We start from the raw sequence: 56,027 nt of genomic DNA on the forward strand, positions 1-56,027 counted from the left end.
CTTGTGAAGTATTAAGTTTCCGTTCGCCTTGAGCCTGTCGAAAGGCGGTGTGTGCTTCGACAAGCTCAGCACGAACGGTTCGGACATTAAAAGGCCGAATCAATAATGGAAAATTAAGTGGCTGATGTTAATCATATTACCTACCGCCTAGATAATCAGGATTAGGATTTTACTATCCCAAGCACTTTTTCAACCGCACGATCAATAAATTAAAGCTATAACACAAATCACTTATGCCTATACAGACTACTGATATCCCTGACGTAATTATTATAGAACCCAAGGTTTTTGGCGATGAACGGGGGTTTTTTTACGAAAGCTTTAATGCCCGAAGTTTTGCTGAACAAACTGGCATAAAGACAAATTTTGTGCAAGACAACCACTCCAAATCCGCCAAAGGCGTGTTACGGGGATTGCATTACCAAATCCAGCAGCCGCAAGGTAAATTAGTACGGGTAGTGGCGGGTGAAGTTTTCGATGTCGCCGTCGATATTCGTAAACTATCGCCAACCTTTGGGCATTGGGTCGGTGTGATACTTTCAGCCGAGAACAAACGCCAGTTGTGGATACCGGAAGGCTTTGCCCACGGTTTTTTGGTGCTCAGCGATAGTGCGGAATTTCTCTATAAGACAACGGATTACTATGCGCCTGAGTTTGAGCGCAGCCTACTCTGGAATGATCCCGCTATCGATATTCAATGGCCGATTACGGGCGAACCCACCTTGTCCAATAAAGATAAGGTGGCCAAGTTGCTGAGCGAAGCCGAGGTGTTTGCATGAGAATCTTGCTGACAGGCGGTACTGGGCAAGTGGGGTGGGAGTTGGCGAGGACATTGATGCCGCTGGGTGAAGTCATAGCGGTTGATCGCAGTCAAGCCGACCTTTCTGATTTAAACACGTTAAAGGGCATCGTCGAACAACACCAACCCCATGTCATCGTTAATCCCGCGGCTTACACGGCAGTCGATAAGGCCGAATCAGAATCGGAATTGGCGTTTCTGGTCAATGCCGAAGCACCCAGGGTTTTGGCTGAGGAAGCCAACAAGATCGGCGCATTGCTGGTTCATTATTCGACCGACTACGTATTCGACGGTAGCAAAAACACGCCGTATACAGAAAACGATGCCACCCATCCGATAAATGTCTACGGGCAGAGTAAATTAGCCGGTGAACAGGCCATCCAATCGGCGGGCGGTGATTACCTTATCTTGCGGACATCCTGGGTTTATGCCAGCCGAGGCAGCAATTTTTTGCGGACAATCATGCGGTTGGCAGCAGAACGGGAAGAGCTCAAGATTGTTGCCGACCAAATCGGCACACCGACCTGGGCGCGATTAATCGCCGAAGTCACGGTACATGTTGTCCGGCAGTCGGTATTTGAGCAGCAAAGCGGTATCTTTAATTCCAATGCCTACCATTTGACCGCATCCGGGGAAACCTCCTGGCATGGTTTCGCGCAGAAGATTGTCGATATAGTCAGGGAGCAGGGTAAGGCGGAGCTGAAAAACCAAGTAATCCATCCGATACCGACGACAGACTACCCGCTCCCCGCGAAACGCCCTGCGAATTCCCGCTTATCGAATGAAAGACTGGAACAACAGTTTGGTTTAGTGATGCCGTCATGGGATAATGCGCTCAGGCTTTGTATGCAAGAATTAAGCTAATGGCTTAATTTTTATCGACCTTCTCTATTCTAGTTAGTTAGTCGCCATCAGTTCAACCAGTCAGCGAGACCATTCAAGACATGAAAATATTGATTACCGGCGGGGCCGGATTTATCGGATCTGCGCTAATTCGTCATGTGATAGGAAATACCGAACACAGTGTCGTCAATCTCGATAAACTCACTTATGCGGGCAATCTTGAGTCGCTGAAATCGATAGAAGCCAACCCGCGTTATCAGTTTGTCCAAGCCGATATTTGCGATGCGGTGTCAGTCAATGCCATCCTGCAACAGCACCAACCCGATGCCATCATGCACTTGGCGGCGGAATCGCATGTTGACCGTTCAATAGACGGCCCGGCGGCCTTTATCGAAACCAATGTCGTCGGCACTTATATTCTGGTTGAAGCGGCGCGTAATTATTGGCACGCCTTGGCTGACGATAAAAAAGCCCAATTCCGTTTTCATCATATTTCTACGGATGAAGTCTATGGCGATTTACCGAACGATGGTTCCTTATTTACAGAGCAAACCCCCTATTCGCCGAGTTCACCTTATTCCGCATCCAAGGCCAGTTCCGACCATATTGTCCGCGCATGGCATCGTACCTATAAGTTTCCGGTTGTGGTAACTAATTGCTCCAACAATTACGGGCCTTACCATTTTCCTGAAAAGCTCATTCCGCTGGTCATCCTTAACGCGCTTGATGGCAAGCCGTTGCCGGTTTATGGCGACGGCAAGCAGATAAGGGACTGGCTATTCGTGGACGACCATGCCAGGGCGTTGCTTACTGTGGTGGAAACAGGCAAGATCGGTGAAACTTACAATATCGGCGGACATAACGAACAAGAAAACATTTATGTCGTGCGGTCAATTTGCAACATTCTTGAGGAACTGCATCCGCAGAAGCCCAACGGTATCAACCATTACCAAGATTTGATTACCTTTGTGAAAGACCGCCCAGGGCACGATTTGCGTTATGCGATTGATGCCGGGAAAATCGCTAATGAACTTGGCTGGACACCCAAGGAAACCTTTGAAACGGGATTGAAGAAAACCGTTCAGTGGTATCTCGATAACCTGGAGTGGTGTCGACATGTCCAAGACGGCAGCTACCGCCGCGAACGGCTTGGACTAGGAGAATAAAAATGAATTGGAAAGGCATCATTCTCGCTGGCGGGGCTGGCACAAGGCTGCACCCCATCACCAAAGCGGTATCGAAGCAATTGCTTCCCGTTTACGATAAGCCCATGATTTATTACCCCTTATCCGTTCTGATGTTGGCAGGGATACAGGAAACCCTGATAATCACCACGCCTGAGGACCAGGTCAGTTTCAAAAACCTGCTGGGCGACGGCTCGGATTACGGCATTAAAATTGAATACGCCGTTCAGCCTAAGCCCGAGGGCCTTGCCCAAGCCTTCCTGATTGGTGAACAATTTATCGGTGACAGTAATTGTTGCCTCGTATTGGGAGACAATATCTTCTTTGGACAGCATTTTTCCGACAACTTAAAACGTGCATTAAGCCGGAATGAAGGGGCAACTGTCTTTGGCTATAAGGTCAAGGATGCCGAACGCTTCGGTGTGGTTGAGTTTGACGAAAACAACCGGGCAATTTCCATTGAAGAAAAACCGACCGAACCTAAATCAAACTATGCCGTGACTGGACTTTATTTTTACGACAATCAAGTGATTGATATTGCAAAAAAAATAAAGCCTTCCCATCGTGGTGAGCTGGAAATTACCGCCGTCAATGAAGTCTATCTTCACCAACAACAATTAAATGTCGAAATCTTAGGCCGTGGCTTTGCCTGGCTGGATACCGGCACGCACGACAGCTTGATAGAAGCGGGACAATTTGTGCAAACCGTTGAACATCGACAAGGTTTCAAAATCGCTTGTTTGGAAGAAATTGCGTTTAAACGGGGTTGGTTAAGCCATGTGGAATTGATTAAACGCGCCGAAGCCCTGGCTAAAACCTCTTACGGCGAGTATTTGCTTGAAATTACAGCCGACTAATAGAATGTTCTTTAAGCTGAAAATGCGAATATCCTGGGACGACAGATGAGGAACTCCTGCCGAGGATTCAGGCCACAGGGATTAAAGTGGGGTTAGCCTTATATAGGCTACGCGAGGACGTTATCAGCAATCTTCCCACCCTATAATCAAGGCATAAAGCCATACCCGCTGCTGGCATTCAATAAATGTTAGCGCAAATTAAGGATAATATTGTCGCCAAAAATCATTTTGATTCGGTGGAATTAGTGACAGAAAGCCGTCTTATGTGCAAAAATTGAACTTGATAACCGTTAAAAATTGAAATGAAAATAGATTTCGCCAACCTTCAACACCAATATCAGCTTTACAAAAATGAGATTGATACCGCAATTAATGCGGTATTAAGCAAATCGAACTACATTATGGGCGAAGAATGCGATTTGCTGGAAAGGGAACTAGAGGCATTCACGGAAGCCAAGCACGCAATTGTTTGTTCAAGCGGCACAGATGCCTTACTGCTCGCCATGATGGCGTTGGACATCCAGCCTGGCGATGAGATTATCACCACACCATTTACTTTTATAGCCACCGCAGAAACCGTCGCGTTAATGAAAGCCACGCCTGTGTTCGTGGATAGTCAGGAAGACACTTACAACATTGACCCCAATAAAATCGAAGCCGCCATGACGCCAAAAACCAAGGCCATCATGCCGGTTTCGCTTTACGGGCAACCGCCGGACCTGGATGAAATCAAGGCTATTGCCGATAAGCACAATCTTAAAGTCATTATCGACGGCGCACAAAGCTTTGGCGCCACTTACCAAGGCAAAACCGACAGTGCCTTGGGCGACATTAGCTGCACCAGCTTTTTCCCGGCCAAACCGTTGGGTTGTTACGGGGATGGCGGCGCAGTTTTTACCCATGATGACGCGTTGGCGGCAAAAATGCGTATGCTACGCATACATGGGCAAGAACAGCGTTATCTCCATAAATACATCGGCATGGGCGGACGTTTGGATACCTTGCAAGCCGCCGTGTTGCGGGCAAAACTGCCGCATTACCGAAAAGAAATTGAGATGCGGCAGCAAGTAGCCCAATCATACAGCAGCAAACTGGCAAATACGCCAGAAATTGTGTTGCCTAAAATCAAACCGGATCGCACCAGCGTGTGGGCGCAATACACCCTACGTTCCCCACAAAGGACCTTATTGCAAGAAAAGCTTCAAAAAGCCGGAATCCCAACCGCAATCCATTATCCAAAACCACTGCATTTACAGGAATGTTTTGAGTATTTGGGCAATAAAGCGGGCGATTTCCCCATTGCCGAAAAAGCGGCTAACGAAGTCATAAGCTTAGCGATGAATGCCTTTTTAACGGAAAACGAGCTGGATTTTATCGTCGAATGCGTCAGGGCTTAATCGTAAAGGCCATCGAGTTGAGCCAGGAAATCCGTATTGCCCGATTGTTGGATTTATCATCCCAATCTACGGCCCTTGAGTTAATTCAAGCACCCATTGAACGAAATACAAATCCAGAGTTGTCATAGAAAAAGCTGTAAATGAATAATCACTCCATAACCATCAATCCTCACGCTGCCCAGCCTACATCTCTTTTGTCGTTAGGGAAAAGTTTTTGGCGCAATCGTCAACTCATCGTACAGATGACCAAAAGGGAAGTCATCGGACGATACAAAGGTTCGGCCATGGGTTTGGCTTGGTCGTTCTTCAACCCCGTCTTTATGCTGATTGTGTACACCTTTGTGTTCTCAGAGATTTTTAAAGCCCGTTGGGGCGGTGTGGGCGGTGAGGAAAGCAAAGCACAATTCGCCGTCGTGCTGTTTGTCGGCATGATCGTGCTAAGCCTGTTTAGCGAAGTCATCAACCGTGCGCCTGGGTTGATCCTTTCCAACGTCAATTACGTTAAAAAAGTGATCTTCCCGATTGAAATTTTGCCCGTCATTGCCATGGGGGCGGCACTCTTCCATAGCTTTATCAGCCTTAGTGTGCTGTTAGCCGCGTTCGCGCTCTTTAATAGTTACTTGCATTGGACGGTGGTTTTCTTTCCGCTAGTCTTGTTGCCGCTGGTTATCCTTACGCTTGGACTGGCGTGGATACTGGCATCCCTAGGCGTATTTATCCGCGACGTGGGGCAAACTATCGGCTTGGTTACTACCGTGCTTATGTTCCTTTCCCCCGTTTTTTACCCGATTACCGCCGTACCCGAAAGGTTTCGCCCCTTCATAATGGCCAATCCGCTCACCTTCATTATAGAACAAGCGCGAGATGTCCTGGTTTGGGGACATACGCCAAACTGGCTAGGATTGGGGATTTACACCCTTGCCGCCAGTATTGTCGCTTGGATAGGCTATTTCTGGTTCCAAAAAACCAGAAAGGGATTTGCCGATGTCCTCTGAAGAAATCGCCATCAAGGTCGAAAATCTCAGCAAGTGCTACCAAATTTACGACAGGCCGAATGACAGGCTCAGGCAATTCGTATTACCTCGGTTACAACGCTTGTTGGGAAGAAAACCCAAACAATACTTTCGTGGATTTTGGGCGCTCAACAATGTTTCGTTCGAAATAAAAAAAGGCGAAACAGTCGGCATCATTGGCCGCAACGGCAGCGGGAAATCGACCTTGTTGCAACTGATCTGCGGTACGCTTAACCCTACAAGTGGCAGTGTACAGACCAATGGCCGCATCGCCGCCTTGCTGGAGTTGGGTTCTGGGTTTAACCCCGAATTCACGGGGCGCGAGAATATCTATCTAAATGCTTCGGTGTTAGGTTTGAGCAAAAAGGAAATCGACGACCGTTTTGATGACATCGTTGCTTTTGCAGACGTAGGCGATTTTATCGAGCAACCCGTAAAAACCTATTCCAGTGGGATGGTGGTACGGGTCGCCTTTGCCGTGATTGCCCATGTGGATGCGGATATTTTGGTGATTGATGAAGCGTTGTCTGTCGGTGACGCTGTATTTCAGCAGAAATGTATGCGCTTCCTGCGCAAATTCATGGAGCAAGGGACAGTGTTATTCGTCAGTCATGATAGTGGAAGTATTGTAAATCTCTGTCAACATGCAATCTGGCTTAATAAGGGTACGGTTTCTAAGGCAGGCATTACAAAACAAGTGGTAGAGGCTTATACACAATTTACTTTACAAGAAATTTATGGCGATGATGTTCGCTTAACATCTGTTAATAACATTAAGAGTACAAGTCAAGAAAAGGAAAAGAGCCAAGTCGCCGATGTTACTTTTGACAAAGAAACCTCAATCGCTTATTTCACTCAGCTTAACAAGTCTGGCGGATGGGAGACTGGTAAAGCAAAAATTTTGTCCGTGCGCCTAATGAATAATGATGGGCAAGTTATACCAATGTTGCATGGTGGTGAGTTGGTTAATCTGGAAATTATAGCTATAGCCAATGAAAGTGTTTACAGCCCCATACTGGGGTGGTTTGTTAATGATCGGTTGGGGCAACCATTATTTGGCGAACACACTTACACCTACGTAAATCCGCCAATGCTAGTTAATGCTGGAGAACAAATTAAAGCGGTATTTCAATTTCAAATGCCTTTGTTGCCCAACGGTGAATACGCAATGACAGTTTCTATCGCTGAAGGCGATCCCTTTGAACACACTCAGCATCATTGGCTACATGATGTTGTAGTCTTTAAGGTTGTATCAAATAAACTGCGTTATGGGCTCGTAGGCATTGCATTTCAATCAGTTTCGTTCAACAAAATTTAACAAACGAGGAATAATAATTGAATACGTCCAATAAAACCGATTACATGGAAGACGCACTTTTGAAGCCTCTCGGCGAGGTTCTCCAAATCATTCAATCAAGGCTTGTAACAGACTCAACATATTTTGGGATTCAGTGTCTACGTAGTCCTATGGATTTTTGGATATATCAAGAGATAATCTTTATGTTGAAGCCAGATGTAATTGTGGAAGTTGGTAACTATTGCGGAGGTAGCGCTCTTTCTTTAGCGCATTTATGCGACCAAATTGGCAAGGGGTTTGTTATCGGCGTTGATATTGATCACTCACGCCTTGATCAAAAAGCAAAGAATCATCCACGAATATCTTTTATTACTGGGGATGCATGCGAAGTTTTTGATGAGGTAGTTGCAAAATGTGGTAAAGCTGAGACTGTTATGGTAATCGAAGATAGTTCTCATGAATATCAAAATACCTTAAATGTCTTAATGAAATATTCGCAACTTGTGACTGTTGGGAGCTACCTAATTGTTGAAGATAGCATCTGTCACCATGGCCTTGATGTAGGTCCAAACCCAGGTCCTTATGAAGCTATCATTGACTTCATAGACAGCAACCAGAATTTCTATATTGACAGAGAAAAAGAGGCTTTTCTTATAACATGGAACCCTAAAGGGTATCTAAAAAGAGGAAATTGATATGCATCAAAGTTCAATCGAAAAAATGAACGCATTTCGTGATAAGTATCTGTCTGCAAAAATCAATGACCCTCTTCGAATACTAGATTTGGGAAGCCAAGATGTAAATGGCTGTTATCGTTCATTGTTTTCAGAACTGGTTTGGGATTATGTCGGGATAGATATGGCTGCTGGAAATAATGTTGATATAGTTTTGAATACACCTTATGTTTGGCGAGAGGTTGCCAGTGAATCTGCGGATGTTGTGATTTCAGGTCAAGCATTTGAGCATATCCAGTATTTCTGGATAACAATGCTGGAAGTGGCGCGCGTGCTTAAACCAGGTGGCATATGTTGTATTATTGCCCCATCCAGTGGGCCTGAGCATCGTTACCCGATGGATTGTTGGCGTTTTTATCCTGACGGTATGGTTTCGCTTGCGCATTTTGCGCAAATGGAAGTCATTGAGGCGGTGACCCAATGGCAAGACCTCGGTTATGACGATAGTGATTGCTGGCACGATTCGATGCTTGTCTGCCGTAAGCCAGATAAGGGAATTTGGTGGAATAAGAAGAGTAGTCTGAAACGTTGGCTTCAGCATTGGACGACTACGATAGGTATGAGGTAAATTTGATTTGTACCCTGAGCATTTCTTTAATTCCATTCCACAAGCATTAGAAACTATGACATGATTCAAAACAGATTAATTAAAATAGCTTCATTTGTTCCGAACTTACTTCAATCCCCCAGCGCTTGGTTTGGGCATTTGCCATTTGCAGCGTGGGTGATCCAAGAGGTTTCTCCAAAAATATTTGTCGAGCTAGGCACTCATTACGGGCATTCATATTTTTCATTTTGCCAATCGGTCGCCGAGACGGGGCTTTCAACTAAATGTTATGCCGTTGATACATGGCAGGGTGACGAACAAGCAGGGCAATACACCGATGAGATTTTCGGTGGCGTGCATATGCACAACGAAAAACATTATGCTAAGTCCTCTCGTTTGTTGCGGATGACTTTTGATGATGCGGCATCGTATTTTTCGGATAAATCGATAGACTTATTGCACATTGATGGTTTGCACACTTACGAAGCAGTTTCCCACGATTTTGAAACCTGGTTACCTAAATTGGCACCTGGTGCTGTTGTAATGTTTCACGACACCAATGTCCGCGAGCGCAGCTTTGGTGTGTGGAAACTCTGGGAAGAACTTCAAGCCCGTTATCCGAATAACCTGGAGTTTGTCCATTCACATGGGCTTGGTGTTTTACAGTTAAATGATATACCAGAAAATAATCAACTCTCATGGTTAAAACCCGATACCCCAGAAAAAAGGCAAGTAATAGATTACTTTACCTCTTTAGGCTTGAGGCAACTCGAGCGGTATGAGTTGTCAGTACTAAAGCAAGATGTTTCTAATTTAAATCAACACATTGCTAATCTTAATCAACACATTGTTAATCTTAATCAACACATTGTTAATCTCAATCAAACTGTTTCCGTTCAAATCGCTAATTTTAACCAAACTGTTGCCGAATACGATAGCAACATTGCCAACCTCCAGCAAAGACTAACAAAGCGTAATCAGTTAGTTGCAAAATTATATGCCTCAACCAGTTGGCGAATTACGAGTCCAATCCGTTTTGTCGGACACCAGATAATGCGCGTCAAACGCGTCATAAAACTACTTGGACCTGCCGTAAAACTAAGCGGCGGCATGACAAATGCAACCATGAAAGCGATTAAGCTATTCCAGACAGAAGGATTAGCAGGCATCAAACGTGGTTTCAGGTTAGCCGCTCAATCGCAACGACCTATTCAAAAGGCAGCTTCCGATGAATCGGGTAGAAACAATTACGCTGAGTGGATACGGCTTTATGATACGTTGACTGATGAAATTCGCGCTATATTGCGCAAACGCGTTGATGAGATGCCGAATAAGCCGCTTATATCGGTAGTCATGCCTGTCTACAACCCAAAGCCCGGATGGCTAATAGAGGTAATAGAGTCGGTACGCAGCCAAATTTATCCACATTGGGAATTTTGTATCGCCGATGATGCGTCTACTGACAGCGCTATCCGCCCTATTTTGGAACGCTATGCCAAAGAAGATCAGCGTATCAAGGTTGTGTACCGCGAACAAAATGGACACATTTCAGCCGCTACCAACAGCGCCCTTGAATTGGTTACCGGAGAATGGGTCGCCTTGTTAGACCATGATGACTTATTAAGTGAACATGCCTTATTTTGGGTGGCAGATGCCATTTGCCAAAATCCAGATGTCCGCCTGATTTATTCTGATGAAGACAAAGTTGATGAATTAGGCAGAAGGTTCGCCCCACATTTTAAAAGCGACTGGAATGTGGATTTATTTTATTCATACAATATGATCTCGCACCTTGGGATTTATCATACAGACCATCTCAAGGTATTGGGTGGTTTTAGGGTAGGTTTTGAAGGTGCACAAGATTATGATTTAGCCTTACGTTATATTGAAAGAATCAAACCTGAACAAATTTATCATATACCTAGAGTCCTTTATCATTGGCGCGTGCATGCCGAGAGCACCGCGCAATCAACTGCTTCAAAACCTTATGCGATGCTAGCGGGGGTAAGAGCGTTGAATGAGAACTTTCAGAGGCAACAGATAAATGCTAAAGCTGAGTTGATTGCCCATTGGTATCGAATTCACTACTCATTACCCGATAATCCACCGTTAGTCAGTTTAGTTATTCCTACCAGGAACGGTTTGCAACTGCTTCAACAATGTGTTGTAAGTATTCTTGATAAAACGACTTACCCTAAATATGAAATACTGATTGTCGATAACGGTTCAGATGATCCTGCGACTCTTCAGTATCTAAACGAACTAAAACTTGAATCACGCATAAGGGTAGTTCGCGATGCCCGTCCTTTCAATTATTCTGCGCTGAATAATGCTGCCGTAAAATTAGCACGGGGCGAGATAATCGGATTACTCAACAATGATCTGGAAGTTATCTCCCCCGAGTGGCTGACAGAGATGGTCAGTATCGCCTTGCAGCCTAGTGTAGGCGCAGTGGGCGCCAGATTGTGGTATCCCAACAATACATTGCAACATGGTGGTGTAGTTTTAGGCGTCGGTGGCGTAGCGGGACATTCGCACAAACACCTGCCAAAGAGAAAGATTGGTTATATGGGTCGTGCAAGTATCATCCAGAGTTTTTCAGCAGTAACAGGCGCTTGCATGGTAATTCGTAAGGCGATTTACGAAGAAGTTAATGGTTTAAATGAAACTGAACTTGAGGTTGCCTTCAATGATGTCGATTTTTGCCTACGCGTAAGGGAAGCGGGTTATCGCAACATTTGGACTCCTTATGCTGAGTTGTATCACCATGAGTCTGCAACGCGTGGTGACGAGGACACGCTAGAAAAACAGAAGAGATTTTCCAAAGAAGTGCAGTACATGAATGACAACTGGGATGGTTTTTTAGTGAATGATCCGGCGTATAGCCCTAACTTGACTTTGAAATATGAAGATTTTAGTTATGCTTGGCCGCCCAGGGTAGAAATATTGACTTCACAGGCAGAAGAAACCGTGTCGGTTTTGAATAGACAAGAAAAGGCTTTATTCATGATTGACAAAAATGGTTTGGGTTTAGAAATTGGCCCCAGCCATAACCCGATGGCTCCCAAAAAACGAGGATTTAATGTTCAAGTTCTGGACCATATCTCAGCAGATGAGTTGCGTACAAAGTACAAAGACCACGAAGTAGTACTGGAAAATATTGAAGAAGTCGATTTTGTTTGGCACGGAGAGCCGCTCCATGAATCAGTGGGGCAGGAGGAGTGTTATGACTGGATCATTGCCAGTCATGTTATTGAGCACACTCCGGATATGATTACATTTCTTAAAGAATGTGAGCGATTGCTGAAACCCAATGGGGTTCTATCCTTGGTAATTCCAGATAAACGCTATTGTTTCGATTATTTCAACCCTGTTACATGGACAGGTGAACTGCTTGATGCCTATGAGCAAAGAAGGAAGCGGCCGAGCCCTGGAAAGGTTTTTGAGCATTATGCCGGCGCTTCGAAGCGTAATGGTCATATTGCTTGGGGGCAAGGTGATACAGATACAGGAACATTTTCACTGTTGCACAACATCGATCAAGCGCGCGACGAGTGGGAAATGGCAAGAACTACTACTGAATATATGGATGTTCATAATTGGCGGTTTACGCCCAGCAGTTTTCGTTTGATTTTGGCTGATCTCCAAACTCTTGGTCTGACAGGGCTGTCTGTAGCCAAAGAATTTGATACAGTAGGTTGTGAATTTCATGTTACTTTGCGGAAAACTACCCCAGCCATTTCCTCAAATCGTTTGGAATTGCTAAATGCAGCTAGCACAGACGGTTTTGGAGTTTAAGGCGTAGTGGTTCTGAGCGTAGGGTCACTCCGTGGGTTGTGAAATTAATTTGCCGTTTGGCGAGAAGTTTGTGAATGCCTAAAATCTTTCGATTTCAATCACTATTAGCGTTTCTGTTTTTTTTAATTTATCTAATGCTGGGTTCGACTCAGTCCATTGCTGAACCTAAGCAAGTGCCCCAATCAGAAATTCAAGGTTATGTCGATTCGTTTGTCGCAGATGGAGATAAAATTGTTGCGCAAGGTTGGGTAGCGGCACAAAATTCTGGGAACAAAATCGTATCGCTTTCTGTTTGGCTTGGCAATACCATGATTTACGAAGGAGATTTTAAACAATTTGAACGTCCAGATGTTGTTAAATCAATGGGTCGTAGTGATTGGCTTAAATCTGGTTGGCGTATTAATACGAAATTGCCTAGTAATTTAAAAGTGGGTGAATATTCCGTCAAGGTGTTGGCGAAACTTGATAATGGCATTGAGAAGGGATTAGTTTTAAATCACCAGGTTAATCAGGTTGTCGTTAATGGAGGTTTGCATCATTCTCGCCTAGTTGTCGAGGGTACAAGGTATATTTTAATCGTCATGCTAACCTTGCTTGGCATAGGATATTTACAGGCAGATCGTTTAGCAGGGCTGCTTTCTTCTAAAACCAATAAGCTGATTAAGCCACCTGTATTGTTTGGCTTCACTTTACTCCTTTGCTTTGGGGTTTTGATTTGTTTGGGGATTACTGGATCATCATTCAAAGTTGGGCTTGAGCATACTCCTTTCGTACATTCAGATGTGAAGAATGTTTGGGGCGAAGATCGGCCTATTCGCTCTGATGAGTGGGTGGTGGCTACGCCTTGGGCAATTGCCCAATATAATCATCGCCCACAATTCCCGGTGGTTAATGCAAATATTGGCGAAGATGGTCAAAACATGCTTGTTTTTCAACTGCCAGGAGTACCGGTAGCGCATATTTCATCAATAGCTAAACCAGCCACTTGGGGTTTTTTTATCTTCGACCTGAAAAGGGCGTTATCTTGGTATTGGTGTTTTCCAATATTCGCTTGCTTGTTTGCACTCTGGGGTGTTGTTGGTTTACTTTTGCCCGGTAACTGGAAATCGAGCTTTTTAATCGCTTTGTGGTTTAGTGTATCGCCTTATGTGGCCGTTTGGTCTAATTGGCCTGCATACGCCGTATTTTTTCCAAGCCTTGCATTCATATCCGCCATCGGAATTTTGCGATCAAAAAGTAAATATCATCAATTGGCTTTAGGTTGTGTTTTAGGGTTAGCTATGGCTGGCTTCGTTTTAATTCTCTACCCGCCTTGGCAAATACCTTTGGCGTATTTATTTATTGCGTTATCCATAGCTATTGTAGTTCGTGATAAGCTATACAATAATTTTAACAAATTCAGCCTATTATCTTACGGCTTTGCAATTTTACTTGCGAGCTTTCTCCTGTGGGAATGGTGGTTAGATGCATGTCTGGCTGTTAAAACACTTCTTTCCACAATATATCCCGGACAAAGAAGCATGGTTTTGGGAGGAAGCGTTTCGTTATCAGATTTACTACGCGGGTTCACTAACATAGTTACATTGTATAAAATAGAGGGCGATTATAGCAATCAGTGTGAAATAGCGTCTTTTGCCTACATGCTATTACCGCTAATCTTATTACTTGTTATTCGGGGATTCCAAAATGCAATTGGTGCCATTGAGATAGCTCTTGCAATATCAATAGCCATAATTTTATATTTTTCGTTCATTGGCCTGCCTGCTGAAGCGGCTCAGTTTTCGCTATGGGGACGTGTCCCACCCCAAAGGGCAGATATAGCTTTGGGGCTATCTTACATAATTCTAAGTGGAATGCTGCTTTCATCTAGCCTCAAGACCATTCAAGATACAGTACCAATCAAGATATTGGTTTTTGGGGTTGCTATGTTATGGTCGATCATAGTCCTGCGTAGTGTTGCACACCTTCCTGAAGGCGTACTCTCAGGCTTCTCACCTGGAGTGCTTGCTGGGCTGTTTATTGTTATTGCAGTTGCTGGTTATTGGTTGGCTATGGGTAAATTTAAGGAGTTCATCTACCTTAATTTGGCATTGTCAGTGGCAACGATAGGACCTTTTAACCCAATTAGAATAGCACCTCATAGTGTTGCTGCTGTAATACCTATTCATAGTTTCAAAGAAAAGAAAGCAAGTCATGATTCAAGCCAGCGGATACTAGTGCTTGAAACACAAATCCCAGCAATGTATCTATTGGCTAGTGGACTTTCTGTAGTGAATGGTGTATTCAATTATCCCCAGAATTCTTTGTGGGGGCGGCTAGATGTTAATCGCACAGAGTCGGACAAATACAATCGATATCAACACCTTGTTTTTTCAGGCGGTGTTGTTGGGAACATAGATAAATATCGTATTGAGTCTCCCTCAGCAGTTGTGGTTCAGGTCATGATTGATCTAGAACTCTTTGATTTCCGTAAGACCGGCGCTGGGTTTCTGGTAGCTCCTGAACGCGACGAAAGGGCGTTGCGAAATAATCCTGCTTTGACCTACATAAAGAATCAGAAGGGATGGTCATGGTTTCAGGTTTTAGGAGCCTAAATGCCAATTAAAACGGAACTACATTCAAGCAAAGTGGGTGACACTTTAAGTAAAACTATCGCAATTACTGGTGCTGCGGGTGCATTGGGGCAATCTTTGGTAGTCTATCTAAAATCAATAGGATGTGCTGTTAGAATCCTTGTCACACCGAACGATAATGTTACCCAGTTGAAAGACTTAGTCGATCATCTGGTAGTCGGTTCCGTTGAAGACGAGAGGTGCTGTGATGAGCTTTTACAAAATGCAGATGCGGTCATTAATTGTGCGGCTCTACTTCCGTCGTCATTGCATCTGGGCGAACAAAAGTTTTTATCGGTGAATGTAGACGGAGCTATGAATATACTACGTGCGGCAGAAAGGCAGGGAGTCATCCGAGCAGTTTTTCTTTCTACAATAGGTGTTATTGATCATACGCTAAAGCGAACCATGCACGATCTTTTTGATTACAGAACTCAGTTTTTAGATTCCTACAGCCTTTCGAAGATCGAGTTGGAGAAGCGCCTTTTACTACAAGTACCAAAAACCCCTGTTAAGATTCTCATCGTGAGACCGGCATTTATCTACGGACCAAAATCGGTGGGTTTATGGAAGCCAATCCTGGATCAGATAAAGTCAGGGATCTTTAAGATACTCGGAAACGGGGAAGCATTGTTCCCAGTGGTGTTTGAGGATGATCTAGCTCAGTACATCTCGCAACTGCTTTTTGACGAAGAGGCCTTCGGAAAGAGTTCGGTTGTTATTACGGCCGGCCCTCATCAATTGTCAACAAAACTCTTGTTCGATACAATCGCGGAGGTATTACGTTGTCGCCAACCAAGCAAGGTTTCAGTCCGATTAGCTTATTTTTGCGCGAGCATTGCAGATCGAATGCCTAAATGGATGCGCTTCGGCCCCCTTGCGCTCCTAACCAGGAGACGGGTAAAAGAGTATTCTGTTGGTTATGACCTTAGTCATATTTTGAACGAATCCAGCTTTGGGTTTGACGGAAGAACACCCCTTCGGCAAGGAATAGAGCGGATGGTAAAAGCCTACAATGAAGAAGGATTTAGTACATGAGCTTTTTTGATGGCCAGATCCTTGTTACGGGTGCAAATGGCCATATCGGCACGAATCTAGTGCACGAACTTTTGGCTGAAAATGAATCTGTTCGCATATTGGTCAGGAGCGGCTCAAATACAGATGCTTTCAAGGATCTTCCAGTCGAAGTGGTGCGAGGGGAAGTCTGCTCGCAGGATGATTTCATGCGTGCGACTAAAGGAATTCGCTATGTTTTTCATCTAGCGTCACCAACGACAATTACTCCGGATTTGCCAAAAGTTATTAAAACTGGTATTCGTAATTTGCTTGGGGCATGCAAAAAGAACAACGTCGAAAAAGTTGTTTATACAAGTTCTGCGGTCACCATTGGCTTTTCTGCATCAAAAAAGCGGTTGATGAGCGAAGAAGATACTGACACTTTTATTCCAGCCAGCCCCTACCATGTGGCAAAATATAATGCCGAAAAGGAACTTTTGAGCTTGTCGGATCATTTGCCGTTTTCCCTAGTTACTGTTAATCCGACGACTGTGATTGGTCGCTTCGACTCAAAGATTACTCCGAGCACTATGCCTGCTCACCTTGCACGAAAAGCGGGGCTTAAAGTTTGGTTTGATTCCGGCATTACCGTTGCGCCAGTTCGTAACGTTGCAATTGGTCATATCCAAGCGATGAAGTTTGGAAAACGGAACAACCGCTATATTTTAGGTGGAGAAAATCTTCTTATTAGGGAGTATTTTTCTCTAATTAATTCATTAAATCATCGGAAAGGCCCATTTGTTAAACTCCCTAACATTTTGATGTACGGAGCTGGTGCTGCGTTTAGTATGGCTCAAGCACTCGGTTACAATGATGTGCCTTTTGACTATAGTCGAATCCGGGCACTGATTGGAAAATATGGATTTTACTCCTCTATAAAAGCAACTAACGAACTAGGTTACGAACTTGGATCTGCTGAGTCTGCAATATCGGACTATTACACATGGTTAAATCAAACTGAAAGGTAATCAATGGAATCAATACAATCTGAAGTGAATAAGAAAAAAAATGAAGATTTCTTCTTAAATCATCTCGATTCTTACAGAGATATGGTCAGCGATCTTGATACTTATAAGAATATTTTTCTCACTGTCAATGAAGAAGTAAATGGGGTCGATAGCCTGATCGATATTGGCAACGGTGGGGTTTTTGCTTATACGCCCTCGCTAGTAAACAAAATCACTGCGGTCGATTTGTTTCTTGATTCTTTAGATGCTTCGAAGTACCCATCAAATGTCCTGCTCAAGCAAGGAAACGCATTGGAACTTTCGGAACCTGATGATCACTATGATGCAGTATTAGTCGTTATGTTGATTCACCACCTTGTGGGTCGTAATGTTTTGGAAACGGAACAAAATCTCGGTAAGTGCCTTGGAGAATGTTACAGAGTTTTAAAGCCAGGTGGTAAACTTATTATTGTTGAGTCCTGCATACCGAGTTGGTTTTATTTCTTTGAAAAGCGGTTATTCCCAATTGCAAACTTTTTGATCTCAAAGTACATAACGCATCCCATGGCGTTTCAGTATCCACAAATAATGATTACAAAGGAAATCCAAAAACTTTTTGGTGCATGTGAGACAAAAGAAATTCCTAAAGGTCGGTATGTCATTCAACTTGGTTGGAAGGTACGATCGTTCCTGACGCCAGTGCAACCTTATTTGTTTACTACAAGAAAGATTCATTAGAGGTTTACCGCTATTTGAATCCACAGGTTATAGCCACGCTCAACGCAAAAACTACTTTTAATGACCACTACTATTTCGAATATCCCAAATGTCTAAAATTTCTAATAGAGAACATGTACAGTTATCTTTGGTAGTCCCCGTGTATAAAGAGCAAGATAACATAAAGCCATTTCTTGCACGAGCTGAAGCTGTTTTTGATTCGATGAAGATAAGTTATGAAATAATTTTTACTCTAGATCCATCTCCAGATAGAACCGAAGAAATTATCCTTGAAGAGATAAATCGTAACCCAAATCTGAAACTAATGGTATTTTCGCGTAGATTTGGCCAACCTGCAGCGACTATGGCTGGTATATTGAGCTGCTCAGGAAATACATGCGTTGTGATAGATGTTGATCTCCAGGATCAACCAGAACTCATTGAACAGTTATACGCCAAATTGAGAGAAGGTTACGAAGTAGTTTATGCCAAACGTCGTTCCCGCAAAGGAGAAACGCTAGTTAAGCGTGTCATTTCCCATTTTGGATATTCACTAATTAACAAATTCAGCGACGTTCAGATTCCGCGTAACACAGGGGACTTCCGTATTATGACGCGGCGGGTTATTGAGGAATTACGTAGGCTGAACGAAAGCCACGGTTTTCTTCGTGGACTAGTGGCATACGTTGGGTTCAAGCAAGCATTTATTGAATATGATCGTGATGAAAGATTTGCTGGAAAAGGTAACTACAATAGGTTGACTGGATCGCTCAAGATAGGTCTTAATGGCCTGATTAGTTTTAGTTCCAAACCTTTATTCGTGATGTCGATTAGCGGATTCATTTTGGCTGGATTAAGTTTTTTGCTAGGAGCGTGGTATGTGTTACAGAAGCTTATCGGTATCGAATTAACTCCGGGACTTTCCACGACTGTCTTGGTCGTGAGTTTCTTCGCTGGTGTGCAGTTGCTGGGTCTTGGACTGATTGGGGAATATGTCGGTCGAATTTACGATGAAGTGAAGCAGAGGCCAATGTATATTGTAGATCGGCAGATAAACTTTGGAGAGCGGGAGTGATGCTGCCTTTTACTTTGCCTCCGCCTCTAGGGTGTTCTGTTCCTCCTAAGTGGGATGGTAAGAATTTTGTGATTGGTGATAAGTGTGCGCCAGTACTTGAATACAGTGAAAACTTTGCGGGCTGGTCGGATGATTTGACTGCATTGCATGAAGAAGCTGCGAGAGATAACCACCCTATTGATCTTGCTTCCCGAAATGACGCGGTACGTCAAGTTGAAAAATTCGGGCGCACCGTAGGCTCTGTCATTATGGAGATAGGGTGTTCCTCCGGTTTTCTGATTCGTGATTTAGTAAAAATTTTTCCAGAAGCAGTTGTTTTGGGTGCTGACGTGGTAAAAGAGCCTCTCTACCAACTGGCTAAATCGTTACCGAGTGTCCCATTAATTCGCTTTGATCTACTGAAATGCCCCTTGCCAGATCAGAGTATCGACGTATTGATTATGCTCAATGTTCTGGAGCATATCGAAAATGATGGTATGGCATTAAACAAAGTATTTAAGCTTTTAAAGCCTGGGGGTGTATTAATTATCGAGGTGCCATCAGGCCCAAGCCTTTACGACGCATATGATGAAGAGTTACACCATTTTAGGAGATATTCAGCAGTGGAATTGCGTCAAAAATTAATAAAATCAGGATTTCATATTTGTAGGGAATCACACCTAGGGTTTTTGCTATATCCAGCGTTTGCGGTTGTAAAGCTACTGAATAAGACATTATTACAAAATAAAAACAAAGCTGTTGTCCGTAATCAGGTCAGGAAAACGTCTAATAGTAATATCATGTTGTGGGCTTTGGAATTTGAAACTAAATATCTAAATAGACTGCGTTTGCCGTTTGGAATTCGTGTTCTCATGTCTGCGCAAAGACCTGTCTAATTTTCAAATAAATAGAATTAGTGTCTATAGTAATAACTTTTTTTAAGTTTGGTGCTGTTGGCGCACTAACGGCAGGAATTTATTTTTCAGTCATGTGGGTTGTCCAAGCATATTTAAAATTCAGTTATTTAATAGCCGTTAGTGCAGCTTATTTCATTTCTACAATCTTTCATTTCTATGCACACAGGCATTTTACCTTTAACGCGGTGAATAATAAGCAAAGTCATCAAGCAATAAGATATCTTCTGGTATCGGCTATTAACTACCTTTTAACCATTTTTGTAGTCACTGTTTGTGTTGAATTGTTTGGATTATCACCTTATATCGGTGTGTGTTATTCTGTGTTCGTAACAGTTATTACTGGTTTCATATTGTCTAGATACTGGACTTTCAAATCTTAGGTGAAGCGTTGTGGCGAATTTAATTGTGACCGGTTGTGCCGGTTTTATTGGAAGTACCCTCGTCGATCGTCTCTTGGCTGACGGTCATCAAGTGACGGGTGTTGACAATTTTTCTACAGGTCAAAGGCGGTTTCTTGAAGGTGCGTTAGCGCATCAGAATTTTAAGCTCGTTGAAATCGACCTGCTTGATCTTGACGCATTGAAGTTGGCATTTGCCGGTGGCGAGGCGGTTTTTCACCTTTCGGCCAATGCCGATGTCCGTTTCGGTACTGAGCATCCACGTAAGGATCTGGAGCAGAATACGATTGCCACTTACAACGTATTAGAGGCCATGCGGAAAAACGGTATCAAGAAAATTGCTTTTTCATCGACAGGTTCGGTCTATGGCGAAGCGGAGGTTGTACCGACACCGGAAGATGGGCCATTTCCTATTCAAACCTCGCTCTACGGTGCTTCAAAGGCGGCGGGAGAAGGCCTGATTGCGGCATATTGCGAAGGCTTTGGCTTTCAATCCTGGATTTTTCGTTTCGTTTCCATTCTTGGGGAGCGTTATACCCACGGCCATGTTTTTGACTTTTACCAGAAATTGAAGGCCGATCCGTCACGATTGCCAGTGCTCGGCAATGGCAGGCAGAGGAAGTCTTACCTTTATGTCCAGGACTGTATCGACGCCATCTTGCTGGCTATGGAAAAAGCTACCGACAAGGTCAATATTTTCAACCTGGGTGTTGATGGTTACTGTGAAGTCAATGACTCTATCGGCTGGATTTGTGAAGAGTTGGGGGTTAAGCCGCAACTGGAATATTCGGGTGGTGACCGCGGTTGGATTGGAGACAATCCATTTATTTTTCTGGAGACGAAGAAGATTCAATCGTTGGGGTGGAAGCCGAAGTTTGGTATTCGTGACGGGGTAATCAAGACGGTGGAGTATTTGCGCGAAAATGAATGGGTATTCGAGGCAAGGGACTGATGAAAGTCTGTATATACGGCCTCTGGCATTTGGGTTCGGTAACTGCCGCTTGTTTGGCATCGGTTGGTCATGATGTTGTAGGCCTGGATGCGGATCAAAACACTATTGATGGCCTGAAACAAGGTAAAGCACCGCTTTTTGAACCTGGACTTGACGATCTTCTACAGTCAGGGATTGCCAAAGGGAAGCTGCACTTTACAACTGAAACGGCAGTTGCGGTCGCCGATGCAGAAGTATTGTGGGTGACGTTTGATACGCCTGTCGATGATGATGACGTGGCAGATGTGGATTTTGTCCTAAGCCAGATCAAGGATGTATTGCCCTTATTGGTGGATGGAACAGTGGTTTTGGTGTCTTCCCAAATGCCTGTGGGCTCTATCCGCAATCTTGAAGCGTTTGTTCGCGAGAATATGGCAAATAAGCGGATCAGCTTTGCGTGTTCACCAGAGAACCTGCGTTTGGGCAAAGCATTGGATGTATTTTTAAAACCGGATCGGATTGTAGTCGGTGTTCGTTCGCATGATACGCGGCGTAAGTTGGAAACGCTGTTGTTGCCGATTACGGACAGGATTGAATGGATGTCTGTTGAGTCGGCGGAGATGACTAAACATGCGATTAATGCTTTTCTGGCAACTTCAGTGACTTTTGCAAACGAGATTGCTTCGATTTGTGAGTTGGTCGGTGCAGATGCCAAAGAGGTTGAACGTGGGTTAAAGACCGAAACGCGCATCGGTCCGAAGGCTTACCTGTCGCCTGGCGGACCATTTGCCGGGGGGACTTTGGCTCGTGATATTGAGTTCTTGGGAGTGGCCGGCAGGGCGAAACAGTTAGTGACGCCACTCCTATCATCGGTACAAAAGAGCAATAATGAACACAAAAATTGGGTAAGGCGTAAATTGCATGAAAATTTTCCGGAGTTGAAGGGAATTACCGTTGCCATCTGGGGGCTGACTTATAAGCCCGGTACAGATACACTGCGCCGCTCTCTTGCCGTGGAACTTTGTGATTGGCTGGTCGAACAAGGGGCTATTGTGCATGTGTATGACCCCGTCGTTCGAGTGTTACCCGAATATTGGCCTGGCAGCGTGGTTTCCTATGCACAGCCTCTTGATGCAGTGAACCAGGCAGACGTACTGGTTGTAGGCACTGAATGGCAGGAATTTCGCCAAGCAGCAGAGGGATTGCTGTCTGTGGCAAGCCCTGATCTTGTCGTGATTGATGCCAACCGACATCTTCAAACAGCGGTGTTGCCTTTAGGGTTGAAATACCTTGCCGTGGGTACTCTTTCTGTAAACGAGGTTTGAGATGCAAAAGGTATTATCAGGTAAGGTGGCAATCATTACTGGCGCTAATCAAGGTTTTGGCCTAGAAGTCGCTAGAAAATATGTGTTGGCGGGCGCTGATGTAATGTTGTGCGCGCGAAATACAGCTTTGCTGAGGGATGCGCAGGACGACCTCGTCAAATTGGCAGAAACTGACCAAAAAATTTTTGCAAAAGCGGCCGATGTTTCGGTTGAGTACGATGTACAGGCTCTGGTTAGCGAAACGATTTCTCAGCTTGGTGGTTGTGACATCCTTGTTAATAACGCGGGCATCTATGGCCCCAAAGGTGAGATCGAAGAAGTCGATTGGTCTGAATGGATCAAGGCAATTGAGATTAATGTTTATGGCTCGATCTTGATGTGCCGGGCAATTTTGCCGCACTTCAAGGCGCAGGGCTACGGGAAAATAATTCAACTGTCAGGTGGCGGGGCTACCAACCCGATACCCCGTATAAGTGCATATGCAGTATCCAAAGCAGCGATTGTAAGGTTTGCCGAGACACTCGCCGAAGAGGTGCGGGGTACGGGCATTGATGTAAATGCCATTGCACCCGGAGCATTAAATACCCGTATGCTTGATGAAGTGCTAGAAGCCGGACCGGAAAAAGTTGGTCAGGATTTCTATGAGCGCTCGCTAAAGCAAAAAGAGTCAGGCGGCATTCCGCTGAGTCGAGGCGCTGATTTGGCTTTATTTTTGGCATCTTCGGCAAGTGACGGCATCACGGGCAAGCTCATCAGTGCGGTTTGGGATGACTGGGAACACTGGCCGGAACATCGGGATGAATTGTCCACTAGCGACGTTTATACGCTCCGCCGCATTACTGGACGTGATCGAGGGTTTGCTTGGGGCGATAAGTGAGCGATCTTGATACGACTTTGAGAATCGGGATTGTCGGTTGTGGCCTGATTGGGCAAAAAAGGGCAAAAGCACTGGGAACTGGTGGGCGGTTGGTGGCTTGTGCCGATATAGATGTAGGGCGTGCCGAGAATTTAGCAAAAGGTTTCGGCGCTAAGGTTTTCGGCGACTGGCGTGACCTAGTTTGCTTACTAGAAGTCGATGTTGTCGTGATAGCTACCTTGCATGATTCACTTGCCGCAATTACGCTTGCTGCCGTTGAAGCCGGGAAACATGTCCTCGTCGAAAAACCTGCAGCCCGGTCAGCTAAAGAGCTAGAACCAGTGATCGCTGCCGCCGAGAAAAAAGGGGTGAAAGTCCGTGTCGGGTTCAATCATCGCTATCACCGTTCCCTGCGCAAGGCGAAGGAAATCTTTGATTCCGGTGCGCTAGGCGAGTTGATGTTCATCCGTGGTCGATACGGTCATGGCGGACGTATCGGATATGATAAGGAATGGCGGGCTAAACCTGAACTTTCTGGTGGCGGTGAGTTGATTGACCAAGGGCCTCACCTGATTGATCTGTCGCGTTGGTTTCTAGGCGACTTCAGCGAGGTGCAGGGGTTTGCCCATACTTACTATTGGGACATGCCTGTCGATGACAATGGCTTCATGCTCCTTAAGACAGAAAAAAAACAAACGGCTTTTTTGCATGCATCCTGCACGGAATGGAAAAATCTTTTCTCGATGGAGATATACGGTCGGGACGGCAAGCTGGATTTGTCTGGGCTGGGGGGCAGTTACGGCGTAGAGAAGCTTACTTGGTACAAGATGTTACCGGAAATGGGGCCACCGGATACCATCTCTTGGGAATATCCCATGGGGGATGATTCGTGGGTGGTCGAGATGGCTGAGTTCTATGATGATATTCGACTTAATCGAAGCCCTGCAGCCGGACTGGGCGATGCTTATGCAGCGCTGAAAATTATTGAACAAATTTATAAGGAGTCTGGTTATGATCATAGCGCGTAGTCCTTTACGCATTACCTTGGGTGGCGGCGGCACCGACTTACCCTCCTATTACCGTGAGCATGAAGGTTTTCTGGTTTCAGCGGCCATCGACAAATATGTCTATGTGAATGTGATGCGCCCGTTTACTCCGGGTATCTACCTTAAATATTCGCAACTGGAACATGTTGATCACATTGCCGATGTCAAACATCCCATCATTCGCGAAGCCTTACGCTTGCTTGATTTCAAGACACCGCAGGTTGAAATCACTACCCTGGCAGATATTCCTGCCGGGACGGGTCTTGGTTCGTCCGGTAGCTTTACTACGGCGTTGTTGAAGGCGCTTTATGCGCATCGCCGCCGGCATCTGCACCAAGAGGAATTGGCGGAACTTGCCTGTCATATCGAAATAGACCGCCTAGGCGAGCCTGTTGGCAAGCAGGATCAATATGCGGCGGCTGTCGGAGGCGTGACCTGTTTCACTTTTCACAAGGATGACAGGGTCACGGCAAGACCCCTGAATATAAGTATGGATACCTTTTTTGATCTGGAAGATAATTTACTGCTTTTCTTCACCGGATATTCCCGCAGCGCGGGTAGTATCTTGAAAGATCAGAACGTACGTACCAAGACCAGCGATGATGAAATGCTCAAAAACCTCCATTATGTGAAGGAACTGGGCTATCAGAGTATGGAAGTGCTTGAAAAAGGCGATACCCCGGCTTTCGGTGAAATTATGCACAAGCATTGGCTGCATAAAAAGCAACGCTCTAGTGGCATGAGTAACCCCCAGATTGATTTATGGTATGACTTAGCCATGAATAATGGTGCGATAGGCGGTAAGCTGGTTGGTGCGGGTGGTGGTGGATTCCTTATGTTCATGGCGAAGGACCGTAACAAGTTAAGGCATGCAATGAGTTCGGCTGGACTGGAAGAAGTACGGTTTCGTTTTGATTTTGAAGGCAGCAAAGTGGTGTTGTCGTCTTAATGTTGACCGTCGCAATTTTGGCCGGTGGTTTGGCTACGCGGCTGCGTCCTATTACAGAGACTATCCCGAAAGCTTTGGTTGATGTGGCAGGGCGGCCTTTTATTGAATGGCAACTCGATTATCTACATCAGCAGGGTATTGGGCATGTTGTATTGTGCATCAGCTATCTTGGCGAGCAGATTGAGGAAGTGATTGGCGATGGACGGCGGTTTGGGCTTAGGGTTGATTACTCCTATGATGGTGCCCGTTTGCTAGGTACTGGCGGGGCGCTCAGAAAGGCGTTGCCCATGCTAGGTGACTCGTTTTTCGTCTTTTACGGTGATTCATATTTGCCTATCAGTTTCGTTGATGTCGAGGTAAATTTCTTGGCACAAGGTCAGCCAGCACTAATGACAGTGCTTAAAAACGGCGACCGCTGGGATAGGAGTAACGTGCTTTTCAGCGGGGGTAAGTTGGTTGAGTACAATAAATATTCCCCCTCCAAAGATATGGACTATATCGATTATGGGCTTGGTGTGTTGTCATCGGAATTATTGTTGGCCTATCCTAAAGACCAGCCGTTTGACCTCGCTGAAGTTTATCAGCGACTATCCCAAGAAGGGCGGTTAGCGGGTTATGAAGTGTTTGAACGATTTTATGAAATCGGCTCCATTGAGGGCCTGAAAGAGACAGAAGCATATCTAACTAAAGGCATTGATAAATGAATTATTCACAACAACATGTTAATGAGGCCATCGCTATCCTCAATACATTAAACGTAGACGCTATCGAAAAGATGGCAGAATTGTTGGCAACCGTTAAGCAAAATCAAGGTCGGCTCTTTTTCCTGGGTGTAGGCGGTAGCGCAGGCAACTGTTCTCACGCAGTGAACGATTTTCGTAAGATAGTGGGCATTGAGTCTTATGCGCCTACCGATAATGTGTCGGAATTGACCGCCCGAACGAACGATGAAGGTTGGCAGACCATCTTTGTCGAATGGTTAAAGACCAGTCGTTTAGGTGAAAAAGATGCCCTGTTCATCTTATCTGTGGGGGGCGGTAATTTGGAAAAGAACATCAGTCCGAATCTTGTAGAAGCCCTAAAATATGCCAAGGCGGTCGGTGCTAAAATAACGGGTATTGTTGGGCGCGACGGTGGTTACACAGCGAAAGTGGCCGATGTCTGCGCTATCGTCCCAACGGTAAACGCTGAGACAATTACCCCTCATTCGGAAGCATTCCAGGCTGTGATTTGGCACCTGTTGGTGTCGCACCCCAAGCTCAAGGCCAATGAGACCAAATGGGAGTCGGCGGTTAAGTGAGTTTAGCCACTACCCCGAAGGCACGCGCTATTTTCCTGGATCGGGATGGTGTTTTGAATCGTGCGTTGGTGAGGGAGGGTAAGCCTTATCCGCCTCGCGATCTGGCGGAAATAGAAATTTTGCCCAAAGTTCCAGAGGCATTGTTGGCATTGAAAGAAGCGGGATTTATCCTGATTACTGTATCCAACCAACCTGACGTGGCGCGCGGCACTTTGAGACGTGACACCGTTGATTCGATTAATGCCTATCTCGGCGAACGGATGGCTATGGACCGATTCATCATGTGTTATCACGACAGCAGTGACGAATGCCCATGCCGCAAACCTAAGCCGGGAATGCTGCTAGAAGGCGCTCTTGAATTTAACATTGACTTAAGTAGAAGCTACATGATCGGTGACCGTTGGAGAGATGTGGAAGCGGGTAAAAATGCCGGTTGCAAGACGGTTTTTATCGACTATGGCTATGATGAAAGGCAACCAGAATCATGCGATTTTGTTACAAGGTCTTTATTTGAGGCCGCTCAAATAATTTTATCAACGGAGAAAGGCCGTGAAGACTGTTGAACAGCTTAATATTAAAATCTTCGCAGATGGAGCAGACAAAGAAGGGATGCTCGATATGTATGCAAAGCCCTTTATTAAGGGTTTAACGACAAATCCAACCCTGATGAACAAAGCGGGGATAAGAAACTATAAATCGTTCGCCTTGGAAATCTTGTCAGAAATTAAAGATAAGCCCATATCATTTGAAGTTTTTTCTGACGACTTTATTGACATGGAGCGGCAGGCGGAAGTGATTGCCAGTTGGGGCGACAATGTCTATGTCAAATTACCGGTCACCAATACCAAGCGGCAAACCTGTTATGCACTCGTTGAAAAACTGGCTTCGCAGAAAGTTAAGTTGAACATAACCGCAATCATGACATTAGCCCAAGTGCGTGATGTAGTTGCTGCGCTTAGCCCTGATGTCCCCAGTTATGTATCGGTATTTGCCGGTCGCATTGCAGATACCGCGCGCGACCCTGTCCCCTTGATGGCGGCAGCGGTTGACCTGCTTAAAGCATCGCCTGCTGCTGAACTTATTTGGGCAAGCCCGAGAGAACTTTTAAATATATTCCAGGCGGATGCTATTGGATGCCAGGTCATAACTGTCACCAATGACATACTAAAAAAGCTTTCCCTGGTTGGATATGACCTTGATGACTACTCTTTGGATACGGTCAAGATGTTTTATAGCGATGCGCGGGCGGCGGGATTCAGGTTATAGTTTCAACGTACGTCAACAATTGGATTTCGCCTTAAAAAGGTTATTCCATTCATCTTGTCATAATTGCAATAAATTTTAAAACTATCGAATTGTATAATGAAAATTCGTAATGCCTTTTTTAGGATTGCGAAACGACTAGGGTTTTTAAATTTAAAGCCCGCCGTTTTTATGCACCTTCAAAAAACAGCCGGTACTTCCATAGTGGATATTGCAAGACAGTTCTATGGTAACGACAATGTGATCAGCCATGGTGCTTATCTACGGGACGCTAATGGCCTGCTGTCTAGTGAAAAGTTTTTCCAGATGGATCACACGCAAGGTAGATTGGCATCAATCCAATTTATATCGGGTCATTTTGGCTATGATTTTGCCAAACAATTTATGGGAAGCCACTATTCTTTTACTTTTTTACGGAATCCGGTTGAGCGGGTTTTATCATTTTATTATTTTTGTAGGATACGTGACCCTAATCAATTTAAGCATTACGAGTTGGCTCAACGCCTATCATTGGATGAGTTTCTGGAATTAGGTTTCACTGATCCCGACATTAAGGCGCGTATATGGAATCACCAAGTCTGCCAGATTGCTACTGGCTGGGGCAGTTCTAGCGGCGTTGTCCTGAAAGATGAAGAATTATTGGCTTTGGCAATACAACACCTTGATGATTTTTCTTATATCGGGTTTACCGAAACGTATGGGAAAGATCAAGATAAAATCCTAAAAGATATAGGGATAACAATACCTGTAGGCAAGCACAAAAGCAATGCCAATCCAGGACGGCCTTTATTTGACGGTCTCCCGCAATCTTCAAAAAACTTATTGTTGGGCTTAACTGAGCTTGACCGGATACTCTATGAGAAAGCTTGGTCAAAGCGAAATTTACTAAACTGAGCCAAGTTATTTTCGGGCTTATTTGGCAATATTGTAATCAGTGCAAGATTATTAAAGTGCAGCAATGAATTTCACGCGTTCAAGTCTCCGATGAGCATAAATACTCTTCTAGATATCACAAGTTTCTCGCCTAAATTTCAGCGATTCTCCAAGGATAAAACAGCGCATTTACCTTTTGCTGCCTGGGTAATTCGTGAAAGCTCACCGAAGATATTTGTTGAACTGGGCACTTACAGGGGAGACTCCTATTTCTCGTTTTGTCAATCAGTTGACGAAGCTAGTCTTTTAACGCAATGTTATGCTATTGGTGCATGGCAGGATGACGAACATTCACGGGAATATTCTGATGAAATATTCGCTGCCGTACATGTGCACAATGAAGAATACTATGCCGGGTTCTCGCAATTGCTGCGAATGGGTAATGATGATGCTTTAGCCTTTTTTTCGGATGAATCGATAGGTCTGCTGCATATTACTGGATCACAAACTTACGAAGCGGTTTCACATAGTTTTAAAGCGTGGCTACCTAAATTAACGGCTGATGCTGTTGTTATGTTCCGAAATATCAAAGCCGATGAATCTAGTTGTGGTGCCGGGAGGTTCTGGAAGGAACTACAAACGCATTACCCAAACAATCTAGAATTTGTTCATTCCAGCGGGCTAGGCGTTTTCCAGCTAAACGACACACCAACTGATAAGAAAGTTACATGGCTAGATCCCAATTCAAAAGAAAAGCAACGGTTAGTTAATTATTTTGTTGTGTTAGATTCAAGGTTAAACGAAAGTTATGAGCTTGGTTTGCTGCAGGCTCATATTGCCGAAAGCAATGAAAAAATCGCTAGCCTCACGCAGGCTGTAGCTGAACGCGACTTGGCATTAGCGGAGCGCGACCAAATTGTGGCAGTCGAAGCGGGACAAATCGAATTTCTCAAGCTGACGATTAAGGAGCTGTACAAAGAAATAAAGCATATCACCCAAAGCAAATCCTGGAAGTTAACTCGGCCATTGCGAATCATTCGAAGAAAATGGGGTAATCATCCACTGGATCACGGAGACGGCTATTGTTTGCCTTTGCAATATTTTGACGATTTAAAGCAAAGTGTGGGCTTAACTCTGAGTTCGGCTCATAGTGTTCAAAACAATCCCGAATATGTTCCTTTGTTTAAAGGGAAACCATTCAAAAGTAAACCCGCCAAGCTTATTTGTTTCTACCACCCGCAATTTCACACTGCGTCAGGCAATGCGAAATTACGCGGTGAAAGTTGCCCAGAATGGTCGAAGGTTTGTTCGGCAGAGCCCCAATTCGTGGATCATTATCAACCACATATTCCCAGTGAATTAGGCTATTACAACCTGATTGATCCAGGGGTTCAGCGTCGACAAATCGAACTCGCTAAGTTATATGGAATTGAGGGCTTTTGTTTCTACTTCCATTGGCGTAGCGGAAATTCCCTACTGGAAACTCCCATCCAAAATTATCTGAAGGACGATAGCCTCGATTTGCCGTTTTGTTTATGTTGGGTCAATGATTATCGGAGTCTACAAGGAGATGGATTGGATAGCGATGTCCTGATACCTCAACGCCATGCGTTGGATGATGCCATTGCTTTCATCCAGCATGTTTCACTTTATATGCGAGATCCCCGCTACATTCGAATCGATAATAAACCATTATTGCTGGTTAAATGCCCCAACTTACTACCGTTGACTAAAGAAACTGCTGGCCGATGGCGGCAGTGGTGTAAGGATCAAGGGATAGGGAAAATTTATCTGGCATACACGCAGTCGCTAGAAACAGGAAATCCTACCGATTATGGTTTCGACGCGGCTATCGAATTCCCGCCTATTGATATGATTCAGCAAAATAGGGCAGACAAAGTTCAACCATTAGGTGACAATTTTGCTTGTACTGTTTATGACTATAACCAGTACGTTGATCGTAGCCGTAGTTACGGGAAACCGAACTATACCTTGTTTCGGGCTATATGCCCTTCATGGGATACTACTTCTCTGTATAACAATAAAAGTACGGTGCTATTGGGCAGTTCACCTCTGGGCTATCAGGAATGGTTGTTCAACGCAATTAGCGAAACATTTGAGTGTTTTGATAATCAAGATGAACGCCTTATTTTTATTAATGCCTGGAACGGCTGGGATGAGGGTGCGCATCTCGAACCCGACCAGCGTTATGGCTACGCCTATCTGGAGGCAACTCGTATGGCACTTGCACGGAAAGCTGCAATAGCCAGTCAACAAGTGCTGAATGACAAAAACTCAGTAGCGGTCGTGATTCATGCTTTTTATGAAGATGTTTTTGATGAAATGTTGGAGTATTTAAAAAACATCCATTCAGTCTACTTAAAACTCTATGTAACGGTACCAATCGAGCTGATTGAATCGATGCAAAGAAAGCTCCAGCGGCAACAACACAACTTTTATGCACTACCCGTTAGCAATCGAGGCCGTGACATACTCCCCTTTATCAAAATTATGCCAGAAGTATTGAAAGGAGGGCATGATTTGTTGATTAAGATCCATACTAAAAAATCGACACACCGTGAAGATGGCGATTTATGGCGAAAAGATATTTTTGAAAAGTTGCTTAGCGAATCTGCCATTAGGGTAAATTCCAACTATTTGGTTAAAAATCGAGATATTGGCATACTTGGGCCTACCGAGCATATAGTTCCAATGAACTCATATTTGGGTTCAAATGCGGTTCGAGTGTCACAACTTGCAGCCAGAATGGGCGTTGATAGCAATACTTTGGAACAATTGAATTTTGTGGCGGGTAGTATGTTTATGGCCCGTACAAAGGCCATCATCCCTTTAATGAATATGGCTTTATCAGAAACTGATTTTGAAGCCGAGGCAAAACAAGTTGATGGGACATTGGCACATGCTTTGGAGAGATTATTCTCTGTTAGTGCTTGCGCAGCAAAGCTAACAACTAGCTGCCCGGATAATTTAGTCACAGAAAGCTATAAGTTCGTAAATAGACAAAGTGTTTAAAATTATCTTTCTGGTGTTATTGTGTATGCTCAGTTTATGGCATGAATGGCTAGAAAAATGATGGCAAAAAAGAAAGCAATTATCCACATTGGTGGGCATAAGACAGGTACCAGCGCAATCCAGGCATTTTGCGTTTTAAATGCAGACAGTTTACGACAAATGGATATTATTTATCCGTTGGAGTTAGTATCGCATATAGACCGAATCGGTGGTCAAGCGCATCATGGTTTGGTTAATTTGTTTATGGATGCTACAACATTTTGGAAACATATTAATTTGCGCCCCAAAGGTATAACGGATGCAGATATTGTTTCCTATTTAAAATCGTTACCCAGAGATAAAAATATCCTGTTTTCATCTGAAAATCTGATGTGGTTTGATCTTGAGTCCATAAAAGCTTTTAAGGAAATGCTGTCTGGATTTGATGTACATGTTGTATTGTACGTAAGACGCCAAGATGACGCATTGCAGGCACTTTATCAAACTGTCGTTGTTTCTATTGGCGAGACCCAAAAATTTAATGACTATACGAGCAGTGTTGTAAAGGAAGTTGTCAAATACGATAAAATTGCTGAAAACTGGCAATCTATTGTCGATGTCGGGAAGGTGATGGTTCGGGTATACGAGCCGGATCAACTATATTGTCGGGATACAGTGTCGGATTTTTTCCAATTATTAGCAGAAATTTTGCAAATACAAGTTGATATTTCTAGTTGGAAGCACGCTTCAGGAACAATAAATCGGGGCTTGCCCGCGCATATCACAGGGCTGATCCGCTATCATAATACCTTAGTGACTAGGAAAGTCGTGGTTCCAGCCATTCGATTGATGGCGAAGTGGCTCTATAAAAACTCTAGAGGATCTTATGAAATATTATCGCCATCGGAGAGAAGAAGGTTGCTTGAAAGTTTTGCAATATCCAACGAGAACTTAGCCAGAAAGTTTTTGGGCAGGGAAGATGGCGTGCTTTTTTACGATTTAGCCATCAAACAAACAGAGGCTGAGTGGAACCAAAAGTATAACGGCAACGGGAGCCTTTTGATGCTATTGGTACGCGATATAATTTCTAAATTCAGAGTCACCAAGCCGACTTAGGATTAGCCCATTATTTTTAACCGCTTGCAGCCCAACATTAGCCAACAGGAAACGCATAGTATTAATTGATAGCAACTGGTTTGAACATCCGGCAAACGCAGGCTAGCTACTACGGCGTCAACAAATTGCCATTCTTACAATATCTTTAGGAAGGGTAGATCAGGGTATCCTTAATAGTAAGGGCAATTTGTTTGGAAATTCTCGCTTCAGTTACCGTAAACACTTGCATATTTATAGGTAACTTAAGTAAAGAATGGGTTACATACCAGCCAAATAATTAAATAAGATCAAAAATCATACAATAAAACATGAACCCTATCCATAACAGTCAGCACACCAAATTAATAGCAATGTATTTCCCCCAATTTCATGCAATTCCAGAGAATGATGCTTGGTGGGGAAAAGGGTTTACCGACTGGGATAATGTAAAAACAGGGCAAGCCCAGTTTGAGGGCCACTATCAGCCCCGTATACCCTTGAATAACAATTACTACGATCAATCCAAGCTGGAAACCTTGCTCTGGCAGATTGATTTAGCGAAAGAGCATGGTGTTTATGGTTTCTGTCATTACCATTACTGGTTTGACGGCAGGCAACTTCTTGAAACCCCGACCAACACAATGCTGCAAAATAAGGCCATTGATTTTCCGTTTTGTTTATCCTGGGCCAATGAGACATGGTCAAGACGATGGGACGGTAGAGATCATCATATCTTAATCAAGCAAACCCATCCGCCCACAAAGGAAAGCTGGAAACGGCATTACGATTACCTGATCAAAGCATGGCAAGACCCAAGAGCAATCAAGGTGGATGGAAAGCCAGTTTTTGTGATATACCGACCTCTAAAAGTGGACAAAATAAACGAGATGCTGAACTACTGGCGCGAACTTGCAGTTAAAGACGGATTGCCTGGGTTGTATTTTATATTTCAAAAGGGTTATGAGCTGCCAACACGGCATTGTTTGGAATCATTTGATGCGGCTTTTCAGTTTCAGCCTTTTGAAGCAGTTTACTCGCCTGCGCTTAATGAGCAATCTTTCCGCAACTGGCCGCTTTACAAAATGTTTAGATTGATGCCGGAGTACATTCAAGAGGTTTTTCGTAGTTTACGGACGAATTACGTTCGAAGAAAACTCCGTTTTCATGATTATGACCGCGTGTGGCAGCAGATTGTCGAAATACGTCCAGACGAAACATTAACCACCTACCCCGGCGCTTTTGTCGATTGGGATAACTCAGCCCGATACAAAGATCGGGCGATCCTGTTTAGGGGGGCTTCTCCCGAAAGTTTTAAAAAATGGTTCGGCAAATTGGCAGAAACGATGCCGCAACGCAACTTGCCGGAAAATTTTATATTCCTTAATGCCTGGAATGAGTGGAGCGAAGGGACTTATTTGGAGCCGGATGAAAGATATGGTTATCAATATCTTGAAGCGGTTAAGCACGTTTTAGGTTAGTCCAAAATGGAAAATTACGAACATTATTTTTCCCATTTGAATAGCATTAGCTTGCTAGGCCTTATTTACAAGCGCTACTACGCTTCGCGGGTCCTATATCATCAAGCAATAAATTTTGGGAATAAAATTGCCGAAATTGGTTCGGGCACTGGGAATGGGGTGCTTGGGGCTTATCCAAGCCAAGTGGTTGGTTTTGAAATCAATCCGTTAGCGGTTGAGTTTTGCAAAAATAAAAATTTGGCGGTTCGCCAGATTAATGAAAACAATCATTACCCCGCCGAAGATGGCGAGTTTGATGTCTGTATCCTCGATAATGTACTGGAACATATCGCAGAGCCTGCTTCCTTACTTCAGGAATGTACGCGAATTACCCATGATAAAGGTGGGCTTATTATTGCGGTGCCGGGGGATAAAGGTTTTGCATTCGATCCCGACCATAAAAAGCACTACCGTGAAGCTGAATTGAAAGACTTAAATCCAGGGTGGCGACTGATAAAAACATTCTCATTGCCCTTCATTTTTAAGAGCCAATGGTTATCGCGCTTAATCTCACAATACTGCTTGGTGGCGGTTTATAAAAAATCTTAAACATTAGCTGAACCTGTGTAAGTTAATACCCGAATGAAAAATGACGCAACAAAAGTTGCTGTTTTAATGGCGGTGAAAAACGGCATAGACTATTTGCCGCAGCAAATCGATTCCATTCTCAACCAAAAACAATGCGAAATTGCGTTGATAGTTTCAGATGACTTTTCAACCGACGGCAGTGCAGAATTTCTCCACAAGTACGCAACAGAAAAAAGCAACTTAACCGTATTGCCCCGTACCGTTAGCTTCGGTTCTGCGGCAAAGAATTTTTATCGGTTAATCATGGAAGCGGATATGGACGGGTTCGACTTTTTTGCTTTTTCCGATCAAGACGATCTATGGCTACCCGATAAATTAACGCGACACACTCAACTGGCACGGGAACACCATGCCGATGGTGTCTCCTCCAATGTCGTGGCTTTTTGGCCTGATGGGCGTGAAAGGCTATTGGATAAAGCACAGCCACAACGCGAATTGGATTATTTGTTTGAATCGGCAGGGCCGGGTTGTACTTACTTAATGACACCTTGGCTGTTCGACAAATTAAGGGCGCAGTTGCTGGAAGAAAATAGCCGCGCAAAAGAAACGGCGCTGCACGATTGGTTAGCTTATGCGGTTTGTCGGGCTTACGGACATAAGTGGATCATCGATAACCAGCCCACTGTAAAATACCGCCAACACCAAACGAATGTGTTCGGCGCTAATGTTGGACTTAGCGCTAAGTGGGCAAGATTACAAAAGCTTAAACAGCATTGGTACAGAAATGAGGTCATCAAAATAGCCAAAGTTTGCCATAAAATTTCCACCCATCCTGGCATTGAAACGCTAATCGGTTTGCTTGAAAATAAGGATAGGTCTTCCCGAATCAAGCTGTTTTTTTATGCAGCAAAAGCTAGGCGAAAGATGTTGGATAGGTTTTTGCTGGCTTTTGCCCTGTTGACAGGACTGTTTTGAAAAAAATACTGGTTACGGGCGCCAACGGATTTTTAGGCAAGGCCGTATCACAAAAGCTTATACAAGATGGGTTTGATGTTATATGTGCTGTAAGAAAGCCTTTTGTACTGGATGGTGCGAGCATTATAAAAGTTTCAGGTTTAGATGGGCAGACGGATTGGTCTGAAAGTCTGGGTGGTGTTGAGTGCGTCATACATGCCTCCGCGCGCGTACACATAATGAAAGAAACGGGGGATTCGCCTTACGAAGAATTTCATAAAGTGAATGTCATTGGCACTTTGAATCTTGCGCAACAAGCTGTAAAGCATGGCGTAAGGCGATTGATCTTTATAAGCTCCATTGGCGTAAACGGTAACAATAATGTCAGGCCTTTTACAGAAACAGATCGCCCTAACCCACAGGGGCCTTATGCGGTTTCCAAGTATGAAGCGGAACAAAAGCTGACGGCTTTAGCAAAGGAGAGCGGGTTGCAAGTGGTGATTATTCGTCCACCTTTGGTTTATGGGCCTAACGCGCCTGGCAATTTTGGAAGTTTGATGCGGTGGGTTAGGCAAGGTATACCGTTACCGTTCGGTGCCGTCCACAATAAACGTTCGTTAGTCGCATTGAGTAACCTGGTAAGCTTTGTCATCTATTGTGTCGATCATCCAAAAGCGGTGAACGAAATCTTCCTGATCTGTGATGGTGAAGATGTTTCGACGACAGAACTGATAACAAAAACAGCTGAAGCTTTAGGTAAAAAGCCTTTACTCATTCCTGTGCCGGTCGGCCTGATGAAATTTGCGGCGAGATTGATTGGCAAAGAGGAATTGGCAAATCGCCTGTTCGGATCGTTACAGATTGATAGCTCCAAAGCTAAAGCATTACTGGGTTGGAAACCTGCCGTCACAATGGCGCAACAACTACAACAATCGGTAGACGCTAATTTAAATGAAAAGACTGTTTGATTTGTTACTTTCGTTTTTAGCGGCTTTCACCCTTTTAATCCCTATGGGGTTGATAGCCGGATGGGTCAAATTCACATCAAAAGGACCGGTTTTATATTGGTCTGACCGGATCGGGCGGGACAACGAAATTTTTAGGATGCCCAAATTTAGGAGCATGCAAATTGATACGCCAGCGGTCGCTACCCATCTCCTAGACGATCCTGACAAATACCTTACACCGATAGGAAGGTTTTTGCGCAGGACGAGCCTGGACGAACTTCCTCAGCTTTGGAGCATTATTAAGGGCGATATGAGTTTTGTCGGCCCCAGGCCCGCTTTGTTTAACCAAGACGACCTTATTGCGCTGCGTAGCCAACATGGCATCCATCGGTTGCCGCCAGGGTTGACCGGCTGGGCGCAAGTCAACGGCAGGGATGAATTGCCGATACCCCAGAAAGTTAAGTTGGATGAAGAATACTTACAAAGAAAATCTTTTGGTTTTGACCTTTATGTTATATGGTTAACCTTTCTCAAGGTAATTCGGGGTGAGGGTGTCTCTCATTAAAGGCGGGCCATATAAACCTTGCTGCTCATGGGACACACCATGCTTCATAGGGGTCGTTAAATGGGATCTCGATTAGCCCTTTGGTTTATTAGCCTTTCGCGGCGCACAAAAGCTGCGATATTGATCAGTGCAGATATTTTTTTTGCGGTGCTGGCGTTTTGGGCGGCATTTTCCTTGCGCCTGGGTGTGTTTTATGTGCCCAGAGGTGATATATGGTATTTATTTGCCGTTGCCCCTGTACTAGCCATTCCCATTTTTTTAAGGTTGGGGTTATACCGCGCGATTATCCGTTACATAGAAATTAGGGCTTTGTGGACAATTATCCAAGCATGTACGTTCTATGCCCTTATTTTTGCGTTGATTTTATACCAATCCGGTATTAAGGGCATACCAAGGACAGTCACTCCCTTAAATTGGCTCAACATGATAATGCTCGTTGCAAGCAGCCGTTTTTTCGTGCGCTGGTGGTTGGGCGAGATTTACATCAGTTTGAGTGATGCTACCCGACTAGAAAGACGGCACAAAAAAAATGTTGTTATTTATGGTGCGGGTAGCGCAGGTGTCCAACTGGCTGCTGCATTGGATCACGGACATGAATTTAAGCCAGTGGCCTTCATTGATGACGATTCCTTATTGCATCGGCAAAAAGTCAATGGATTGCGCATCTACCCGCTGAGTTCATTAAGCTACTTAATTGAGCGCCACCAGCTTGAACATGTATTGTTGGCAATTCCCTCTGCGACGCGGTCAAAAAAGAGTGAAATTATCCGACTGCTAGAGCCTTATGCAGTCCATGTGATGTCCATGCCCGGCCTGTCTGATATTGCCCAAGGCAAAGTGAAAGTGGATGCGCTTCAGGAAGTTGACATCGCTGATCTTTTAGGTAGGGATTCGGTGCCGCCGGACACGTCGTTGTTATCCGCCAATATTAGCGGCAAAGTCGTCATGGTGACCGGGGCGGGCGGCTCAATAGGGTCCGAACTTTGTCGTCAAATTATTCATTTACAGCCGAAGTCATTAGTCCTGTTTGAAGCCTGCGAATTCGCGCTTTACACAATCGAAAAAGAAATGCAGCAGCTTCGCACAAAAATAAATCCAGAAATTGAAATAGAAATTATTTCGGTGCTCGGCTCAGTGGCGAATGCGGAGCGAATAGAAAGGGTCTGTCGGTCGTTTGCGGTGCAAACTATTTATCATGCCGCAGCCTATAAGCATGTGCCCATGGTTGAGAAAAACCCAGGTGAAGCCATCTGGAATAATGTGTTTGGCACATTGTATTCTGCAAAGGCCGCCATTAGCGCAGAAGTTGAAACTTTTGTGTTAATTTCTACTGATAAGGCGGTAAGGCCAACTAACACGATGGGCGCTACCAAGCGGTTTGCCGAATTGATTTTGCAAGCGCTGAGCTTGGATGCCCATAAGCATAAGACGCGTTTCACTATGGTAAGGTTTGGCAATGTGCTTGATTCTTCCGGTTCCGTCGTGCCGTTGTTCAGGGAGCAGATAGCCCAGGGCGGCCCCGTTACAGTCACCGACGAGCGGGTTATCCGTTACTTTATGACCATACCGGAAGCCGCACAATTAGTGATTCAGGCAGGGGCTATGGGGCAAGGCGGGGACGTTTTTGTTTTAGATATGGGTGACCCTATTCGAATATTAGACTTAGCAAAGCGGATGATTCATTTAAGCGGCCTGGAAATACTGGACGAGAAACATCCTGATGGGGAAATCGAAATTATTTTTGTAGGGTTAAGGCCAGGTGAGAAGCTTTATGAAGAGCTGTTGTTGGGGGATAACGTCTCCCCAACAACACATAAGCGAATTTTGCGTGCGGAAGAACAAGTGATTTCCTGGGCGGAGCTTGAAACATTGCTGCTGACGCTTGAAAAAGCGACCAAGAATGAAGAGTTTGAGCGGGTTAGGGCTGTCCTAAAATACGCGGTTACGGGTTATGTCCCGCAATGCGAAGTTGAAGATTTGCTATGGAAACGCGCCCTTGAGGTTAGCGATTCGTCAAGTGAAAATGAAAGCAAAAAAAATCCTCCCGATGCGTTGCCACAAAGGAAGGAAAGGGATCAAGCAGGGAGTTGAGGAGGTTCTGCTTGTAGGTGCAACACACAATCAATTGACTAATTGGTACGCATCACCATGTTGCTGTAGATGGCTGCACCAGCAAACAGCACGGTTGAAAATATAAACTGACCGGAAATAAAGCTCCAGACTCCAGTCATAAATAGCAGCCCAATCAAGATGTCTTTGTTCAAAGAATTCATCGTTACGCTCCAATAAAGTTAAATAAGGTAGCCAGCATCTCGCCATCTCTATAAGGCTTTTGCTGCTAGGATGGGCGATACTATACAGGGTGAATATTTTGAGACAATATGCAAAATATTAAACGAATTGTTTCTAGTTATTAAACAATAAAAAATGTCAAGTATATTACAGTTTTTTGACACATCTTATTTGCACTAACCCTTGTGAAATTTATAGCCTGCAAGCTGCCGCATTTACTTCACGCAATTTTGTTGCTCAAGCAAAGAAAATACATACCGTCTTTCGTTTGCATGTTCACCGTTTCTTTGACCAGGACAGAATGAATGCGATAATAAGGCCGACTTTATCAAAATAATGCCAGTCCAAGATAAATGATAGAAAACCTAACACCTCAACAGGCCTTTGACCTGCTAAAGCAAAACGCTTCTGCCGTTTTGGTGGATGTCCGTACACAAATGGAACATGCTTATGTCGGACATCCCATCGGTGCTGTCCATATTCCATGGAAAGAAGCCCCTGGTTGGGAAATAAACCTTGATTTTTTAGCCAATGTCAAAAAACTTGTTCCTGATGCCAAGGCACCCGTTTTGCTGCTATGCCGCAGTGGACAACGTTCGTTAAGTGCCGCGGCCGCTTTGGAAGTAGCAGGTTACCAGCGGCTTATCAACATCCTTGATGGCTTTGAAGGCCCTTTGGATGCCAATAAGCATCGAAATAATCTTGCTGGCTGGCGCTATTGCGGATTGCCTTGGGAACAAAGCTAAAGCGGCAATCTGTGTTAAACTACTAAGAATTCTGACTTACTCAAAAAACAGACGGCTATTAGCAGTCCGTCATATCTTTTTCATCTGACCCATTTATCATCAATCGGCTGACTACGCCAGCCGATAATTCCCTATATTAACCTAACGCACACCCTAAAAGTGATTGAAAAACTTAGAAACATTGCCATTATCGCCCATGTAGACCACGGTAAGACCACGCTGGTGGACAAGTTGTTACAACAATCCGGTACGTTTGCCGCTCACACCAAAGTGACCGAACGCATGATGGATTCCAACGATATAGAAAAGGAACGCGGCATCACCATTTTGGCAAAAAATACCGCCCTGGATTGGAATGGCTACCACATCAATATCGTCGATACCCCAGGCCATGCCGATTTCGGCGGCGAAGTCGAACGGGTGTTGTCGATGGTGGATTCCGTTTTGCTGTTGGTCGATGCGGTTGACGGCCCGATGCCGCAAACTCGCTTTGTTACCCAAAAAGCCTTTGCCTTGGGTTTAAATCCCATCGTGGTCATCAATAAAATCGACCGCCCAGGTGCGCGACCTGACTGGGTGGTTGACCAAACTTTTGATTTGTTCGACAACCTGGGCGCAACCGATGAACAATTGGACTTTCCTATCGTTTATGCGTCGGCGATCAATGGTTATGCTGGTTTGGAACACACCATCACCGAAGGCGATATGACTCCCCTATTTGAAACGATAGTTTCAAAAGTCAACCCGCCACCCGTTGATATGGACGGTCCTTTCCAAATGCAGGTGTCCAGTCTGGATTACAACACTTACGTCGGTGTCATTGGTATTGGCCGAATCCAACGCGGCGGCATCAAGCCCAACCAACCCTTGGTTATTGTCAATCGGGAAGGTGTCGAACGTAAGGGCCGCATGTTACAAATCTTTGGTTTTCATGGACTGGAACGCGTGGAAGTACCAGAAGCCCGCGCGGGCGACATTATCGCCTTTGCCGGCATCGAAAATCTGGGTATCTCAGACACCATCTGCCATCCCGATAAGGTAGAAATCATGCCGCCGTTAATGGTAGATGAACCTACCGTGACCATGACATTTCAGGTCAATAACTCGCCCTTTGCCGGACGGGAAGGCAAATATGTCACGACCCGACAAATCCGTGACCGACTCGATAAGGAATTGCAACATAACGTCGCCTTAAGGGTTGAAGATACGGGAGACCCTGATAAATTCAAGGTTTCAGGCCGTGGCGAATTGCATTTGTCCGTGCTGATTGAGAATATGCGCCGCGAAGGTTTTGAAATGGGCGTGTCGCGTCCAGAAGTTATCATTAAAGAAATTGACGGTAAAAAATGCGAACCCTATGAAATGGTCACCATTGAAGTGGAAGAAATCCATCAGGGTACGATCATGGAAAAAATGGGTGAACGTAAGGCCGACCTGACCAATATGCTGCCAGATGGCAAAGGCCGCATTCGTCTGGAATACATGATGCCCTCACGCGGCCTGATTGGCTTCCAAACCGAATTTATGACGGCAACATCAGGATCTGGCTTGCTCTACCATGTTTTCGACCACTATGGCCCGATGAAAGCGGGCGAAGTGGGCAATCGCCTACGCGGCGTGATGGTGTCAATGGTGGCTGGCAAAGCCGTGACCTATTCATTGCACCCGCTACAAGAACGTGGCGAATTGCTGTTAGTCAATGCCGATGAAGTCTACGAAGGCATGCTGGTGGGTTTGCATTCCCGTAGCAATGATCTGTGCGTCAACCCCTGCAAGCCAAAACAATTGACCAACGTCCGCGCATCCGGCACAGATGAAAGCCTGGTGCTGGCACGAATCCAAAAAATGACATTGGAACAGGCGCTGGAATTTATTGCCGAAGATGAGTTGGTTGAGGTTACTCCAAAATCTATTCGCTTACGTAAAAAGCTGTTGACTGAAAATGAGCGTAAGCGGGCGGCAAAATCTTAATCCAGGCAATAAAAAGGCCCCGTCGCGTTGCACGAAGGGGCTAATATCGTCTACTTGATTAGCTTTGGGATCAATCCTTGGCAGCATCCCGTTGGAAATACTTCATCTATCTTCACTTTTGACGACGGTTTGATTATGACAAATAAAGCTAATAAAAAAAGCAGGTAAAAGCGTAACTTAATGTAATCTTACGATTACTTGTGCCCTGTCCGCTATTTAAGCGGTATTTAGGAAGAAAAAGTTTATGGACAGAATTTTGGCTGATTTAATATTTTTATCGGTATAACGGCTGTCACTTGTACTACAATAATCACCGTGAATAAACCCGAAACCCTCACCCAATCCCAGAGAATGGATCAGCGTATTGCTCAGATTGAGCGGAACACCCTCGAAACGCAAATCAAGGTAACAATCAACCTTGATGGAACAGGTAAATCTGCATTTGACACGGGTGTCCCTTTCCTTGAGCACATGCTCGACCAGATTGCCAGGCATGGCTTGATAGATATGGAAGTCGTTGCCAAAGGTGATTTGGAAATTGATGCCCACCATACCGTAGAAGACGTTGGCATTACCTTGGGACAAGCCTTCGCTAAAGCGGTTGGTGACAAAAAAGGGTTAGTCCGCTACGGTCATGCTTATATCCCGCTGGATGAGGCCTTATCCAGGGTTGTCGTGGATTTCTCAGGCCGTCCGGGCTTGGTTTATGGTGTCAACTTCCCACGCTCCACGATTGGCAGTTTCGATGTCGATTTATTTCGTGAATTCTTTCAAGGCTTTGTCAATCATGCAGGCGTTACCTTGCACATCGACAACCTGAAAGGCACGAATGCCCACCATATTGCCGAAACCCTTTTTAAGGCGATGGGGCGTGCTTTGCGGATGGCTGTCGCCATTGACCCCAGGATGGTGGGCATGATGCCGTCAACTAAAGGTAGCCTCTGATTTAACCTGCCCTGATTTTCCTCACATGTCTTCAGTCGCTGTCATTGATTACGGTATGGGTAATCTCCATTCCATTGCAAAAGCCTTGCAGCATGCAAGCCCTGAGAACGAAGTATGCGTCACTTCTTCGCCAGAGGCCATCATGAATGCGGATCGGGTCGTTTTTCCCGGTGTTGGCGCAATACGTGATTGTATGATGGCACTGAATCAGTCGGGACTTGCCGACATCATTAAGGCAGTCGCCCTTACCAAGCCTTTTTTAGGCATTTGCCTGGGCATGCAAGCCTTATTGACCGATAACGAAGAAAATAATCATACCAAGACGCTCAACATTATCCCAGGTCATGTCGTCCGTTTTTCCGAGCCCTTGCTGGATAATGACGGCAAACGCTTGAAAATCCCGCACATGGGCTGGAATCAAGTACATCAAAAACCTCACCCGTTATGGGAAGGGATTCCGCAAGACAGCCGCTTTTATTTTGTCCATAGCTATTACGGAAAACCGGACAAGCCTGCCGTCATTGCCGGAACCAGCGAATATCCGACGGCTTTCGCCTGTGCCCTCGCTCAGGATAATCTATTTGCCGTACAATTCCACCCAGAAAAAAGCCAGGCTGTTGGGTTGCAGTTGTTAAAAAACTTTTTGTATTGGGATGGACGCTTTGATTAACCCCTATTTGACCCTGCTATTTGTTGTTGAGGACTTACTTGTATGTTGTTAATACCCGCAATCGATCTTAAAGAAGGCAAGTGTGTCCGTTTACGGCAAGGCCGGATGGAAGACAACACGGTTTTTTCTGACGATCCGGTTGCCGTGGCCGGTCGGTGGGTAGCGGCAGGTGCCAAGCGCATACATTTGGTCGACCTGGATGGTGCATTCGCTGGCAAACCGCGCAATGCCGATGTCATCCATGCCATTGTGGAGGCTTATCCCGATGTACCTGTGCAGATAGGCGGCGGTATCCGTGATGAAGAAACCATCCAGGCTTACCTCGATGCCGGCGTTGAGTATGTCATTATCGGCACTAAAGCGGTCAATGCACCTCATTTCGTCAAGGATATGGCAATAGAATATCCTCGTCGTATTATCGTCGGGCTGGATGCCAAAGATGGCAAAGTGGCAATCGATGGTTGGTCTAAATTGTCCCGCCACGATGTGATCGATATGGCGCAACACTTTGAAGAAGACGGGGTTGAAGCCATTATCTACACGGACATAAGCCGGGATGGCATGATGCGAGGGGTGAATGTGGAAGCCACGGCAAAATTGGCTCGTGCTATCCGTATTCCCGTCATAGCATCGGGTGGAATTAGTTCATTGGACGATATCAAGGCCTTGGGTGCGATTGTGGATGACGGCGTGATAGGGGCCATTACAGGTAGGGCGATTTACGAAGGGACATTGGATTTTGCCGAAGCCGCCAAACTGGCTGAATCGTTCGCCCTATGAGCCTGGCAAAACGCATCATACCTTGTCTGGATGTGGACAATGGCCGTGTCGTTAAAGGGGTTAAGTTTGTCGATATTCGGGACGCAGGCGATCCGGTCGAAATTGCACGGCGTTATGATAAGGAAGGTGCGGATGAAATCACCTTCCTTGACATAACGGCAACCCATGACAACCGAAACACGATGGTACATGTGGTCGAACAGGTCGCCAGCGAAGTGTTTATTCCGTTGACGGTGGGCGGCGGTATACGTACGTTGGAGGATATACGCCGAATGCTCAATGCAGGCGCGGATAAGGTCAGCATCAACAGTGCCGCCGTGTTTAATCCTGAATTTGTCCGCGAAGCGGCTGAACGCTTTGGTTCACAATGTATTGTTGTCGCAATAGATGCCAAAAAGACCAGCCAGCCGGATGAAACGGGCCGGTGGGAAATTTTTACCCATGGCGGTCGCAAAGGCACAGGCATTGATGCCGTTGAATGGGCAAAAAAGATGGTCGCGTACGGCGCAGGTGAAATCCTATTGACGAGCATGGACAGGGATGGCACGCGCATCGGTTTCGACCTGCCCTTAACCCGTGCCATTAGCGAGGCGGTAGGCGTACCCGTGATCGCATCGGGCGGTGTCGGCAATTTGGATCACTTAGCAGACGGTATTATTGAAGGCAAGGCCGATGCGGTGTTGGCGGCCAGTATTTTCCATTTTGCAGAACATACCATCCGTGAAGCCAAAGAACGCATGGCGGAACGCGGTATCGAGGTACGTCTATGACGGAAGCCTGGCTAGATGAAATTCGATGGACTGACGAAGGCTTAGTCCCGGCAATTGCCCAAGATGCCGAAACCGGCAATATTCTCATGTTTGCCTGGATGAACCGGGAGTCCTTAGCTTTAACGGTAAGCGAAGGCTACGCCGTGTACTGGTCGAGATCGCGCAATAAACTCTGGCGCAAAGGCGAGGAATCAGGGCATCGGCAAAAATTAGCCGGTATTTATCTCGATTGCGATGAAGATGTTATTTTATTGATGGTCGAACAAATGGGTGGCATTGCCTGTCATACAGGAAGGGAAAGCTGTTTTTACCGGCAATTATTGGACGGTAAATGGTTAACAGTAAAGCCCGTTTTAAAAAATCCAAAAACGATCTATCAGAATCATGAGTGAAATATTGCAACAACTGGCGCAAGTTCTTGAGCAGCGCAAGCTGGAACCAACAGAAAAATCCTATGTGGCTGGCCTTTACGCTAAGGGATTGGATACGATACTGAAAAAAATTGGCGAGGAAGCCGCTGAAACCATCATCGCCGGAAAAGGCGGCGACAAGCAACAAATTATATATGAGACTGCCGATCTTTGGTTTCATTGCATGGTGCTGCTCGCCAGCCAAGATCTTAGTCCAGATGATGTGTTAGCGGAACTGCAACGGCGTTTTGGCCTGTCCGGTATTGAAGAAAAATCCAAGCGTAAATCTTAGGTAAACGGTATATGCTATATTTAGCGAGCAAACTTTTCGGGAGCCACAATGGGCATTAGTGTTACAAAATTGTTGATCGTATTGGTGATTATTGTTGTCATATTCGGCACTAAACGACTTAAAAATGTCGGCGGCGACTTAGGTGCGGCCATCAAAAGCTTCCGAAATGCGATGAGTGAAGAGGAAGAAAAAGGGGCCGCAAAACCTAGTGAAGAAAAGCCAATAGACGGTGAAGTGACTTCCAAAAAAGACGATAACGGCTAATGTTTGAAGTAGGCTTTTCCGAAATTTGCATGGTCGCACTGGTTGCATTGCTGGTTATCGGGCCGGAAAAACTACCTAAGGTCGCCCGGATGGCAGGATTTTGGGTTGCCAAATCAAAGCGGATGGTGGCCTCTGTCAAACAAGAAATCCATGAAGAATTTCAGGCGGAAGAACTCCGGCAATCGTTAAAAAACCAAACCGGAATCAGTGAGTTCCAGAAAATTTTGGAAGATACATCGAATGATGTCCATGCCATTAAAAGCGCAATCAGCAAAAAATCGGAAGCCGTCGTCAGCTTGACGCAAACAAACACCGAGCAGGATGAGCGAAAATAATACCGAAGAAGAACTAGAGCAATCCGGGCAAACATTTATTAGCCACCTGATTGAGCTACGTGACCGCTTACTAAAAATAATTGCCTGCGTACTCATCATTTTCTTAGGTTTAACTTTCTACGCCAATCAAATTTACAGTTTCATCGCTGGACCCTTGCTGAAGCACATGCCAGCAAACAGTACGATGATTGCGATTGATGTGGCATCGCCTTTTTTAACCCCATTCAAACTGGCGTTGATCGTCGCCATATTCGCTTCCATTCCCGTTATCCTCTACCAATTCTGGGCGTTTGTCGCGCCGGGTTTGTATAAGCATGAGCGCAAGCTTATCCTGCCCCTATTAATTTCCAGTTCTTTGTTATTTTATGCGGGCGTGGCTTTCGCCTACTTCGTTGTCTTTCCCTTGGTGTTTGGATTTTTGACCGCAGCCGCTCCTGTCGGCGTTGCTGTGATGACCGACATCACCAAATACCTGGATTTTGCCTTGACCATGTTCTTTGCTTTTGGCATCTGTTTCGAAGTGCCAATCTTTACCATCGTCATGGTGTGGACGGGCTTGGTCACGCCCGCGCAATTGGCCGAACAACGTCCTTATGTCATCGTTGGGGCATTTATCATTGGCATGTTCCTGACTCCGCCAGATGCGGTTTCCCAGACTATGTTGGCTATCCCGATGTGGTTGTTATTTGAGATTGGCTTGTTTTTTTCCAGATTATTTACACGTAAGTCAGATCACGAAAACGAAATGTTACAAGCGATTGAGAAAAAGATCGATTAGGGGCCCGTATTTGCTGGATTAGCTAACCATTCCAATACGCCTTCTCCTGCCGTTTTCCCGCAGGCAAAACAAGCAGTCAACAGATAGCCACCGGTCGGTGCTTCCCAATCCAACATTTCACCTGCGCAAAATATGCCGGGTAAATGACGTAGCATTAGGTGCTTATCTAGGGCATCAAAACTTACCCCACCCGCGCTACTGATGGCTTCTTCGATGGGGCGGGTTGCCGTCAGTTTGATGGGCAATGATTTTATGGCCGAACAGAGCTCGATTGGATTGTTCATATCTTCGGCAGACAAAACTTCGCGCAGCAATGCCGCTTTTACACCTTCAATGCCCAAACGTTTACGAAGGTGGTTTGCCATAGACTGTTTGCCACGGGGGTGGGGAAACTTTTCTATCAATGAGGATAATGTTTTATCCGGCGTTAAATCCAGGGTTAAGGTTGCCGTCCCATTGTTTGCGATTTCATCGCGCAAAGGTGCGGAAAGTGCATAAATTAAACCGCCTTCAATGCCAGTATCTGTTATGACGCAATCACCTTGTTGGCGATAATCTTTACAAGTCGCAATGACCGATTTCAAAGGCTGACCAGCAAACCGTTCACGGAAATGGTCCTTCCAAGCCACATCAAAGCCGCAATTTGCGGGTGCTAATCGATTAACTTGAACCCCACGCGCCACTAGCAATTCCACCCAAGCCCCGGTTGAACCAAGTTGTGGCCAACTACCGCCGCCTAAAGCCAGGACGACCGCATCGGTAACGACTTCCTTTTCCCCTTGAGGCGACATAAAGCGTAGGGCTTGCGGATTAGATATGCTCCAACCCAGCCATTGGTGCCGCACATGGAAGGTTACGCCGCTTTGCCGCAATCGGTGCAACCAAGCCCGTAATAACGGTGCGGCTTTCATTTCAGCCGGAAAAATGCGCCCAGATGATCCAATGAAAGTTTCAATCCCCAATTCATGTACCCATGCCCTGAGTGCATGGGCTTCAAAACGGTCCAATATCGGCTTGATGTAAGCACTACGAGAGCCATATCGGGACAAGAACACATCGTAGGGGTCGGAATGCGTTATATTTAGTCCGCCTTTGCCTGCCATCAGGAATTTTCGTCCGACTGATGGCATGGCATCATAGACGTTAACCTTTAAGCCGGCTTGGCTGATTATTTCGGCAGCCATTAATCCGGCGGGGCCACCGCCAATGACGGCAACGGTTTTATCTGAATAAGCGGATGGTTTTGGCATGCTGTTTATGATGCAATTGGCAGGATGCAACGGTCTTTTAATGGAGTACAAAAACCCATGAAACCTGAAAAAGAAAATATCTTCGATAACATTCCGGCAATCATACCGGAAGAGCTGGTTGAAAACTTGCTGGTACGGGAAAATCTTAAAATAGAAAGGATTGTTTCCCAAGGTCACGCCACACCCCGAGGGGAATGGTACGACCAAGCCTGGGATGAATGGGTGCTGTTGCTACAAGGCGAGGCGATACTGTCTTATGAAGACGGCTCTACAATGAATATGAAGAAGGACGATTACGTACGAATTCCCGCCCATGTTAAACACAGGGTTGAGTGGACGCAGCCAGGAGCAAATACGGTCTGGCTGGCGATCCATTTTTTGTCCTCTATGAAGGCATAGGGCTTATTTTTTGGGTGCGGTTGCGGCAGTATTTTTTGGTACTCCTTTATCCGCCCCAGGTACCGGCACAGGGACAGCTTCAGGGATTGGCACGGGCACGGGCGCAGCACTTGCGGCAGCAGGTTTTGCGTGTTTTGCGGCCAGTTTTGCCTGTCTGTTGCCCTCGCCGTACATGGTCATGACGATCATGACGCTGACAGTGGTGATTGCCATCACTATCCAGCGCGTGGGTTTCTTCATAAAAAATAAGGCCCATTTTGGCTTTATCATGCCGACGACGAAAAAAAGCAACGTCAATAAGCCCAAATTCATGGCGTGTAATAACAGCGTGTGTTGGGACATCTTTTATCCTGGTTAACAGTTACAAATTATCGCTACATTATCCTGTAGCCGCGCCTTGTTTTGCAACATAACATGAATTTTGTGGAAGGAAACAGCAAAAGCCCAGACCTTATTGCAGATGACTGCTAAAATCATCCGTGAATGGCAGGATAAGGTCGAGCGTCTGCTTGGCAAAATTTTAGGCTAAATCATCATCAGGAGGGTTTATGAGTGCAGGTATCGTGTTTTTAACATTACTGGTCTTCGCAGTGGTGCTGGTGATTATGAGTGTCAAGTCGGTGAACCAAGGCATGGAGTTTACCGTAGAGCGTTTTGGGCGCTATACCAAAACCTTAACGCCGGGCTTGAACATCATCATGCCCGTTATCGACCGAATCGGCGCAAAAATGATTATGATGGAACAAGTCATGAACGTGCCGTCCCAGGAAATCATCACCAAAGACAATGCAATGGTGACCGTTGATGGCGTGGTGTTCTACCAGGTCATGGATACGCCCAAGGCGGCGTATGAAGTCAGGAATCTCGATGCCGCCATCTTGAACCTGACCATGACCAATATCCGTACCGTCATGGGTTCTATGGATTTGGATGAACTATTGTCCAAACGTGATGAGATCAATGCTCGCTTGTTATCTGTGGTTGATGAGGCGACTGGGCCTTGGGGAATAAAAATCACCCGTATTGAAATCAAGGATATATCGCCCCCTAAAGATCTGGTCGAAGCAATGGGACGGCAGATGAAGGCCGAGCGCTTAAAGCGTGCCTCTATCCTGGAAGCAGAAGGTTTGCGGCAGTCTGAAATACTCCGTGCAGAAGGCGCGCAGCAAGCGACAATCCTGGAAGCCGAAGGCCGCAAGGAAGCCGCCTACCGCGAAGCCGATGCCCGTGAGCGTCTGGCACAAGCCGAAGCCAAAGCGACAGCGATGGTTTCAGAAGCCATCGCAAAGGGGAATATCCAAGCAATCAACTATTTTGTCGCGCAAAAATACATTGAATCGTTAAAAGAAGTCGCCTCGGCAAGCAACAGCAAAATCGTTTTCATGCCGCTGGAAGCAGGCAACATCATCGGCGCATTGGGAGGCATTGCCGAACTGGCAAAAGACGCAATGGCGAAAAAGGGGTAAACCATGGCTGATTTTGTTTTCTGGTACTGGTGGGTGCTGGCGTTTGCATTCCTTATCCTGGAAATGCTCACGCCAGGATTTTTCTTCATGTGGCTGGCGCTTTCCGGCCTTATAACCGGTGCAGTCGTCGGGTTGACCCCTACATTAAGCATCAACATACAGGTGTTCATCTTTTCTGCTTGTGCCATTGTGGCGGTTACCGTCTGGCGGCTCTACGGCAAGAAATACCCTGTCGAAACCGACCAACCCTTGCTCAACAAGCGCGGCGCACAATATATCGGGCGAATTTTCCCTCTGTACGCCGCCATCGAAAACGGCGAAGGCAAAATCAAAGTGGACGACACCATCTGGAAAGTCCAGGGCGAAGACTGCGACATCAGCACCAAAGTCAAGGTGACGGGTATGCGGGGGATGGTGTTGTATGTGGAGAAGGTGGGATAAAACTTAGTAATTCATAAGGGTCGTAAGCTGGGTTGAGGCACGATAACCAGCGTTGGGTATTGGGTTTCCGCTTTGTTCCAACCCAGCTATATGAAACTAGGTGATAGCAATCGCCTTAGCTATCGACCTGTTGTGTATTTAGAGGCGCTACCAACAGGAGAAAGACGATGAATTGGTTTTTGGCGGCGCTTAACAAGTACGCGGATTTTTCTGGACGCGCCCAACGAAGTGAATATTGGTACTTTTATTTATTCTATATCTTGATTTATATCGCATTGGCCATGGTAGGTGGGTGGGTCGGTTCGTTAAGCGATAATTCGGGTGTAGGCATGGGCATACTCATGGGGCTATTCACGCTAGGAATGCTTATGCCTTCCATTGCTGTCGGGGTCAGGCGGCTACATGACACGGACCGGAGCGGCTGGTGGATGCTCATTGGATTAATCCCTATCATTGGGGGAATCGTACTGCTGGAGTTCTGCGTTCAAGATAGCCAACCAACGACCAATCGATTCGGCCCAAATCCGAAAATAACCGCTTAATTTAAACAATGGCTGTATAGGGGGGCTCTGAATAAGCCTACCGTCCTTGGTTAGGCAAGCTCACCGCAAACGGGGTATCAGCTTTACTGTTCGCTTGATATGCCTTCGATAAATTCAGCCTGTAGCCTGGATGAAGCTTTCAGGCTACATTTGCCCTACCTTACTGCCCATCCGGCTTAACAATCGCTTTTGTCGATCCCGTTTCTTTTACATCTGCGGCATCTTTCAGGTAAAACTGCTTTAGGCGGTTGAAGGCCGACCATAAGGTGGTGTCTATCACCAACCTGTCGCCGATGGAAACAATCACGCGGGTCAATTCGGGGATTTTGGTTTTGGTGGAAGTCAGGTAAATGGGCTGCACGTACAGGACGGTTTTGCCCATCGGCAGGATAATCATGCGACCCATTTCTACGGTTGATCCAGCTTGGCCCCAAAGCGTGAAATTGGCAGAGATTTCGGGGTTTTGGTTAATAAGGGCTTCCACCTGGGCGGGGCCGTTCACCTGCACGTCTTTGGCAAATTTATAGACGGTAATGCCGGGTTTGTAATCCTGGTTGCATTTATCTTTGTCCAATACGCCCGCGAGGCCGATCATGCTCAGGTTGTCACGGTTGATTGGGGTCATGGGGTTAATCAGGACGAATTCTTCCTGGTCATTGCAGTTGCCGAAATCCATCGTCTGGTAGTAGGGCATGACGGGGTTGTCGCGCACGGTGGCAAATTGCCAAGTCTCGCCTTGTTCATAAAAGGCTTCTGGCGTTTTTTGATGGTACTTGGCAAAGACTTTCATTTGCAGTTGGTAGAGGTCACGCGGGTAGCGCAAGTGTTGGCGCAGCTCTTCCGGCATTTCCTTCAATGGCTTAAACAATCCTGGGTACGCGTTGCTGTAAGCCTCAATAATGGAATCGGACGGGTCGGAGATATAGAAATCCAAGTCGCCATCATAGGCATCGACAACAACTTTGACGGAGTTGCGGATGTAATTAAAGTTTTGCTTATCCTTAGGGAACTCGAATTCATTAAGCCTGGAGACCGGATACTTGTCCGATAGGGTATAGGCATCCTGAATCCAGTAAAACCGATCCTTCTCCGCGACTAGGTAAGGATCGTTATCCAGGTGCAGGAACGGGGTCAGTTTCTTTACGCGATCCGCAATGTTTCGGTAAATCTTGACCTTACTGTCATTGCCGATATTGGTCGAGAAGAAGATCTTTTCTTCTTTCAGGTAGATCGCCAACAACGCCTTCCTGAACAAGGAATTGATCGGTATCCCACCTTCACCGTGGTAAACCTGGGAAATCCCAAGATCGGTATTTGGGTTACTGCCCGAAATATCGACGATATTCAGCTTGTTCGGCACGATGGCGTAATCATAATGGCCTTCGCCGTAATAGATGTCGGGGTATTTGACTTGCAGCCCCACCGTAGTGGTCATATTCAAGTCGCGCAAATACCAGACCAAGGGCTTATCGGCATCCTGGGCTGCGGATGACATGACCGCACCATAGCCGTGGGTGTAGCGCAGGTGGATGTTCTCCCAATTTTGCGCCTCATCCGGCAATTTGCTGGTGTTGATTTCCCGCGCAGCCAGGTTAACTTGGTGCATGTGATCCAGGATGGGATAGCGGTCTTCATCGACGTTGATGAATTGATAGTACGGCCTGATCTCCTGTAGCTGTTTGTAGCTGCTGATTAGGTGTTCCCTGTCCCAGACCGGGATGTTTTCAAAGCGTTTTTGGCTGCTCCAAGTGGTAATGTCTTCGGCGGCGTTCAGGTTTATCGACAAATCGACCGTTTTGATATTTTTGAGGTCGTAGGCATCCCAGGTCGCATCGATATTTTGCTGAATGAAGGACTTTTCAGTTTTGACGGGATTTGGATCGACAATGTATTTCTGAATAAAATTCGGTATAAATTCAACATGGGGCAATCCCCAGATCACAAGGAATGTCGCCAAAGAGATAAAGAAAGGCGTTTTGTTGCGGTGCATGTCCGAGAATATGTACACCCCTGCCATAACTGCCATCGCGAGGAAAGACACGATGCCCAGCCAGATTAGCGGCAATTGGTAACGGATTTCTATCGTACCCGGCCCGTAAAAGACGGGTTCGTGGGAGTCGGTGTACAGTAAGGAAAACCGTTGCAAAAGGAAGCCCCATACGACAAACATGACGACAAAGCCAATCAAGATACCTAAGTGTATTTTTGCGCCTGGGTGCAACTCCTTGTTTTGGTTGGGCACAAAAATGTGTTCCAGCCAATACAGCACACCTACCATAATAAAGATTAATATCGCCGTGCTTAACAACTCCGGTTGGATTAACTTGTAAATAGGCAGGGATAATAGATAAAAGCTGATGTCATTGCCATAAACCGATTCTGCCACGTTCGAACGGTTGCCAAAAAAGTACAGTAAGGTCGTTTCCCATTGGTTGTAAAAAGGGACTGCGATGAATATGGCTAAAAGCAGGGCAATCGGTGCGTATATTTTCGCCGAACCGTAAAGGAATTTTTCCGAAAATTTCTGGAATTTCACATTCTGGTCAAAATTGCTTAGGACCTCATCCTGCGGGTTCAGTCCCAGGTAACGCGATGCGATCCAGAAATGGAAAAGGAAAATCGTGAAGAAAAATAAAGTGACCCCGCCGGATAGGAAAAACTTGTACAGCAAGCGCAACCAAAAATAATTCTCAAGTTTTATGGATTGGAACCACCATAAATCGACGAATAAATCGAGAAAGATGAAATGGAAGGCAACAAACACGACTATCGAAATGACGATAGACGCAAAAATGACAGCGGGGATAAGGTTTAGGTTCCGCATAAGTTCCTCATGTAAACGGATGGGGCAAAGGTTCGTGTGCCTGGGTTTTTGTATTATATAAAAGTCTGATTGTTATAGCGTTTAACCCAGTCGATGAAAAGCGATTATTTTAGTCTTTGTAAATACTGCGCCAATGACGTACCCAATTTAAGGGCTGAATCCTGCTTGCCATCCTCCAGTAAATGTCCGTCGTCATGAAACGACTTGTCTGCATGGGCGAGCGCAAATTGTTCGGGCAATACGACCATGCCGATGTTTGCCAGCAGCATCCTTAAAAACACTAAGCCCCTCATCCCGCCGAGAGCGCCGGGCGAAGCCGCCATAATCACGGCGATTTTGCCGCGAAAAGCCAGCAGCGGCGTTTCGTCAGCTTCCCGGCGAGATGCCCAGTCGATGGCATTTTTTAGCACTGGGCTGAATGCGCTGTTGTATTCGGGCGAAGCAATCAGGAAGCCGTCGTGGGCAATCAACAGCTCTTTAAAGGCCCGTGCGGGCTTTGGCATTCCTTCCGCCGTTTCAAGATCTTGGTTGAAAATGGGCATAGGGTAAGTCGCCAAGTTGATGATGGTGACTTCCGCGCCCGCTTGCTGTGCACCTTGCGCGGCAATTTTCACCAGCTTTTGGTTGTAGGATTCTTTTCTGGTGCTACCGGAAAAAGCGAGTATTTTAGGCATATCGACGTGTTTATCAGTCTGAATTAGGCAATCGCATCATTTCGTCGGCCTTATCGTAATCAACGCCAACGCTGACGATAAAACTGGTGGCTTCTTCTATGTCCATTTCGGACTTAACCACTTTCGATTTATCGACAATCACAGTAAAACCGGACGTGGGGTTAGGCGAAGTTGGGATAAACAACACAACCTTGTTTTCGTGACGGTTAGTGACATAAGCGGGTACCCAAATGCCGGTTTTCGGGTATTCAACGTAAACAACCTCCTTGGCAATTGTTTGGTCATGGCTGGTAAACAAGGTAATTACTTTTTTGAGAACCCGGTAAATCGTATTGAAAAACGGGATCCTGTCGATAATATGCTCAAAGGCACTGATAACGATGGTGCGGCCTTTTTTGACAATCTCACGGCCTGTCCATACCAGAATAAGAAAGCTGATCAAAAAAAACACGATAGTATAAAGATAGCTATCGGCATACCCATAAACGAAACCAAAGGTATCAATCAACCGGTCTTTCAAAAAAATGATTATTTCCAGGACAATGACGATGGGGATAACCGCAAAAATACCTATCAGGAAATAATTCAGCAGCTTTTGGGTCGGCTCTTTCATTTTTTCTCCACCAAAACAAAGGTTATTCAGGGTTGGTTTATTTTATAGTTCCCACGTTCTACGTGGGAATGCCGCAAGGGACGCTCTGCGTCCCGTACCGCAGGAGCGGTACAAGAAATGTTCCCACGCGGAGCATCACTGCCATTAAGTTAAGCCCTATTTGTCTCAAAAGCACAGTTTTTTCTGCCGTTTATGGAAACTCAGCAACGAGCGGGCCGAACTGTTTTTTCGGGG

56 protein-coding genes are annotated in these 56,027 nt (G+C 45.5%); 50 read left to right on the forward strand and 6 right to left on the reverse strand.

Features of this window, described 5'->3' with window-relative positions; translation table 11 throughout:
* The first annotated feature begins 233 nt into the window (after positions 1 to 233).
* The 35 genes from rfbC (at position 234) to MGMO_RS12090 (ending at position 39,422) form a co-directional block, all read left to right on the forward strand.
* Positions 234 to 779: a dTDP-4-dehydrorhamnose 3,5-epimerase gene (rfbC, locus tag MGMO_RS11925; RefSeq protein ID WP_023495308.1), complete on the forward strand. Its 546-nt coding sequence runs from the start codon at positions 234 to 236 to the stop codon at positions 777 to 779.
* Complete coding sequence (gene rfbD, locus MGMO_RS11930; protein ID WP_023495309.1) at positions 776 to 1,663, forward strand: dTDP-4-dehydrorhamnose reductase; 888 nt, start codon at positions 776 to 778, stop codon at positions 1,661 to 1,663. The genes rfbC and rfbD overlap by 4 nt, the downstream gene beginning before the upstream one ends.
* A gap of 80 nt (positions 1,664 to 1,743) precedes the next feature.
* Positions 1,744 to 2,808 carry a dTDP-glucose 4,6-dehydratase gene (rfbB, locus tag MGMO_RS11935; protein WP_023495310.1) on the forward strand — a complete coding sequence of 355 codons (1,065 nt, stop codon included), beginning with the start codon at positions 1,744 to 1,746 and terminating at the stop codon, positions 2,806 to 2,808.
* A 2-nt stretch (positions 2,809 to 2,810) separates the two neighbouring features.
* Positions 2,811 to 3,683 (forward strand): glucose-1-phosphate thymidylyltransferase RfbA, encoded by an 873-nt coding sequence (gene rfbA / locus MGMO_RS11940; RefSeq protein ID WP_023495311.1) that lies wholly within the window; start codon positions 2,811 to 2,813, stop codon positions 3,681 to 3,683.
* A gap of 302 nt (positions 3,684 to 3,985) precedes the next feature.
* A complete protein-coding gene (locus MGMO_RS11945; protein WP_023495312.1) occupies positions 3,986 to 5,080 on the forward strand; it encodes a DegT/DnrJ/EryC1/StrS family aminotransferase in 1,095 nt (364 codons plus the stop codon).
* Between the two features lie 140 nt (positions 5,081 to 5,220).
* Positions 5,221 to 6,075 (forward strand): ABC transporter permease, encoded by an 855-nt coding sequence (locus MGMO_RS11950; protein WP_023495314.1) that lies wholly within the window; start codon positions 5,221 to 5,223, stop codon positions 6,073 to 6,075.
* A gap of 100 nt (positions 6,076 to 6,175) precedes the next feature.
* A complete protein-coding gene (locus MGMO_RS11955; protein ID WP_235557276.1) occupies positions 6,176 to 7,411 on the forward strand; it encodes an ABC transporter ATP-binding protein in 1,236 nt (411 codons plus the stop codon).
* A 17-nt stretch (positions 7,412 to 7,428) separates the two neighbouring features.
* Positions 7,429 to 8,085 carry a CmcI family methyltransferase gene (locus MGMO_RS11960; RefSeq protein WP_023495316.1) on the forward strand — a complete coding sequence of 219 codons (657 nt, stop codon included), beginning with the start codon at positions 7,429 to 7,431 and terminating at the stop codon, positions 8,083 to 8,085.
* A 1-nt stretch (position 8,086) separates the two neighbouring features.
* Positions 8,087 to 8,692, forward strand: a complete 606-nt coding sequence (locus MGMO_RS11965; RefSeq protein ID WP_023495317.1) for a methyltransferase domain-containing protein — start codon at positions 8,087 to 8,089, stop codon at positions 8,690 to 8,692.
* 60 nt (positions 8,693 to 8,752) lie between these two features.
* A complete protein-coding gene (locus tag MGMO_RS19040; protein WP_023495318.1) occupies positions 8,753 to 12,469 on the forward strand; it encodes a glycosyltransferase in 3,717 nt (1,238 codons plus the stop codon).
* Between the two features lie 74 nt (positions 12,470 to 12,543).
* A complete protein-coding gene (locus MGMO_RS11975; RefSeq protein WP_023495319.1) occupies positions 12,544 to 15,063 on the forward strand; it encodes a DUF7657 domain-containing protein in 2,520 nt (839 codons plus the stop codon).
* Positions 15,064 to 16,119 carry an NAD-dependent epimerase/dehydratase family protein gene (locus tag MGMO_RS11980; protein ID WP_023495320.1) on the forward strand — a complete coding sequence of 352 codons (1,056 nt, stop codon included), beginning with the start codon at positions 15,064 to 15,066 and terminating at the stop codon, positions 16,117 to 16,119. It abuts the gene before it with no gap.
* Positions 16,116 to 17,105: an NAD-dependent epimerase/dehydratase family protein gene (locus tag MGMO_RS11985; protein ID WP_023495321.1), complete on the forward strand. Its 990-nt coding sequence runs from the start codon at positions 16,116 to 16,118 to the stop codon at positions 17,103 to 17,105. The genes MGMO_RS11980 and MGMO_RS11985 overlap by 4 nt, the downstream gene beginning before the upstream one ends.
* Before the next feature lie 3 nt (positions 17,106 to 17,108).
* Positions 17,109 to 17,822: a class I SAM-dependent methyltransferase gene (locus tag MGMO_RS11990; protein ID WP_023495322.1), complete on the forward strand. Its 714-nt coding sequence runs from the start codon at positions 17,109 to 17,111 to the stop codon at positions 17,820 to 17,822.
* A gap of 88 nt (positions 17,823 to 17,910) precedes the next feature.
* Positions 17,911 to 18,876 (forward strand): glycosyltransferase family 2 protein, encoded by a 966-nt coding sequence (locus MGMO_RS11995; protein ID WP_023495323.1) that lies wholly within the window; start codon positions 17,911 to 17,913, stop codon positions 18,874 to 18,876.
* Complete coding sequence (locus MGMO_RS12000) at positions 18,876 to 19,751, forward strand: class I SAM-dependent methyltransferase (RefSeq protein ID WP_023495324.1); 876 nt, start codon at positions 18,876 to 18,878, stop codon at positions 19,749 to 19,751. Before MGMO_RS11995 ends, MGMO_RS12000 begins: the two co-directional genes overlap by 1 nt.
* A 20-nt stretch (positions 19,752 to 19,771) precedes the next feature.
* Complete coding sequence (locus MGMO_RS21135; RefSeq protein ID WP_161808491.1) at positions 19,772 to 20,152, forward strand: GtrA family protein; 381 nt, start codon at positions 19,772 to 19,774, stop codon at positions 20,150 to 20,152.
* Positions 20,153 to 20,162: 10 nt separating this feature from the next.
* Positions 20,163 to 21,122: an NAD-dependent epimerase/dehydratase family protein gene (locus MGMO_RS12005; RefSeq protein ID WP_023495325.1), complete on the forward strand. Its 960-nt coding sequence runs from the start codon at positions 20,163 to 20,165 to the stop codon at positions 21,120 to 21,122.
* Complete coding sequence (locus MGMO_RS12010; RefSeq protein ID WP_023495326.1) at positions 21,122 to 22,426, forward strand: UDP-glucose dehydrogenase family protein; 1,305 nt, start codon at positions 21,122 to 21,124, stop codon at positions 22,424 to 22,426. The genes MGMO_RS12005 and MGMO_RS12010 overlap by 1 nt, the downstream gene beginning before the upstream one ends.
* A 1-nt stretch (position 22,427) precedes the next feature.
* Complete coding sequence (locus MGMO_RS12015; RefSeq protein WP_023495327.1) at positions 22,428 to 23,303, forward strand: SDR family NAD(P)-dependent oxidoreductase; 876 nt, start codon at positions 22,428 to 22,430, stop codon at positions 23,301 to 23,303.
* Complete coding sequence (locus MGMO_RS12020; RefSeq protein ID WP_023495328.1) at positions 23,300 to 24,310, forward strand: Gfo/Idh/MocA family protein; 1,011 nt, start codon at positions 23,300 to 23,302, stop codon at positions 24,308 to 24,310. The genes MGMO_RS12015 and MGMO_RS12020 overlap by 4 nt, the downstream gene beginning before the upstream one ends.
* On the forward strand, positions 24,294 to 25,277 hold the full coding sequence (locus MGMO_RS12025; RefSeq protein WP_023495329.1) for a GHMP family kinase ATP-binding protein: 984 nt from the start codon (positions 24,294 to 24,296) through the stop codon (positions 25,275 to 25,277). The genes MGMO_RS12020 and MGMO_RS12025 overlap by 17 nt, the downstream gene beginning before the upstream one ends.
* Positions 25,277 to 25,981 carry a nucleotidyltransferase family protein gene (locus MGMO_RS12030; RefSeq protein ID WP_023495330.1) on the forward strand — a complete coding sequence of 235 codons (705 nt, stop codon included), beginning with the start codon at positions 25,277 to 25,279 and terminating at the stop codon, positions 25,979 to 25,981. Before MGMO_RS12025 ends, MGMO_RS12030 begins: the two co-directional genes overlap by 1 nt.
* Positions 25,978 to 26,577: an SIS domain-containing protein gene (locus MGMO_RS12035; RefSeq protein WP_023495331.1), complete on the forward strand. Its 600-nt coding sequence runs from the start codon at positions 25,978 to 25,980 to the stop codon at positions 26,575 to 26,577. The genes MGMO_RS12030 and MGMO_RS12035 overlap by 4 nt, the downstream gene beginning before the upstream one ends.
* Entirely contained in the window at positions 26,574 to 27,140 is a 567-nt protein-coding gene (locus MGMO_RS12040) for a D-glycero-alpha-D-manno-heptose-1,7-bisphosphate 7-phosphatase (protein WP_023495332.1), read from the forward strand. The genes MGMO_RS12035 and MGMO_RS12040 overlap by 4 nt, the downstream gene beginning before the upstream one ends.
* Positions 27,127 to 27,843, forward strand: coding sequence for a transaldolase (locus MGMO_RS12045; RefSeq protein ID WP_023495333.1), 717 nt, complete (start codon positions 27,127 to 27,129; stop codon positions 27,841 to 27,843). The genes MGMO_RS12040 and MGMO_RS12045 overlap by 14 nt, the downstream gene beginning before the upstream one ends.
* Positions 27,844 to 28,011: 168 nt before the next feature.
* Entirely contained in the window at positions 28,012 to 28,734 is a 723-nt protein-coding gene (locus MGMO_RS12050) for a sulfotransferase family 2 domain-containing protein (protein WP_161808492.1), read from the forward strand.
* A 90-nt stretch (positions 28,735 to 28,824) separates the two neighbouring features.
* On the forward strand, positions 28,825 to 31,746 hold the full coding sequence (locus MGMO_RS12055; RefSeq protein WP_023495335.1) for a glycoside hydrolase family 99-like domain-containing protein: 2,922 nt from the start codon (positions 28,825 to 28,827) through the stop codon (positions 31,744 to 31,746).
* Positions 31,747 to 31,791: 45 nt separating this feature from the next.
* Entirely contained in the window at positions 31,792 to 32,841 is a 1,050-nt protein-coding gene (locus MGMO_RS12060) for a hypothetical protein (protein ID WP_235557277.1), read from the forward strand.
* A gap of 308 nt (positions 32,842 to 33,149) precedes the next feature.
* Positions 33,150 to 34,298: a glycosyltransferase WbsX family protein gene (locus tag MGMO_RS12065; RefSeq protein WP_023495337.1), complete on the forward strand. Its 1,149-nt coding sequence runs from the start codon at positions 33,150 to 33,152 to the stop codon at positions 34,296 to 34,298.
* A gap of 6 nt (positions 34,299 to 34,304) precedes the next feature.
* Positions 34,305 to 34,886, forward strand: coding sequence for a class I SAM-dependent methyltransferase (locus tag MGMO_RS12070; protein ID WP_023495338.1), 582 nt, complete (start codon positions 34,305 to 34,307; stop codon positions 34,884 to 34,886).
* A gap of 33 nt (positions 34,887 to 34,919) precedes the next feature.
* Complete coding sequence (locus tag MGMO_RS12075) at positions 34,920 to 35,840, forward strand: glycosyltransferase (RefSeq protein ID WP_023495339.1); 921 nt, start codon at positions 34,920 to 34,922, stop codon at positions 35,838 to 35,840.
* Positions 35,837 to 36,787 (forward strand): UDP-glucose 4-epimerase family protein, encoded by a 951-nt coding sequence (locus tag MGMO_RS12080; RefSeq protein WP_023495340.1) that lies wholly within the window; start codon positions 35,837 to 35,839, stop codon positions 36,785 to 36,787. Before MGMO_RS12075 ends, MGMO_RS12080 begins: the two co-directional genes overlap by 4 nt.
* Before the next feature lie 43 nt (positions 36,788 to 36,830).
* The gene (locus MGMO_RS12085; RefSeq protein WP_235557278.1) at positions 36,831 to 37,331 is read left to right on the forward strand and encodes a sugar transferase; all 501 of its coding nucleotides are present in this window, start codon (positions 36,831 to 36,833) and stop codon (positions 37,329 to 37,331) included.
* A gap of 60 nt (positions 37,332 to 37,391) precedes the next feature.
* Positions 37,392 to 39,422 carry a polysaccharide biosynthesis protein gene (locus MGMO_RS12090; protein WP_023495342.1) on the forward strand — a complete coding sequence of 677 codons (2,031 nt, stop codon included), beginning with the start codon at positions 37,392 to 37,394 and terminating at the stop codon, positions 39,420 to 39,422.
* 38 nt (positions 39,423 to 39,460) lie between these two features.
* Here MGMO_RS12090 and MGMO_RS20345 read toward each other — a convergent pair whose 3' ends face one another.
* The gene (locus MGMO_RS20345) at positions 39,461 to 39,604 is read right to left on the reverse strand and encodes a hypothetical protein (protein ID WP_023495343.1); all 144 of its coding nucleotides are present in this window, start codon (positions 39,602 to 39,604) and stop codon (positions 39,461 to 39,463) included.
* A gap of 372 nt (positions 39,605 to 39,976) precedes the next feature.
* On the opposite strand from MGMO_RS20345, the gene MGMO_RS12095 reads away from it, so the two are divergent.
* From MGMO_RS12095 to tatC, 11 genes are all read left to right on the forward strand, one after another.
* Complete coding sequence (locus MGMO_RS12095) at positions 39,977 to 40,369, forward strand: rhodanese-like domain-containing protein (protein WP_023495344.1); 393 nt, start codon at positions 39,977 to 39,979, stop codon at positions 40,367 to 40,369.
* A 159-nt stretch (positions 40,370 to 40,528) separates the two neighbouring features.
* Positions 40,529 to 42,340 (forward strand): translational GTPase TypA, encoded by a 1,812-nt coding sequence (typA, locus tag MGMO_RS12100; protein WP_023495345.1) that lies wholly within the window; start codon positions 40,529 to 40,531, stop codon positions 42,338 to 42,340.
* A 351-nt stretch (positions 42,341 to 42,691) separates the two neighbouring features.
* A complete protein-coding gene (gene hisB / locus MGMO_RS12105) occupies positions 42,692 to 43,285 on the forward strand; it encodes an imidazoleglycerol-phosphate dehydratase HisB (protein WP_023495346.1) in 594 nt (197 codons plus the stop codon).
* Between the two features lie 25 nt (positions 43,286 to 43,310).
* Positions 43,311 to 43,955, forward strand: coding sequence for an imidazole glycerol phosphate synthase subunit HisH (gene hisH / locus MGMO_RS12110; RefSeq protein ID WP_023495347.1), 645 nt, complete (start codon positions 43,311 to 43,313; stop codon positions 43,953 to 43,955).
* A 42-nt stretch (positions 43,956 to 43,997) separates the two neighbouring features.
* Complete coding sequence (gene hisA / locus MGMO_RS12115) at positions 43,998 to 44,735, forward strand: 1-(5-phosphoribosyl)-5-[(5-phosphoribosylamino)methylideneamino]imidazole-4-carboxamide isomerase (RefSeq protein ID WP_023495348.1); 738 nt, start codon at positions 43,998 to 44,000, stop codon at positions 44,733 to 44,735.
* The gene (hisF, locus tag MGMO_RS12120; RefSeq protein WP_023495349.1) at positions 44,732 to 45,505 is read left to right on the forward strand and encodes an imidazole glycerol phosphate synthase subunit HisF; all 774 of its coding nucleotides are present in this window, start codon (positions 44,732 to 44,734) and stop codon (positions 45,503 to 45,505) included. The genes hisA and hisF overlap by 4 nt, the downstream gene beginning before the upstream one ends.
* Positions 45,502 to 45,897 (forward strand): phosphoribosyl-AMP cyclohydrolase, encoded by a 396-nt coding sequence (gene hisI, locus MGMO_RS12125; protein WP_023495350.1) that lies wholly within the window; start codon positions 45,502 to 45,504, stop codon positions 45,895 to 45,897. Before hisF ends, hisI begins: the two co-directional genes overlap by 4 nt.
* Positions 45,890 to 46,207, forward strand: coding sequence for a phosphoribosyl-ATP diphosphatase (locus MGMO_RS12130; protein WP_023495351.1), 318 nt, complete (start codon positions 45,890 to 45,892; stop codon positions 46,205 to 46,207). The genes hisI and MGMO_RS12130 overlap by 8 nt, the downstream gene beginning before the upstream one ends.
* A gap of 48 nt (positions 46,208 to 46,255) precedes the next feature.
* Complete coding sequence (gene tatA, locus MGMO_RS12135; protein ID WP_023495352.1) at positions 46,256 to 46,471, forward strand: twin-arginine translocase TatA/TatE family subunit; 216 nt, start codon at positions 46,256 to 46,258, stop codon at positions 46,469 to 46,471.
* Positions 46,471 to 46,806 carry a Sec-independent protein translocase protein TatB gene (gene tatB, locus MGMO_RS12140; RefSeq protein WP_023495353.1) on the forward strand — a complete coding sequence of 112 codons (336 nt, stop codon included), beginning with the start codon at positions 46,471 to 46,473 and terminating at the stop codon, positions 46,804 to 46,806. The genes tatA and tatB overlap by 1 nt, the downstream gene beginning before the upstream one ends.
* Positions 46,793 to 47,584, forward strand: a complete 792-nt coding sequence (gene tatC, locus MGMO_RS12145) for a twin-arginine translocase subunit TatC (protein ID WP_023495354.1) — start codon at positions 46,793 to 46,795, stop codon at positions 47,582 to 47,584. The genes tatB and tatC overlap by 14 nt, the downstream gene beginning before the upstream one ends.
* Here the strand turns inward: tatC and MGMO_RS12150 are convergent.
* Positions 47,581 to 48,834 carry a TIGR03862 family flavoprotein gene (locus tag MGMO_RS12150; protein ID WP_036307834.1) on the reverse strand — a complete coding sequence of 418 codons (1,254 nt, stop codon included), beginning with the start codon at positions 48,832 to 48,834 and terminating at the stop codon, positions 47,581 to 47,583. The genes tatC and MGMO_RS12150 overlap by 4 nt on opposite strands.
* Positions 48,835 to 48,891: 57 nt before the next feature.
* On the opposite strand from MGMO_RS12150, the gene MGMO_RS12155 reads away from it, so the two are divergent.
* Positions 48,892 to 49,233: a cupin domain-containing protein gene (locus tag MGMO_RS12155; protein ID WP_023495356.1), complete on the forward strand. Its 342-nt coding sequence runs from the start codon at positions 48,892 to 48,894 to the stop codon at positions 49,231 to 49,233.
* Positions 49,234 to 49,236: 3 nt separating this feature from the next.
* Here the strand turns inward: MGMO_RS12155 and MGMO_RS12160 are convergent, their stop codons facing one another.
* On the reverse strand, positions 49,237 to 49,575 hold the full coding sequence (locus MGMO_RS12160; protein ID WP_023495357.1) for a hypothetical protein: 339 nt from the start codon (positions 49,573 to 49,575) through the stop codon (positions 49,237 to 49,239).
* Positions 49,576 to 49,781: 206 nt separating this feature from the next.
* Between MGMO_RS12160 and MGMO_RS12165 the strand changes: the two genes are divergently transcribed.
* The 3 genes from MGMO_RS12165 (at position 49,782) to MGMO_RS12175 (ending at position 51,682) form a co-directional block, all read left to right on the forward strand.
* A complete protein-coding gene (locus MGMO_RS12165; RefSeq protein WP_023495358.1) occupies positions 49,782 to 50,699 on the forward strand; it encodes an SPFH domain-containing protein in 918 nt (305 codons plus the stop codon).
* A 3-nt stretch (positions 50,700 to 50,702) separates the two neighbouring features.
* Positions 50,703 to 51,140, forward strand: a complete 438-nt coding sequence (locus MGMO_RS12170; RefSeq protein ID WP_023495359.1) for an NfeD family protein — start codon at positions 50,703 to 50,705, stop codon at positions 51,138 to 51,140.
* 167 nt (positions 51,141 to 51,307) lie between these two features.
* The gene (locus MGMO_RS12175) at positions 51,308 to 51,682 is read left to right on the forward strand and encodes a DUF805 domain-containing protein (RefSeq protein ID WP_023495360.1); all 375 of its coding nucleotides are present in this window, start codon (positions 51,308 to 51,310) and stop codon (positions 51,680 to 51,682) included.
* Positions 51,683 to 51,842: 160 nt separating this feature from the next.
* On the opposite strand, the gene MGMO_RS12180 is transcribed toward MGMO_RS12175, so the two are convergent.
* The 3 genes from MGMO_RS12180 to MGMO_RS12190 all read right to left on the reverse strand — a co-directional run bounded on the left by MGMO_RS12180 (position 51,843) and on the right by MGMO_RS12190 (position 55,793).
* A complete protein-coding gene (locus MGMO_RS12180; RefSeq protein ID WP_023495361.1) occupies positions 51,843 to 54,506 on the reverse strand; it encodes a UPF0182 family protein in 2,664 nt (887 codons plus the stop codon).
* Between the two features lie 104 nt (positions 54,507 to 54,610).
* The gene (locus MGMO_RS12185; RefSeq protein WP_023495362.1) at positions 54,611 to 55,180 is read right to left on the reverse strand and encodes an NADPH-dependent FMN reductase; all 570 of its coding nucleotides are present in this window, start codon (positions 55,178 to 55,180) and stop codon (positions 54,611 to 54,613) included.
* A 13-nt stretch (positions 55,181 to 55,193) separates the two neighbouring features.
* Positions 55,194 to 55,793, reverse strand: coding sequence for a DUF502 domain-containing protein (locus MGMO_RS12190; protein ID WP_023495363.1), 600 nt, complete (start codon positions 55,791 to 55,793; stop codon positions 55,194 to 55,196).
* Between the last annotated feature and the right edge of the window lie 234 nt (positions 55,794 to 56,027).

Origin of the sequence: Methyloglobulus morosus KoM1 (assembly GCF_000496735.2) — a bacterium.
Classification (GTDB): domain Bacteria; phylum Pseudomonadota; class Gammaproteobacteria; order Methylococcales; family Methylomonadaceae; genus Methyloglobulus; species Methyloglobulus morosus.

Bases quoted from the DNA above. Each gene is read 5' to 3' on its own strand.
- MGMO_RS12060 (WP_235557277.1), top strand. From the start codon at position 31,792: ATGGCTAGAAAAATGATGGCAAAAAAGAAAGCAATTATCCACATTGGT.
- MGMO_RS12070 (WP_023495338.1), top strand. From the start codon at position 34,305: ATGGAAAATTACGAACATTATTTTTCCCATTTGAATAGCATTAGCTTG.
- MGMO_RS12165 (WP_023495358.1), top strand. From the start codon at position 49,782: ATGAGTGCAGGTATCGTGTTTTTAACATTACTGGTCTTCGCAGTGGTG.
- rfbD (WP_023495309.1), top strand. From the start codon at position 776: ATGAGAATCTTGCTGACAGGCGGTACTGGGCAAGTGGGGTGGGAGTTG.
- MGMO_RS11990 (WP_023495322.1), top strand. From the start codon at position 17,109: ATGGAATCAATACAATCTGAAGTGAATAAGAAAAAAAATGAAGATTTC.
- hisB (WP_023495346.1), top strand. From the start codon at position 42,692: ATGGATCAGCGTATTGCTCAGATTGAGCGGAACACCCTCGAAACGCAA.
- MGMO_RS12180 (WP_023495361.1), bottom strand. From the start codon at position 54,506: ATGCGGAACCTAAACCTTATCCCCGCTGTCATTTTTGCGTCTATCGTC.
- MGMO_RS12160 (WP_023495357.1), bottom strand. From the start codon at position 49,575: ATGTCCCAACACACGCTGTTATTACACGCCATGAATTTGGGCTTATTG.
- MGMO_RS12095 (WP_023495344.1), top strand. From the start codon at position 39,977: ATGATAGAAAACCTAACACCTCAACAGGCCTTTGACCTGCTAAAGCAA.
- MGMO_RS12055 (WP_023495335.1), top strand. From the start codon at position 28,825: ATGAGCATAAATACTCTTCTAGATATCACAAGTTTCTCGCCTAAATTT.
- rfbA (WP_023495311.1), top strand. From the start codon at position 2,811: ATGAATTGGAAAGGCATCATTCTCGCTGGCGGGGCTGGCACAAGGCTG.
- hisH (WP_023495347.1), top strand. From the start codon at position 43,311: ATGTCTTCAGTCGCTGTCATTGATTACGGTATGGGTAATCTCCATTCC.
- MGMO_RS12190 (WP_023495363.1), bottom strand. From the start codon at position 55,793: ATGAAAGAGCCGACCCAAAAGCTGCTGAATTATTTCCTGATAGGTATT.
- MGMO_RS12010 (WP_023495326.1), top strand. From the start codon at position 21,122: ATGAAAGTCTGTATATACGGCCTCTGGCATTTGGGTTCGGTAACTGCC.
- MGMO_RS12015 (WP_023495327.1), top strand. From the start codon at position 22,428: ATGCAAAAGGTATTATCAGGTAAGGTGGCAATCATTACTGGCGCTAAT.
- MGMO_RS11950 (WP_023495314.1), top strand. From the start codon at position 5,221: ATGAATAATCACTCCATAACCATCAATCCTCACGCTGCCCAGCCTACA.
- rfbC (WP_023495308.1), top strand. From the start codon at position 234: ATGCCTATACAGACTACTGATATCCCTGACGTAATTATTATAGAACCC.
- hisF (WP_023495349.1), top strand. From the start codon at position 44,732: ATGAGCCTGGCAAAACGCATCATACCTTGTCTGGATGTGGACAATGGC.
- tatB (WP_023495353.1), top strand. From the start codon at position 46,471: ATGTTTGAAGTAGGCTTTTCCGAAATTTGCATGGTCGCACTGGTTGCA.
- MGMO_RS12175 (WP_023495360.1), top strand. From the start codon at position 51,308: ATGAATTGGTTTTTGGCGGCGCTTAACAAGTACGCGGATTTTTCTGGA.
- MGMO_RS12150 (WP_036307834.1), bottom strand. From the start codon at position 48,834: ATGCCAAAACCATCCGCTTATTCAGATAAAACCGTTGCCGTCATTGGC.
- MGMO_RS11985 (WP_023495321.1), top strand. From the start codon at position 16,116: ATGAGCTTTTTTGATGGCCAGATCCTTGTTACGGGTGCAAATGGCCAT.
- MGMO_RS12130 (WP_023495351.1), top strand. From the start codon at position 45,890: ATGAGTGAAATATTGCAACAACTGGCGCAAGTTCTTGAGCAGCGCAAG.
- MGMO_RS11965 (WP_023495317.1), top strand. From the start codon at position 8,087: ATGCATCAAAGTTCAATCGAAAAAATGAACGCATTTCGTGATAAGTAT.
- MGMO_RS12085 (WP_235557278.1), top strand. From the start codon at position 36,831: ATGGGGTTGATAGCCGGATGGGTCAAATTCACATCAAAAGGACCGGTT.
- MGMO_RS12185 (WP_023495362.1), bottom strand. From the start codon at position 55,180: ATGCCTAAAATACTCGCTTTTTCCGGTAGCACCAGAAAAGAATCCTAC.
- MGMO_RS12035 (WP_023495331.1), top strand. From the start codon at position 25,978: ATGAATTATTCACAACAACATGTTAATGAGGCCATCGCTATCCTCAAT.
- MGMO_RS12030 (WP_023495330.1), top strand. From the start codon at position 25,277: ATGTTGACCGTCGCAATTTTGGCCGGTGGTTTGGCTACGCGGCTGCGT.
- MGMO_RS11945 (WP_023495312.1), top strand. From the start codon at position 3,986: ATGAAAATAGATTTCGCCAACCTTCAACACCAATATCAGCTTTACAAA.
- MGMO_RS12000 (WP_023495324.1), top strand. From the start codon at position 18,876: ATGCTGCCTTTTACTTTGCCTCCGCCTCTAGGGTGTTCTGTTCCTCCT.
- MGMO_RS12065 (WP_023495337.1), top strand. From the start codon at position 33,150: ATGAACCCTATCCATAACAGTCAGCACACCAAATTAATAGCAATGTAT.
- hisA (WP_023495348.1), top strand. From the start codon at position 43,998: ATGTTGTTAATACCCGCAATCGATCTTAAAGAAGGCAAGTGTGTCCGT.
- MGMO_RS11995 (WP_023495323.1), top strand. From the start codon at position 17,911: ATGTCTAAAATTTCTAATAGAGAACATGTACAGTTATCTTTGGTAGTC.
- MGMO_RS12075 (WP_023495339.1), top strand. From the start codon at position 34,920: ATGAAAAATGACGCAACAAAAGTTGCTGTTTTAATGGCGGTGAAAAAC.
- MGMO_RS11980 (WP_023495320.1), top strand. From the start codon at position 15,064: ATGCCAATTAAAACGGAACTACATTCAAGCAAAGTGGGTGACACTTTA.
- MGMO_RS12050 (WP_161808492.1), top strand. From the start codon at position 28,012: ATGCACCTTCAAAAAACAGCCGGTACTTCCATAGTGGATATTGCAAGA.
- tatC (WP_023495354.1), top strand. From the start codon at position 46,793: ATGAGCGAAAATAATACCGAAGAAGAACTAGAGCAATCCGGGCAAACA.
- MGMO_RS12170 (WP_023495359.1), top strand. From the start codon at position 50,703: ATGGCTGATTTTGTTTTCTGGTACTGGTGGGTGCTGGCGTTTGCATTC.
- tatA (WP_023495352.1), top strand. From the start codon at position 46,256: ATGGGCATTAGTGTTACAAAATTGTTGATCGTATTGGTGATTATTGTT.
- MGMO_RS19040 (WP_023495318.1), top strand. From the start codon at position 8,753: ATGATTCAAAACAGATTAATTAAAATAGCTTCATTTGTTCCGAACTTA.
- rfbB (WP_023495310.1), top strand. From the start codon at position 1,744: ATGAAAATATTGATTACCGGCGGGGCCGGATTTATCGGATCTGCGCTA.
- MGMO_RS12025 (WP_023495329.1), top strand. From the start codon at position 24,294: ATGATCATAGCGCGTAGTCCTTTACGCATTACCTTGGGTGGCGGCGGC.
- MGMO_RS20345 (WP_023495343.1), bottom strand. From the start codon at position 39,604: ATGAATTCTTTGAACAAAGACATCTTGATTGGGCTGCTATTTATGACT.
- MGMO_RS11975 (WP_023495319.1), top strand. From the start codon at position 12,544: ATGCCTAAAATCTTTCGATTTCAATCACTATTAGCGTTTCTGTTTTTT.
- hisI (WP_023495350.1), top strand. From the start codon at position 45,502: ATGACGGAAGCCTGGCTAGATGAAATTCGATGGACTGACGAAGGCTTA.
- MGMO_RS12090 (WP_023495342.1), top strand. From the start codon at position 37,392: ATGGGATCTCGATTAGCCCTTTGGTTTATTAGCCTTTCGCGGCGCACA.
- MGMO_RS12155 (WP_023495356.1), top strand. From the start codon at position 48,892: ATGAAACCTGAAAAAGAAAATATCTTCGATAACATTCCGGCAATCATA.